General features: G+C 65.3%; 63 protein-coding genes and 3 pseudogenes (2 of these 66 only partly in view). 12 read left to right on the top strand and 54 right to left on the bottom strand.

The features are described from left to right. The 6 genes in view from AC4PS6_RS00870 to AC4PS6_RS00845 are tightly spaced (at most 16 nt apart) and all read right to left on the bottom strand, a layout consistent with a single transcriptional unit that may run on beyond the window. Nucleotides 1–639, bottom strand: the 5' portion of a protein-coding gene (locus tag AC4PS6_RS00870; RefSeq protein WP_483057210.1) for a TIGR03749 family integrating conjugative element protein. Its footprint begins 273 nt before the window's first position; 639 of the gene's 912 nt are visible here — the first part of the coding sequence; the start codon lies at nt 637–639; its stop codon lies beyond the left edge, outside the window. After that, nucleotides 636–1,328, bottom strand: coding sequence for a PFL_4703 family integrating conjugative element protein (locus AC4PS6_RS00865; RefSeq protein ID WP_003105641.1), 693 nt, complete (start codon nt 1,326–1,328; stop codon nt 636–638). Before AC4PS6_RS00865 ends, AC4PS6_RS00870 begins: the two co-directional genes overlap by 4 nt. Continuing rightward, a complete protein-coding gene (locus tag AC4PS6_RS00860; protein WP_003105639.1) occupies nt 1,325–1,723 on the bottom strand; it encodes a TIGR03750 family conjugal transfer protein in 399 nt (132 codons plus the stop codon). Before AC4PS6_RS00860 ends, AC4PS6_RS00865 begins: the two co-directional genes overlap by 4 nt. 11 nt (nt 1,724–1,734) lie before the next feature. Next, complete coding sequence (locus AC4PS6_RS00855) at nt 1,735–2,094, bottom strand: TIGR03745 family integrating conjugative element membrane protein (protein WP_003090173.1); 360 nt, start codon at nt 2,092–2,094, stop codon at nt 1,735–1,737. Nucleotides 2,095–2,110: 16 nt separating this feature from the next. Next, nucleotides 2,111–2,344, bottom strand: a complete 234-nt coding sequence (locus AC4PS6_RS00850; RefSeq protein WP_003050225.1) for a TIGR03758 family integrating conjugative element protein — start codon at nt 2,342–2,344, stop codon at nt 2,111–2,113. Next, the gene (locus tag AC4PS6_RS00845; protein WP_003120001.1) at nt 2,341–2,724 is read right to left on the bottom strand and encodes an integrative conjugative element protein, RAQPRD family; all 384 of its coding nucleotides are present in this window, start codon (nt 2,722–2,724) and stop codon (nt 2,341–2,343) included. Before AC4PS6_RS00845 ends, AC4PS6_RS00850 begins: the two co-directional genes overlap by 4 nt. A 203-nt stretch (nt 2,725–2,927) precedes the next feature. Between AC4PS6_RS00845 and AC4PS6_RS00840 the strand changes: the two genes are divergently transcribed. From AC4PS6_RS00840 to AC4PS6_RS00805, 8 genes are read left to right on the top strand one after another with little or no spacing between them, the layout of a single operon-like run. Then, entirely contained in the window at nt 2,928–3,398 is a 471-nt protein-coding gene (locus tag AC4PS6_RS00840; RefSeq protein WP_003050245.1) for a helix-turn-helix domain-containing protein, read from the top strand. Further along, nucleotides 3,395–3,970 carry a PIN domain-containing protein gene (locus AC4PS6_RS00835; protein WP_003109777.1) on the top strand — a complete coding sequence of 192 codons (576 nt, stop codon included), beginning with the start codon at nt 3,395–3,397 and terminating at the stop codon, nt 3,968–3,970. Before AC4PS6_RS00840 ends, AC4PS6_RS00835 begins: the two co-directional genes overlap by 4 nt. A 17-nt stretch (nt 3,971–3,987) precedes the next feature. Further along, a complete protein-coding gene (gene cap6 / locus AC4PS6_RS00830) occupies nt 3,988–4,902 on the top strand; it encodes a CBASS system CD-NTase-associated protein Cap6 (protein ID WP_003105629.1) in 915 nt (304 codons plus the stop codon). Continuing rightward, nucleotides 4,899–5,369: a type III CBASS phage resistance system CD-NTase-associated protein Cap8 gene (gene cap8, locus AC4PS6_RS00825; protein WP_003105626.1), complete on the top strand. Its 471-nt coding sequence runs from the start codon at nt 4,899–4,901 to the stop codon at nt 5,367–5,369. The genes cap6 and cap8 overlap by 4 nt, the downstream gene beginning before the upstream one ends. Beyond that, entirely contained in the window at nt 5,366–5,866 is a 501-nt protein-coding gene (cap7, locus tag AC4PS6_RS00820) for a type III CBASS phage resistance system CD-NTase-associated protein Cap7 (protein WP_003090159.1), read from the top strand. Before cap8 ends, cap7 begins: the two co-directional genes overlap by 4 nt. Continuing rightward, entirely contained in the window at nt 5,866–6,768 is a 903-nt protein-coding gene (locus AC4PS6_RS00815; protein WP_003105624.1) for a CBASS oligonucleotide cyclase, read from the top strand. The genes cap7 and AC4PS6_RS00815 overlap by 1 nt, the downstream gene beginning before the upstream one ends. Before the next feature lie 38 nt (nt 6,769–6,806). Continuing rightward, nucleotides 6,807–7,532, top strand: a complete 726-nt coding sequence (nucC, locus tag AC4PS6_RS00810) for a CBASS effector endonuclease NucC (protein WP_492180629.1) — start codon at nt 6,807–6,809, stop codon at nt 7,530–7,532. A gap of 9 nt (nt 7,533–7,541) precedes the next feature. Further along, entirely contained in the window at nt 7,542–10,157 is a 2,616-nt protein-coding gene (locus AC4PS6_RS00805) for an AAA family ATPase (RefSeq protein WP_492180628.1), read from the top strand. Between the two features lie 40 nt (nt 10,158–10,197). On the opposite strand, the gene AC4PS6_RS00800 is transcribed toward AC4PS6_RS00805, so the two are convergent. The 25 genes and pseudogenes from AC4PS6_RS00800 to merT form a co-directional block, all read right to left on the bottom strand. Then, nucleotides 10,198–10,947 (bottom strand): TIGR03747 family integrating conjugative element membrane protein, encoded by a 750-nt coding sequence (locus AC4PS6_RS00800; protein WP_003153644.1) that lies wholly within the window; start codon nt 10,945–10,947, stop codon nt 10,198–10,200. After that, nucleotides 10,944–13,133 carry a type IV conjugative transfer system coupling protein TraD gene (traD, locus tag AC4PS6_RS00795; RefSeq protein ID WP_004350569.1) on the bottom strand — a complete coding sequence of 730 codons (2,190 nt, stop codon included), beginning with the start codon at nt 13,131–13,133 and terminating at the stop codon, nt 10,944–10,946. The genes AC4PS6_RS00800 and traD overlap by 4 nt, the downstream gene beginning before the upstream one ends. A gap of 4 nt (nt 13,134–13,137) precedes the next feature. Beyond that, nucleotides 13,138–13,686 (bottom strand): integrating conjugative element protein, encoded by a 549-nt coding sequence (locus tag AC4PS6_RS00790; RefSeq protein ID WP_003109779.1) that lies wholly within the window; start codon nt 13,684–13,686, stop codon nt 13,138–13,140. Further along, nucleotides 13,683–14,273 (bottom strand): transglycosylase SLT domain-containing protein, encoded by a 591-nt coding sequence (locus AC4PS6_RS00785; RefSeq protein ID WP_003109780.1) that lies wholly within the window; start codon nt 14,271–14,273, stop codon nt 13,683–13,685. Before AC4PS6_RS00785 ends, AC4PS6_RS00790 begins: the two co-directional genes overlap by 4 nt. Beyond that, the gene (locus AC4PS6_RS00780) at nt 14,255–14,992 is read right to left on the bottom strand and encodes a TIGR03759 family integrating conjugative element protein (protein ID WP_003098886.1); all 738 of its coding nucleotides are present in this window, start codon (nt 14,990–14,992) and stop codon (nt 14,255–14,257) included. The genes AC4PS6_RS00785 and AC4PS6_RS00780 overlap by 19 nt, the downstream gene beginning before the upstream one ends. A gap of 12 nt (nt 14,993–15,004) precedes the next feature. Then, nucleotides 15,005–15,649 carry a hypothetical protein gene (locus AC4PS6_RS00775; protein WP_003098888.1) on the bottom strand — a complete coding sequence of 215 codons (645 nt, stop codon included), beginning with the start codon at nt 15,647–15,649 and terminating at the stop codon, nt 15,005–15,007. Beyond that, a complete protein-coding gene (gene pilL2, locus AC4PS6_RS00770; protein WP_003098890.1) occupies nt 15,646–16,245 on the bottom strand; it encodes a PFGI-1 class ICE element type IV pilus protein PilL2 in 600 nt (199 codons plus the stop codon). Before pilL2 ends, AC4PS6_RS00775 begins: the two co-directional genes overlap by 4 nt. 138 nt (nt 16,246–16,383) lie before the next feature. Beyond that, nucleotides 16,384–18,663 (bottom strand): helicase-related protein, encoded by a 2,280-nt coding sequence (locus AC4PS6_RS00765; RefSeq protein ID WP_004350563.1) that lies wholly within the window; start codon nt 18,661–18,663, stop codon nt 16,384–16,386. Nucleotides 18,664–18,799: 136 nt separating this feature from the next. Next, a complete protein-coding gene (locus AC4PS6_RS00760; RefSeq protein WP_003116817.1) occupies nt 18,800–19,105 on the bottom strand; it encodes a hypothetical protein in 306 nt (101 codons plus the stop codon). An 89-nt stretch (nt 19,106–19,194) separates the two neighbouring features. After that, nucleotides 19,195–19,515, bottom strand: a complete 321-nt coding sequence (locus AC4PS6_RS00755; RefSeq protein WP_003116818.1) for a hypothetical protein — start codon at nt 19,513–19,515, stop codon at nt 19,195–19,197. Nucleotides 19,516–19,565: 50 nt separating this feature from the next. Then, on the bottom strand, nt 19,566–20,675 hold the full coding sequence (locus tag AC4PS6_RS00750) for a DUF6094 domain-containing protein (protein WP_003116819.1): 1,110 nt from the start codon (nt 20,673–20,675) through the stop codon (nt 19,566–19,568). Nucleotides 20,676–20,739: 64 nt separating this feature from the next. Further along, nucleotides 20,740–21,390 carry a hypothetical protein gene (locus AC4PS6_RS00745; RefSeq protein ID WP_009876587.1) on the bottom strand — a complete coding sequence of 217 codons (651 nt, stop codon included), beginning with the start codon at nt 21,388–21,390 and terminating at the stop codon, nt 20,740–20,742. A 76-nt stretch (nt 21,391–21,466) separates the two neighbouring features. Next, complete coding sequence (locus AC4PS6_RS00740; protein ID WP_009876586.1) at nt 21,467–21,727, bottom strand: hypothetical protein; 261 nt, start codon at nt 21,725–21,727, stop codon at nt 21,467–21,469. Between the two features lie 16 nt (nt 21,728–21,743). After that, nucleotides 21,744–22,151, bottom strand: coding sequence for a hypothetical protein (locus AC4PS6_RS00735; RefSeq protein WP_009876585.1), 408 nt, complete (start codon nt 22,149–22,151; stop codon nt 21,744–21,746). 104 nt (nt 22,152–22,255) lie between these two features. After that, nucleotides 22,256–22,597, bottom strand: a complete 342-nt coding sequence (locus tag AC4PS6_RS00730; RefSeq protein WP_011871442.1) for a hypothetical protein — start codon at nt 22,595–22,597, stop codon at nt 22,256–22,258. 94 nt (nt 22,598–22,691) lie between these two features. Next, on the bottom strand, nt 22,692–23,381 hold the full coding sequence (locus AC4PS6_RS00725; protein WP_009876584.1) for a DUF3275 family protein: 690 nt from the start codon (nt 23,379–23,381) through the stop codon (nt 22,692–22,694). A 94-nt stretch (nt 23,382–23,475) separates the two neighbouring features. After that, nucleotides 23,476–24,303, bottom strand: coding sequence for a DUF932 domain-containing protein (locus tag AC4PS6_RS00720; protein WP_013391792.1), 828 nt, complete (start codon nt 24,301–24,303; stop codon nt 23,476–23,478). Nucleotides 24,304–24,448: 145 nt separating this feature from the next. Further along, nucleotides 24,449–25,354 (bottom strand): DUF3577 domain-containing protein, encoded by a 906-nt coding sequence (locus tag AC4PS6_RS00715; RefSeq protein WP_003116825.1) that lies wholly within the window; start codon nt 25,352–25,354, stop codon nt 24,449–24,451. 310 nt (nt 25,355–25,664) lie between these two features. Continuing rightward, nucleotides 25,665–26,115 (bottom strand): annotated as a pseudogene (locus AC4PS6_RS00710) (XF1762 family protein). 141 nt (nt 26,116–26,256) lie between these two features. Further along, nucleotides 26,257–26,541 (bottom strand): DUF3085 domain-containing protein, encoded by a 285-nt coding sequence (locus tag AC4PS6_RS00705; RefSeq protein ID WP_031629745.1) that lies wholly within the window; start codon nt 26,539–26,541, stop codon nt 26,257–26,259. 45 nt (nt 26,542–26,586) lie between these two features. Then, nucleotides 26,587–27,105 (bottom strand): annotated as a pseudogene (locus tag AC4PS6_RS00700) (Tn3 family transposase); the annotation flags it as partial. After that, complete coding sequence (locus tag AC4PS6_RS00695) at nt 27,069–27,584, bottom strand: Tn3 family transposase (protein WP_003098931.1); 516 nt, start codon at nt 27,582–27,584, stop codon at nt 27,069–27,071. The gene AC4PS6_RS00695 and the pseudogene AC4PS6_RS00700, both read right to left, overlap by 37 nt. Before the next feature lie 18 nt (nt 27,585–27,602). Continuing rightward, complete coding sequence (gene merA / locus AC4PS6_RS00690; protein ID WP_003098932.1) at nt 27,603–29,291, bottom strand: mercury(II) reductase; 1,689 nt, start codon at nt 29,289–29,291, stop codon at nt 27,603–27,605. 10 nt (nt 29,292–29,301) lie between these two features. Continuing rightward, nucleotides 29,302–29,589, bottom strand: coding sequence for a mercury resistance system periplasmic binding protein MerP (gene merP / locus AC4PS6_RS00685; protein ID WP_003116826.1), 288 nt, complete (start codon nt 29,587–29,589; stop codon nt 29,302–29,304). 12 nt (nt 29,590–29,601) lie between these two features. Further along, complete coding sequence (merT, locus tag AC4PS6_RS00680; RefSeq protein WP_003116827.1) at nt 29,602–29,952, bottom strand: mercuric ion transporter MerT; 351 nt, start codon at nt 29,950–29,952, stop codon at nt 29,602–29,604. Nucleotides 29,953–30,023: 71 nt separating this feature from the next. Between merT and merR the strand changes: the two genes are divergently transcribed. Next, nucleotides 30,024–30,431, top strand: a complete 408-nt coding sequence (gene merR, locus AC4PS6_RS00675) for a mercury resistance transcriptional regulator MerR (RefSeq protein WP_003098939.1) — start codon at nt 30,024–30,026, stop codon at nt 30,429–30,431. A gap of 261 nt (nt 30,432–30,692) precedes the next feature. Here merR and AC4PS6_RS00670 read toward each other — a convergent pair whose 3' ends face one another. The 10 genes and pseudogenes from AC4PS6_RS00670 to AC4PS6_RS00625 all read right to left on the bottom strand — a co-directional run. Continuing rightward, nucleotides 30,693–31,517, bottom strand: coding sequence for a hypothetical protein (locus AC4PS6_RS00670; RefSeq protein WP_003098941.1), 825 nt, complete (start codon nt 31,515–31,517; stop codon nt 30,693–30,695). Between the two features lie 288 nt (nt 31,518–31,805). Further along, nucleotides 31,806–32,084, bottom strand: coding sequence for a hypothetical protein (locus AC4PS6_RS00665; RefSeq protein WP_003116828.1), 279 nt, complete (start codon nt 32,082–32,084; stop codon nt 31,806–31,808). Nucleotides 32,085–32,181: 97 nt separating this feature from the next. Beyond that, nucleotides 32,182–32,919 carry a DUF5983 family protein gene (locus AC4PS6_RS00660; RefSeq protein ID WP_003116829.1) on the bottom strand — a complete coding sequence of 246 codons (738 nt, stop codon included), beginning with the start codon at nt 32,917–32,919 and terminating at the stop codon, nt 32,182–32,184. 83 nt (nt 32,920–33,002) lie between these two features. Then, nucleotides 33,003–33,689, bottom strand: a complete 687-nt coding sequence (locus AC4PS6_RS00655) for a hypothetical protein (protein ID WP_003116830.1) — start codon at nt 33,687–33,689, stop codon at nt 33,003–33,005. Between the two features lie 182 nt (nt 33,690–33,871). Further along, on the bottom strand, nt 33,872–34,264 hold the full coding sequence (locus AC4PS6_RS00650; RefSeq protein WP_003116832.1) for a hypothetical protein: 393 nt from the start codon (nt 34,262–34,264) through the stop codon (nt 33,872–33,874). A 21-nt stretch (nt 34,265–34,285) separates the two neighbouring features. Beyond that, nucleotides 34,286–34,498 (bottom strand): hypothetical protein, encoded by a 213-nt coding sequence (locus AC4PS6_RS00645; protein WP_003116833.1) that lies wholly within the window; start codon nt 34,496–34,498, stop codon nt 34,286–34,288. A gap of 337 nt (nt 34,499–34,835) precedes the next feature. Continuing rightward, entirely contained in the window at nt 34,836–35,141 is a 306-nt protein-coding gene (locus tag AC4PS6_RS00640; RefSeq protein WP_223656317.1) for a hypothetical protein, read from the bottom strand. Between the two features lie 342 nt (nt 35,142–35,483). After that, nucleotides 35,484–35,984 carry a signal peptidase II gene (gene lspA / locus AC4PS6_RS00635; RefSeq protein WP_003098955.1) on the bottom strand — a complete coding sequence of 167 codons (501 nt, stop codon included), beginning with the start codon at nt 35,982–35,984 and terminating at the stop codon, nt 35,484–35,486. A 3-nt stretch (nt 35,985–35,987) separates the two neighbouring features. Next, nucleotides 35,988–38,633, bottom strand: a complete 2,646-nt coding sequence (locus AC4PS6_RS00630; RefSeq protein WP_425311436.1) for a heavy metal translocating P-type ATPase — start codon at nt 38,631–38,633, stop codon at nt 35,988–35,990. Between the two features lie 33 nt (nt 38,634–38,666). Continuing rightward, nucleotides 38,667–38,900 (bottom strand): annotated as a pseudogene (locus tag AC4PS6_RS00625) (heavy-metal-associated domain-containing protein); the annotation flags it as partial. A 91-nt stretch (nt 38,901–38,991) separates the two neighbouring features. Here AC4PS6_RS00625 and cadR point away from each other — a divergent pair. Continuing rightward, nucleotides 38,992–39,390 carry a Cd(II)/Pb(II)-responsive transcriptional regulator gene (cadR, locus tag AC4PS6_RS00620; protein ID WP_003098965.1) on the top strand — a complete coding sequence of 133 codons (399 nt, stop codon included), beginning with the start codon at nt 38,992–38,994 and terminating at the stop codon, nt 39,388–39,390. Between the two features lie 67 nt (nt 39,391–39,457). Here cadR and AC4PS6_RS00615 read toward each other — a convergent pair whose 3' ends face one another. Next, complete coding sequence (locus AC4PS6_RS00615; protein WP_196495817.1) at nt 39,458–39,820, bottom strand: DUF3703 domain-containing protein; 363 nt, start codon at nt 39,818–39,820, stop codon at nt 39,458–39,460. 24 nt (nt 39,821–39,844) lie between these two features. After that, nucleotides 39,845–40,054: a sterol desaturase family protein gene (locus tag AC4PS6_RS00610; RefSeq protein WP_014747696.1), complete on the bottom strand. Its 210-nt coding sequence runs from the start codon at nt 40,052–40,054 to the stop codon at nt 39,845–39,847. A 411-nt stretch (nt 40,055–40,465) separates the two neighbouring features. Here AC4PS6_RS00610 and AC4PS6_RS00605 point away from each other — a divergent pair, with 411 nt between their 5' ends. Continuing rightward, entirely contained in the window at nt 40,466–41,101 is a 636-nt protein-coding gene (locus AC4PS6_RS00605; RefSeq protein ID WP_003098972.1) for a cation efflux transmembrane domain-containing protein, read from the top strand. 723 nt (nt 41,102–41,824) lie between these two features. On the opposite strand, the gene AC4PS6_RS00600 is transcribed toward AC4PS6_RS00605, so the two are convergent. The 11 genes from AC4PS6_RS00600 to AC4PS6_RS00550 form a co-directional block, all read right to left on the bottom strand. Continuing rightward, nucleotides 41,825–43,855: a DNA topoisomerase III gene (locus AC4PS6_RS00600; protein WP_003116834.1), complete on the bottom strand. Its 2,031-nt coding sequence runs from the start codon at nt 43,853–43,855 to the stop codon at nt 41,825–41,827. 283 nt (nt 43,856–44,138) lie between these two features. After that, nucleotides 44,139–44,579, bottom strand: coding sequence for a single-stranded DNA-binding protein (locus tag AC4PS6_RS00595; protein WP_003098976.1), 441 nt, complete (start codon nt 44,577–44,579; stop codon nt 44,139–44,141). A 73-nt stretch (nt 44,580–44,652) separates the two neighbouring features. Then, on the bottom strand, nt 44,653–45,180 hold the full coding sequence (locus AC4PS6_RS00590) for a DUF3158 family protein (RefSeq protein WP_003098978.1): 528 nt from the start codon (nt 45,178–45,180) through the stop codon (nt 44,653–44,655). Then, on the bottom strand, nt 45,177–45,968 hold the full coding sequence (locus tag AC4PS6_RS00585) for a PFL_4669 family integrating conjugative element protein (RefSeq protein WP_003116836.1): 792 nt from the start codon (nt 45,966–45,968) through the stop codon (nt 45,177–45,179). Before AC4PS6_RS00585 ends, AC4PS6_RS00590 begins: the two co-directional genes overlap by 4 nt. Nucleotides 45,969–46,397: 429 nt before the next feature. After that, the gene (locus AC4PS6_RS00580; RefSeq protein WP_003116837.1) at nt 46,398–47,636 is read right to left on the bottom strand and encodes an STY4528 family pathogenicity island replication protein; all 1,239 of its coding nucleotides are present in this window, start codon (nt 47,634–47,636) and stop codon (nt 46,398–46,400) included. 3 nt (nt 47,637–47,639) lie between these two features. Further along, nucleotides 47,640–48,200 carry a DUF2857 domain-containing protein gene (locus AC4PS6_RS00575; protein ID WP_003090097.1) on the bottom strand — a complete coding sequence of 187 codons (561 nt, stop codon included), beginning with the start codon at nt 48,198–48,200 and terminating at the stop codon, nt 47,640–47,642. Between the two features lie 14 nt (nt 48,201–48,214). Next, nucleotides 48,215–49,894: a ParB family protein gene (locus AC4PS6_RS00570; protein WP_004350508.1), complete on the bottom strand. Its 1,680-nt coding sequence runs from the start codon at nt 49,892–49,894 to the stop codon at nt 48,215–48,217. Beyond that, nucleotides 49,887–50,156 (bottom strand): hypothetical protein, encoded by a 270-nt coding sequence (locus tag AC4PS6_RS00565; RefSeq protein ID WP_003050422.1) that lies wholly within the window; start codon nt 50,154–50,156, stop codon nt 49,887–49,889. Before AC4PS6_RS00565 ends, AC4PS6_RS00570 begins: the two co-directional genes overlap by 8 nt. Continuing rightward, nucleotides 50,140–51,015: a ParA family protein gene (locus tag AC4PS6_RS00560; RefSeq protein WP_003098988.1), complete on the bottom strand. Its 876-nt coding sequence runs from the start codon at nt 51,013–51,015 to the stop codon at nt 50,140–50,142. Before AC4PS6_RS00560 ends, AC4PS6_RS00565 begins: the two co-directional genes overlap by 17 nt. Nucleotides 51,016–51,057: 42 nt before the next feature. After that, entirely contained in the window at nt 51,058–51,270 is a 213-nt protein-coding gene (locus AC4PS6_RS00555; protein ID WP_003090093.1) for an AlpA family transcriptional regulator, read from the bottom strand. 118 nt (nt 51,271–51,388) lie between these two features. Next, entirely contained in the window at nt 51,389–52,135 is a 747-nt protein-coding gene (locus AC4PS6_RS00550; protein ID WP_003098991.1) for a hypothetical protein, read from the bottom strand. Between the two features lie 450 nt (nt 52,136–52,585). On the opposite strand from AC4PS6_RS00550, the gene AC4PS6_RS00545 reads away from it, so the two are divergent. Beyond that, on the top strand, nt 52,586–52,786 hold the start of the coding sequence (locus AC4PS6_RS00545; RefSeq protein WP_003098996.1) for a DUF305 domain-containing protein. Its footprint extends 300 nt past the window's final position; 201 of the gene's 501 nt are visible here — the first part of the coding sequence; it begins with the start codon at nt 52,586–52,588; the stop codon falls past the right edge of the window.

The raw sequence follows: 52,786 nt of genomic DNA, 5'->3' as shown, positions 1-52,786 counted from the left end.
TTGGTCTTCCAGGCGCCACGACGCGAGCACGGCCGCGCGCACCGGCAGCGTTGGCATCAGTGTGTCCAGGTCGAGGTCGCGGGGAAGGTTGACCCGCATGACGCCCGGAAGCGGCTCGACGGTGCGCAGCGGTGCGTAGAGGTTCTGCGCGGCGAAGCGCGTCAGCACGACAGGGACCGGAGTTTCGCGCCGCGCGGTCCGCGCACCTGCCTGGCCCTGGGCGCGTGCCGGGGCCTCGGCACTGTCGGCCTGCTCGCCATAGCGTCCCGGTGCGCTGTCACCCTCGACGATGCGCACCGGCTCCAGCTCGGCTTCCCCGTCCTTGGGCGGTTCGGCTGCGATGTCCAGCAGGATCAGCGCGCCCGTGTCGGCGTCCTGCAGTTGCAACCGCGTGGGCTCGATCGGCTCGCTGGCACGCAGGTACACCGCGCCGCCCGCACTCTGCACGCGCAGGCGTTTGCCCACGCCTGCGGGCACGCCCACGCGCACGTTCCGGTCGATGAATACGATGCGTTCCTGACCGACCTTCAGCGGCACTGCCAGTGGCATGCGTTCCCAACGCAGGATCTCCACCGCCTGGGCGACGGGTGCCGCGGCCACGGCCAGTAGCCCCAGCAGCGCGAGTACAGGATGCTTCATGGGGTGTTTCCTCCTTGAGGCGCTTGCGGATTCAGGTCACTCGGCGCCGGGCGCGCCGGCTCCGGTGCACTGATGCGCTGGGGCGCGCCTTCGTAGCAGTCCAGCGCCAGGCCGAACGGGTTGCGGGCGGGATCGACGTCCACCCGCGTGACCTTGATCGGATAGCGCACCAGGGCGCGTTTGACCTGCTCGGCGCCGTAGTACTCGTCCGCCGTGATGTCCAGCGTCACCACCCAGTCGCGATCGGATACGGTGCGCACGCGCGCCGTGGGGTCGTCGCCATAGCCGCGGCCGGGAATCTCGTAGATGCCGCGCACGCGCTGACGCAGCTCGCCCGTGGAGCGGCGGTAGTCATAGTCCGCCCGCAGGAAGGCCTGGCAGGACGGGGTGAGGTACGGCGAGAGCGTATGGAGGTTGCGCGAGTAGTCTTCTTCGCCATTGGTCGGCCAGCGGTTCAGCGTCTGGAACACGTAGAACGTGAACGCATAGACCGATTCGGGCGGCACTTCCCACCACTTGCGGGTACTGCCAGAGCGCAGGTCGGGCGGGACGTGGATGGTCAGGTCGCGCGGCGCGCTCCACCAGCCGCCGCCCATGACCAGGGCGACAATGACCAGCGCGCCCGCGCCCAGGCGCAAGGTCTTGATGTGCGCCTGCAGGTGGGCGATCTCGTTCTTGAAGCGGCTCATCGCATGCTCCTGCGGGTGGACCAGAAGCCCGAGCGCGAGATCAGCACGTGGCCGCCCACCCAGCCGGCCATCAGCGGATGGCGCGTTGCGATGCGCCACTGCAACTGTCGATACAGCCAGGTGTCGGGGCGCCCACGCTTGAGGCGGCGCAGGATGCCGCCGCCGATGAACACGCCCAAGGCCACGCCCAGGACAACGAACGTCGGTGCGATGGCGATCGTGCGGAACACCCACGAAAGCGGCGCGCCGACCAGCAGGCCGGCCGCGCCGGACAGGCCGCAGCAGATCCACAGCTCGTCGGCGGTGAGGCCGCGCACGACCACGGGATGGCGGTTGAGCCGGTGCGGAAGGAACGTGACCGTCCCGTCCGCACGGACGTGCTGCTGCTCGGACATACCGGCCTCGCTTACAGGATGCCGGTGGCTTCGGTGAGCAGCCAGATGCCGATCACGAGCAGCACGGCGCCGATGGCGACCGTGAGGCCGAATTGGCCCCACGTCTTGCGGCCGGTGTGGATCTCCGCGTAGGTGCCGTAGGCGTGGTAGCAGACGCCGATGAACATCGACGCCACCACCAGCAGGGCCACGAGCATGATGATGTCGTAGCCGTAGTTGCGGATGGTCTCCATGATGCCGTTGCCGGTGCCGCGCGTCGGGTTCTCCAACTGCGGCAGACCTTGCGCGAACGACAGTGCGGGCAGCGCGGCGGCGCCCAGGGCCACGGCGGCGCGCTGGGCAAAACGGGAAGTGAGGTTGCGGTTGTGCATGGTCGGGCCTTTCATGTCAGGACAGGAGGAAGAAACTCAGGACGAGGTACATCGCGACGAAGCGGATGCAGACGCCGAGGAACTGGCGCTGGTTGAGGCGGCTCTCGGACCACCCCACATAGGCCGTTCGGATGGCCCAGACGCCCCACACGAGCAGGACCGCGAACACGACGCCGACCAGGACGGTCGCCATCGCGGAAGGCGCGATACCGCTGTTGGCTTGAAATGCCGAGACCTGGGCGCCGTTCATTGCTCGCCCTCCGCAGTCGTCTTCGGCGATGGCGAAGCGGCCCGCTCGGTGCGGTAGTCGCCGGCCAGTTCGGAGGGGTCGCGCGGCTGAGCGCGTGATGGCGTCAGGTGGAACTGGATGCCGGCGCGCACGCGCGCCAGGTCAGCCAGCAGCCGTGGGTAATCGAAGTGGTAGCGCTCGCCCGGCTGGATGGGGGCATGCGCGGCGCTGTCCGCGACGGTGCGTTCCAGCGCGTCGAGCTGGCGCAGCGCGGCGACCAACTCCTGGCGCTGCGCCGGGGACTCGGCCAATGCCATCGGGGACTGGCCCAGCACGAGGGCCGTCACGAAAAAAGTGGGCACGCCGCGATGCGCGGCGCGCAGCCAGATCGAAGCCACCATCGCGCCATTCCTGTGTGATCAGCAATGGGTTGATCGTGGAGATCAGGGCTGTTTCAGGCCGCAAACAATAGGAACTGGCGGACGACCGGATTGGGCATGCTGCGAGCGAACCTACAAAAGCACGGGTCGCGCTTCGATTATTGCGTTTTTCGAGTATTTCGAATATGATCGGCTCTGCAACCGTTTTCGCTTAGGAGCTACCCATGACCACCGCCACTGCCCAATCCAAGATGACCCTTCCCGCCGCGGGAGAGGTGAAGGCAGCCGTCCAGGGTCAACGTGCCTTGGCGGCTTACCTCGCAACCCAGTTCGAGACGCAGCACATCCAGATCTTTGATGACCACAAACAGGCTCATCAGGTGGAACTGCCTACCTCGGCTTTACGCCTGCTGGTCGACATCCTGGCCGAGTTGGCCGATGGCAATGCAGTAAAGGTGGTGCCCGTCCATGCAGAGCTGACGACCCAAGAGGCGGCGGACTTGCTCAACGTGTCCCGTCCCCATTTCGTCAAGCTGCTCGAAGATGGGGTGTTGGCATTTCATCGCACCGGCAAGCACCGCAGGGTGAGGTTCGCCGATCTGATGCAGTACAAGGAAGCGCGCGAGCGCGCCAGTGAGCAGGCGATGGCCGAACTCGCTCAGCAGTCGCAAGAGTTGGGAATGGGATACGAATGAGGCATTCCCCATTCACCGCCGTCTACGACGCGTGCGTTCTATATCCCGCGCCACTGCGGGATTTCCTGATGTGGCTCGGCCTGTCTGGCCGCTTCCGGGCGCGGTGGAGCCAAGCCATTCATGAGGAGTGGAAACGCAACCTGTTGATCAACCGCCCCGATCTCACCCGGGTTCAGGTCGACAGGACGTCGGATCTCATGGACCGGGCAATTCCGGACGGCTTGGTGGAGGGCTACGAAGCGCTCGTGGCAGGCCTGACATTGCCCGATCCGGACGACCGGCACGTCCTGGCTGCGGCGATTCGCTGCGGTGCGAGCGTGATTGTGACGTTCAACGAACGGGATTTCCCGAACGATCTGCTGGCTCCGTACGGCATCGAATCGCAGCACCCCGATGAGTTTGTGGACAACCTACTGGATCTGGACGCGGCCGCCGTGGTGTCGGCTGCGCAGCGCCAGCGTGCCCAACTCAAGCATCCGCCGATCGAGGTGGACCGCTATCTCGAAATCCTGCTGCGCCAGGGCCTTGTGCAAACGACCAAGGTGCTGGCGACCTATCGCACCATTCTCTGACCCGCCGAGAGCCACGGATGACCAAGAATCCTTCATCAGACGCCACTTTGCCGAAAGGCATCCATCGAAGCTGGAAGCTGCCGGACACGTCGCTGGGCGCCCTGTGGGATTCCATCGTCATGGACGAAGCTCTCAAGAAGCAGTTGCTGTCACAGGCGATCGTCAACTTCACGGTGCGCCCCAAGGTGGAGCGCACGGTACTCCCCCTGCACGGCGTGATCTTGTTGGTCGGCCCGCCGGGGACTGGGAAGACCTCCTTGGCACGGGGCTTGGCGCATCGTGTGGCCGAATCTTTTTCTTCTGCGAAGTTTCGATTGCTGGAAGTAGAGCCTCACACGCTGACGAGCTCTGCAATGGGAAAGACTCAACGCGCCGTGGCAGACCTGTTCTCGCAATCGATCGCAGAATCCGCAGCGGCGGGCCCGACGATCGTCCTTCTGGACGAGGTCGAAACGCTTGCGGCTGATCGAGCCAAGCTCAGCCTGGAAGCCAACCCGGTTGATGTGCACCGGGCCACCGACGCGGTGTTGGTGCAGTTGGACATGTTGGCCGAACGCAACCCGCATCTGCTGTTCGTGGCCACCAGCAACTTCCCACAGGCCGTCGACAGTGCCTTCCTATCTCGTTGCGACATGGTGATGGAGGTGCCACTGCCCGGCAAGGATGCCTGCAAGCAGATCCTGGTGGACTGCCTGAATGGCCTGGCAAAGACATTTCCGGGGATTGGCAAGCTTTCCTCGGCTCACCAGTTCGACGCGTGCGCTGGCGAGTGCGTCGGATTGGATGGTCGGGCCATTCGCAAGGTCGTAGCCAACGCCCTCGCGGCCGACCCGCAAGTGGCTATCGATCCGAACAAGCTTTCCGTAGAGCACCTGCGCAGTGCGATACGACAGGCAACGCAAATGCGCCTTCAAGGAGGGAAGCAAAAATGACCACCGTTGTCAGCCGGACGTTTCGCAGCTCGCCGCACCGCGATGCGTTGCAGACGTGGGATGCCATTGTCGAACTGCTCACTCAGGGCAAGGACGGCACGGCTCGCTCTGAACTCAGGGCCGTGGCGGGCGTGGCCGCCAGCTTGATCGCCGACCAGGCACCCAAGAGCGCGCCCATCGTTGCGACATGCGATGGACCACGGACCAGGATCTACTGCCTCTTCGACGAAGACGCGATCGATGGTGATGATGCCAACGAAGAAGTCTTGGGGTTCGAGCCGTTGAAGGGAGACTGGGGAGTCTCGCTGCCGTGTCCGAAGGAGCAGCTCGGCTGGGTGCAAACCGCGCTCAAAAAGCACAGTTCTCGCATCATTGCACGGGACTTGAGCCAAGGAATTGCCACGCAGGCGCAGGCCGATGCTGGACAAGCGCTGTCGCTCGACCTCGGAGGTTTCCTCAAGTCATGAGCACCGTCGCCACCTACTCGTACACGCACTCGGTTACCTATGTGACCGACAACATCCTCAAGAGCTTGAAAGACATCATCCTGCTCAGTGGGCTGGACCCCGAGCACTTCGCGGATCGCTGGGAGAGCAATACCCGAGCCATCAAGACGTGGCTCGGGACCGGTGATCTGCGCAAGGTGATTCTGGAGATCTACAACCCGGCAACCGACAAACTCGTGACCCGATGGGATATCGACATCGTGTATGGGTGGTCCGATGGCGACGGCAGCTTCTGGACAGATACCGAGCAGTTGAAGTACGCGATCAAGAAAGCTGGGCTGCTGCCATCGCAGGCCAAGTACAAGTTAATGCTCGATACAAAGCCAGGGCGGCCTGATGTGGAGGGGTGGAGCAAAGGAAGTTATCGCTCGACGGATGGAATGGTCAAGCAGAGCCTAGGCTCGACTGTCGAACACAGCGGCCTGGCGGGTCAGGCCGGATATTGGAGGCAACGCTGATGCTGTCGATCGATGAAGCTTTTCGCAAGTTCAAGTCGCGTCTGGAACTCAACGAACGCGAACAGAAGAATGCCTCGCAACGCCAGAACGAAGTGCGGGACTACCTGCAGACCAAGTTCGGCATTGCGCGCAGCTTCCTGACCGGGTCCTATGCTCGATACACGAAGACGAAGCCGCTCAAGGATATCGACATCTTCTTCGTGCTGAAGGACTCGGAGAAGCATTACCACGGCAAGGCCGCATCGGTAGTGCTGGATGATTTCCACTCTGCATTGGTGGAGAAATACGGTTCGGCGGCCGTGCGCAAACAGGCGCGCTCGATCAACGTGGATTTCGGTGTTCACATCGACGCGGAGGACAACACGGACTACCGGGTGGTCAGCGTGGATGCGGTGCCCGCATTCGACACCGGCGACCAGTATGAGATCCCCGATACGGCGTCCGGAAAGTGGATCAAGACGGACCCGGAGATCCATAAGGACAAGGCGACCGCAGCGCACCAAGCCTATGGCAATGAGTGGAAAGGTCTCGTGCGCATGGTGAAGTACTGGAACAACAATCCCAAGCACGGCGATCAGAAGCCGGTGAAGCCCTCGTTCCTGATCGAGGTAATGGCCCTTGAGTGTCTTTACGGCGGCTGGGGAGGATCGTTCGATCGCGAGATCCAGTCGTTCTTTGCCACGCTTGCCGATCGTGTTCATGACGAGTGGCCGGATCCCGCCGGACTTGGCCCGGCGATCAGCAACGATATGGATGCCGCGCGCAAGCAGCGCGCGCAGCAGCTGCTGTTCCAGGCGAGCCAGGACGCAAGCATCGCCATCGACCACGCGCGTCGTGGTCGCAATATCGAAGCGCTTCGCGCCTGGCGCGCACTGTTTGGCCCCAAGTTCCCACTGTCCTGATTCCATCGGCTTCCATACACGTCCCATCGAGGTACAGCATGTCCCAGTGGTCGCTTTCCCAGCTCCTGTCGTCCCTGCATGAAGACATCCAGCAGCGCTTGTCCGTAGTACGCAAGACCTTCGGTCACCCGGGTACGAAGGGGGATGCGAGCGAGAACGTCTGGATCGACATGCTGGATACCTATCTGCCCAAACGGTACCAGGCGGCGAAGACGCATGTGGTGGACAGCCTGGGGAACTTCAGCCAGCAGATCGATGTGGTGGTGTTTGATCGGCAATATTCGCCTTTTATCTTCACCTACGAGAACGAGACGATCATTCCAGCCGAAAGCGTGTACGCCGTGTTCGAGGCCAAGCAGACGGCTGACGCGGGGCTTGTGGCCTATGCCCAGGAGAAGGTCGCCAGTGTGCGCAGGCTGCACCGCACGAGCCTGCCGATCCCGCACGCTGGCGGGACCTACCCAGCGAAGCCGTTGATTCCGATTCTGGGTGGCTTGCTCACCTTCGAGAGCGAATGGAGTCCTGCATTGGGTCCATCCATGGACAAGGCGCTGAACGCAAACCTCACCGAGGGGCGTCTGGACATCGGATGCGTTGCCGCCCACGGGCACTTTTTCTATGACCAAGCCAGCGGCGCGTACAGCTACACCAACGAAAACAAGCCGGCGACCGCGTTTCTTTTCAAGCTGATCGCGCAGCTTCAGTTCAGTGGAACGGTCCCCATGATCGATGTGGAGGCTTACGGTCAGTGGTTGACCAAGTGAGGGGGCGCTGTGGCAAGCATACGTTCGGAGTACCACCGGTTCCTGGCGCACTTGGCGCAGCGGCACGTGCACGACGACGTGCGCCGGCTGGCGCACCTGGTGCTCGATCACCTGCAGCCACTGGCCGAGGTCGGTGCTGCACGCCGGGGGCGCTCCACGCGCTTGGCGCCGCTGGCCATCGCGCATCTGGCGCAGATGCCTGTCGCCTACGACGGGGACGCGCGCGGCCCCGAAAACGGGCCGGCGCTCGGGCGACTGCACCAGCTCGAAGTCGGGCCGTTTCGAGGATTCATGCGGCAGGAGACGTTCGACCTCAGCCATGACATCACCTTGGTCTACGGTGCCAACGGCACCGGCAAGAGCAGCTTCTGCGAAGCCTTGGAAGTGGCGATGCTCGGTTCGATCAGCGAAGCGCAGGCCAAGCGGGTCGACCAGCGGACGTACTGCAACAACGCTCGCCTGCGCCGCCACGTCGCGCCAGTCCTGTCGTCTACGGCGGCGGGCGAAGCGCAGGCCGTCCAGCCCGACGAAGCTGAGTATCGCTTCTGCTTCATCGAGAAGAACCGCCTCGACGATTTCGCCCGAATCGCCGCGCGGACCCCGAGCGATCAGCGCCAGCTCATCGCCACCCTGTTCGGCGTGGACCAGTTCAGCGAGTTCGTGCGCGGCTTCAACCCCTCGCTCGATCAGGACCTGATGCTTGCCGGCGTGCAGGCGGCGCAGCGTCGCCTGCGGTTGGCGAACTCCGAACAGACCATCGCCGCCTACCCGCAGAAGATCGCAGCGGTCGAGGGCCTGGAACAAGCTTTGGCGCAGCGCATGTCACCTGGCGCGACCTATCAAGCCTGCGTGGACTGGCTGCTGGGTACGCCGCAGCAGCAAGGACGGCTACCGTATGTCCAGGCTCAGCTGGACGCCAACCCGCCTGCCATTCACGAGGTGACCCAGGCCCGCCTGCAAGCGTTGCTGGCAGAGGCCTACCGCGTCCAGGGACTGTGGCAAGCGTCTTCCGCGCAACTCGCGGCCCGCGCGGGCGAGGTGTCGTACGCGAAGCTCTACGAGGCCGTGCAAGCGTTGGCGGACGGGGCGACCGCGTGTCCGGCATGTGGAACCGGACTGGCCGCTGTGGCACAGGACCCGTTCGCCAGGGCGCGAATGGGCCTGGAGCAGCTCGCGCAACTGGCCGTCCTGCAGCAGCAAGAGGCCGGGCATCGGACGCAGTTGAGCGAGGCGGTCCGAGCGCTGTGGGACGAAATGCGCCGCGTGGTGGCGGCGGCTGGGGTCGCTTGTCCTGCCGAATCGCAGGCCGCGGGCCTGCCACTGCTGCCTCCCACGTCGGCGGGCAATTGGCTCGGCGGCTGGGTGAATGGGGACCAGCGCGCCTGGCAAGCCCTCTTACGGATCGCACAGATCATCGAAGGCTTCGACGCGCAGGCGCGCGACGTGCATGCCCAGCGCGGCGCGATGGCCCAGGAGCGGGACCGCCTGCAACAGCATCAGCTGGAGATCGAACGGCTGCGGACCATGCGCACGACTGCGGATCAGGAGCTGGCGGCCGCCCGCCAAACCGTGGCCCAATTCGACGACGCGAACCGCGGCCTGATCCAGGCGGCCACGGACGAAATGCCGGTGGTGGTGCACCATCAGCGGGTCAAGGCCGCCTACGACGGCTTCCTACCCGAGATTCAGGCATACCTGACCGCTCTGCCGGGGGTTCTGCTACAGGGGCTGGGAGACCAAGCCCGCCATCTCTACAACGCATTCAACCGGGCCGATCCGCCCGGCGATCTGCTGCACGCGCTGTGGTTGCCCGTGGCCGAGAACGGCAAGATCGAGGTGGAGTTCGCCGGCGAGCCGGGCGTGCGCTACGACGCGTTGATCGTCTTCAGCGAAGGGCACATCAAATGCTTGGGTCTGGCGATTCTGCTTGCCAAGAACCTCGCGCAGGGCTGCCCCGTGGTCATCTTCGATGACGTCGTCAATGCGATAGACGACGACCATCGCGATGGCATCTGGCGTACCTTCTTCGAGGACGGTTTGCTCCACGGCAAGCAGGTTATCCTCACCTCGCACGCAGAGGAGTTCCTGCACCGCATCCAGCAGGAGTTGGGCGTGCGCCGCGCCGCGGCCATCAAGCGCTACAAGTTTCTCCCGCATCAGGGAGAGCACGAACTGCGGGTCGACAGCGACCCGCCAGCGAAGAACTATGTTCTTCTGGCCCAGCAGGCGTTGGCGGCTGACGAGAAACGCGAGGCACTGCGCCAGGCCCGGCCGGCGCTGGAGAGTCTGACGGACCGCCTGTGGACGTGGCTGGGTCGGCGGGCGGACGGCCGGATCGACATCAAGCTGAGCGGGCCCCGCGCGCCTTGGGAGCTGAACAATAAATGCACCAAGTTGCGGTCGGCCGTCGAGCGTATCGCGGCGCAACATGCGGGTGCGCCGGATGCCGTAGGGGCGTTGGTCAGGCTGCTCAATGTCAGCGGTACGAGTATTGAATGGGGTTACCTCAATAGCGGTGTGCACGACGCTCAGCGCGATCATGAGTTCGATCGGGCGACGGTAAGAACGGTCGTCGAGGCGGTTACGGCGTTGGATGCTGCTCTTGATACCCTGCAGAACCGATGAACGGCACACGGCTTTGCAGAGCAGTGCCGCCCGTGTCACCTCATAAGTACTTCTTGAAGCTGCCTGCGGTCAGGCTGACTGCCATCCCCAGCAACGCCGCGCTGGGCAGCAGGATGACCAGAGGATGCACCGCTATGGGCAGTGCGAGATAGGTGACCCAAGGCAGCACGGCCAACGGCATCAGGCTGGCCTTCGCGCGGTGGTAGATGAAGCCGGATTCGCGGCCCGCGCCGAACCGGCGCACATCCCGTCGCACCAGGCCGTCGATCAGGCCGACGAATGCTGCAGTGAGGATCAGCGGCAGCGTGAGTACCAGGACCAGCAGGCGCACCAGGAAGGTGAGCGTCGTGAAGGCCGCAGCGATCAGGTAGCTTTCGGCCCAGACATAGACTTGGCTGATGTAGTAGCGGAAGTTGCGGCTCTGCCCGTGGCTGGCCGCGCGGGCGCGCTCGGCGGTCTGGCTCATGCGCTCCAGCAACCCCGAGCGCACGAACACCCACTCGTACCCGGTATCCACCAGCTCGTGCGCCGTGCGCCCGGGCTCCTGCACCACCACGCTGCGCGTGAAGTGGTTGGACAGGTGCCCGAGTTCGTACTGCAGCATCTGCTGGGAGTGGCGCCAGCCCTGGTCCTTCCAGAACAGGTGCATGCCGACGCACTCCACCACGATCGAGAACAGCAGCGAGCCGATGAGCACCCCGAGCAGCCGGAACGGCAAGGTGATGGTGCCGACGATCAGCCCCTGGCGCTGGTTCTGCTCCCGCTGCGCGGTCGAGGCGGCATCCTTCATGGTGCGGCCTCGCCGGTGCTGTCGTCGGCGCCGGTGGCCACCGCGTCAGGCTCGGCTGGAGCGGCGTCATCCAGCAGGTCGTCGGGCAAGGCTGCATGCGGCAAGGCTGCGGAACTGGTGAACTCCCACCACTGCGTGGCCTCGCTGTAGCTCTGGCGCATATACCCGGCCAGTTGCTGCAAGTCCGTCGGCATCACTTCATCGGGGTCTGGCGCCGGAAGCGGCATGCGCACCTTCCAAAGCTGGCCGCCCTGCAGCAGCGCGAAGCATTGGCCCTTGGGCAGACCGACGACGTGTGACGGCTCGATCATCGGCACGCTGGCCATGCTGATGCGGTCCTGGGTGTTCGACGTGAAGTCCGTCGCGCCGCGGATGTCTGAGCTGTCCGTCGCGCCCGAGACGATGGTGGTCGTATAGACCTCGACCTTCGGCAACTGCCTCGTCAGCAGTTCCGCGGTGGCCGTCTCGCGCACGCGCAACATGAATAAATTGTTGAAATTCCCGATCACTTGGCCGGCCTTCGCGCGGTTGCCGATGCGGGCCTCGATGTCCGAAAGCGTTTGCGTGTAGGCGGTGACTTGCAGGCCCGCGCCACCGCCCTTGTTGATGAGCGGAATGAACTCGTCACCCATCAATTCATTGAACTCGTCCGCATGCACGTTGATCGGCACGCGCGCACCAGCCGATGCGCCCGGCAGGCCATCGTCGATTCCGTGCTTGTAGATGTGCCCAGCCACCGAGACGAGATCGCTGAACATCGAGTTGCCGACCGCTGCGGCGACCTCCGCATCGGACAGCGCGTCCAAGCCGACATAGACGACGGCGCGCTTCCTGATCACCTGCATCCAGTCGAAGATCGGGCGCGGGTCGGCCAGGTCGGAGTAGTTCGGCGCCAGGAGCTGGGCGATCTTGCCGCTCGTGAGCTTTTCCAGCAGCGGCAGCAGCGATGCAACGATCTTGTCGAAGTAGGTCTTGTCGTAGCGCACCGCCGAGCGCAGGCCATCGAGCACAGGGTCGTAGTTGCGCGCCTGGGAGAGGTATTGCTCCAGCGCCACCACACGCTTCTCGCGCCCGATCATGTTCCTTGGGATGTTCTTCTCGTTGAGCTTGGCCTCGATCTGGACGATCACCTCCCAGGCCTTGGGCTCCGTCTTGGCAAAGTAGTGCTGGGCGTACTCAATGAACAGCGCGTCGATGTTGATGACGTGGCGCTGGATCAGCATGTAGTCCGGGCGCTGCCCCAGTTCCACCAGGGCGCGGGCGATGATGTTCACGAAGCGCCATGCGAACTCGCGGAACGCCGCGCTGTTGCCTTCGCCGGAGAGCTGCCCCGCGATGCGTGTCGCCACTTCCGAGATCCGACCGAAGCGGCCCACGGCGTTGTAGCGGGCGCTGATTTCCGGCCAGCCCAAGTGGAAGATGTAGAACTCGCCTTCGCGGCCAGCGCGCTGGGCTTCGACGTACATCCGTTTCAAGAGATCGGCATCCCCCTTGGGGTCGATGACGATGACGACCTCATGCTCGCCGGCAGCATTCCTGCGACGGATGTCCTGCGTGACGAACAACTCGGCCAGGCGCGTCTTGCCCACCCGCGTGGTGCCCAGCACCAGCGAGTGCCCGACGCGCTCGCCCAGCGGCAGGCTGACGTCCACTTCGTCGGGCTCGATGCCGTGCAGCCTTGGCAGGCCGCCGACAGGCGGCAACGGGCGCACGGGGTTGAAAGGCGCGTCCCAGCCGGTGAGCTTCGGCAGGCGCGAGAGCGGCAATGGCGCGAACTCCAGCCGTTCCTCCAGGCGCCTGGTCAGCCGGTAGGCCGGCGTCGGCTCGACGTAGCGGCGGAACTCGGGCCGGTACGTCTGCATCAGCCGATGCGTGTGCTTCTGCTCCCAGAGAAAGCCGCGCCCCACGAATAGGCGCTGCTGGCTGACCGGCACGTCCTTGCTGGTCATCACGTAACGCGGCAGACGGCGGATGTTGCGCCGGTAGCGCAGGATGATGCGGGCATCGCGGTAGCGGATCGCGCCGTAGGCGCCGAACGCCAAGGCGCTGCCGATGCCCATGGCCGGGCTCAGCGCGAGCGACCATGGGGCCACCAGGCACAGAAACGCGGCGCCTGCACACGCCGCGACGGTGTATAGCTCCACCGCTGGGCGTAGCAGAACCTCGACCGGCTGTTTGCCCGACATGGCTTCATTGCTCGATGCCGGTGGCCGTGATCAGCGCCGGGTAGTGCCGCAGGCCCAGGCGATCGGCCAGGTCGTCGCCGGCCACGGGCGCGAGCGGCACGCCCGGCACCAGGGCGCGCAGCCGCGCCAGGCCCTGCGCGGTCTCGACGTTGACGACCAGGCCGACCGCGCCACGTTCGCGCAAAGCGGCGGCGCGGCGCTGCAACCAGGCCCGGGAAGCCTCGTCGTCGCCGATGACCACGAACGGCCGCAGGCCGGGCGCTTCGATCACCCGTCGCGCGACGGTGCCGGGCGTGAGCTTGGCGCTGCGCACCGGCAGCATCGCGGCTTCGTCCGCCCGTGTGGCAGGAACCTGGGGCGTCGGGATGGACGGCCGCGCCGGTGCGTTGGCGCGCGGCTGGAGATTCAGGGCTTCGTAGTACGGCAATGCCGACGTGCCGCCACGGTCCTCGACAACGATCAGTGGCTCGCCGGCACGCGAGGCCAGCGGCAGGCCTGACAGCAGCATGAGTAGGCCCGTGAACGCGAGATGGGCGGGATGGGGTTTCGTCATGGGGAGGTCTCCTGGCGCGCCGCGAGGACCGCGGCGGCTGGTCGCGTGCCCTGCACGCGGGCAAGGTGGCGCGACACGCTGCGCCGATAGCGGGCGGCGGGCTCGCCGCCTGCGGGGCGGTGGTAGCGGCCGATCGCCAGCAGCCAGTCCTCGCCGGGGGTGTGCTGCTCCTTCAGGATCTCGGCGGCAACGGCCAGGTTGCGATACGGATCCAGCAGGTCGCACGCGCCGGTAAAGCGGTGCTTGTGGTAGCCGAGGTTGATCTGGCCCAGGCCCGCATCAATGCGCGTGTGCGGCGTGGCGCGCATCGCCTGCTGCAGGCCAGCGCAGGCGTCGGCGCGCGTGGCGAAGCGGCGCGACTGGCCGGCGACGTTGAGGGACCACGGCCACGGCACCAGGCGCCCGTTGCGCCGGATGCCGCTCTCCTGCAAGGCCACGGCGTAGAGCACGGTCGAGGGGATGCCTGCGCGCTGGGCGGCAAGCTGGTAAGCCGGTGGCGGAACCTCCTGGGCCAGGGCGGCAACGGCATACAGGCCGGCAGTGAGCACCAGTGCGCGCAGGGGCATGGCTACGGCTGGCGCTGCCATTGGCCGTTCACTTCGCGCACGGCGGCGGGCAGATCGCCGGGCAGGCCCAGTGACAGCCAGCGGCCGCCGTCGTGGTTGAGCGTGATGCTGCCGGCGCGCACGCGCGCCGGGTCGATCTGCGCGCGCTTGGCCCAGTCGCGGATGCGCGCGTCATCCTGGCGGCTGCCCACCATGTACAGGTCGAACTCCGCGCCCGAGGATTGCAGGCGCTGCACGAGCTGTCCGCAGGCTGCGCAGCCGTCCTTGACGAACACCGCCATGCGGCCGCTGCCGCGCAAGGGACTGCTGGATGGGCCGGCGCCCGGCTTGTCGTCGGGCAGGTTCACGCGCTGCATCCCCGGATTCAGGCGCTGCCAGGCCTCGTCGTAGGCGCGCTGGTAGGCGAGCAGCTTCTCGACGCGGCGCGCTTCCACCTGCACCTGCAGTTCCGCATAGCGGCGCCGTTCTTCGTCCGTGCGAGCTTCGATGCCCAGGGCGGACAGCGGGTCCAGGTTGGGCGAGTAGATACCCAGCGGCCCATCCATCAGCTCGCGGTAGCGTGCCCATTCTTGTGGCTGCAAGCCCCATTCGGTTGCCACCCGGTCGTCCAGCACGCGGGCGGCCAGCGGGCGCTCCTGGCTCTGTGCGTTGCGCGCCGAGGTCGTTGCGGGCTGCTGCGCCCAGGCGGGCCATTGCGACGACGCCACCAGGACCGCGAAAAGGAGGATCGACGGCTTCATGGGGTGCTCCGGTCAGGGAATCGCCACGCGGCGGGTCTGGTTGCCGGCCTGGAACACTGCGGTGTTGCCCTCGATCGCCTGCAGGCGCCACGGGCCGACCGCATCCCCGGGCAGCAGCACCTGAAGTTGGGCGGGCGTGAAGTCCCCGATGCTCGGCGCGACGGACACGCTGCGCTGGCCGGCGCGCAGTTCGGCGCCGACGACGCGGAATGGCAGCGGCGGCAGCTCGGTCTTGGAGGCGGCGGACGTGCGCGATGCGCGCCGCTGGGCGGGTGCGGTGGCACGCGCGGCGGCTTGGCGCGCCTTGATCTGCTCGACCTCCGCGCGCAGCGCCTGGAGGTCGTCGGCCGCTGCGTAGCCACTGAGAGATTTCTCGACCTGGGCCGCGCGTGCTTCCAGAATCTGGCGGGTGTCTTTGAGGTCAGCGTCCGTCGCGACGGCCGGGCGCTGCTGGATGGCCTCGATCGTCTCGGCCAAGCCAGTTGCCTGCGCTTCCAGGCGTTGCAGGCGGGAATCCAGCCGCTCCTGGTCGGCCTGGTCGCTGAGGGCCTGGTAGCCCAGGGCCGCCAAGACGCTGAGGAAGATCAACCAGAGCCACATCAGGCTCTGCACCACCACGGCGGCGGTCGATCGCTGGGCAGGTTGCGGGGCGTTCATGGCTGGCCTCCCGAAACCATGGGTGCCAGCGGGAACGTCTGCACCGCCTCGGTGGCGGGTGGCTCGGATGGGGACTCGGCGACCGCGCGATCGCCGGGCCGCTCGAAGCAGATTTGCCGTGCGCGGTCATCCGCGTGCAGTTCCCAGGCCGGGCCAGCCAGCGTGAGCAGCGCATCGCGCAAGGTCATGGGGCCGAGGTGCAGGTGTACCGCCGGCAACGGCAGCGCGTACAGCTCGATCACGGCATGCGCGGTCTGGCACAGGCCATAGCCGCTGCGTTTGAGCACGTGCCGAAGCCCATCCCCGACCGTGGCGCGGGCATCCTCGGGCATGGACACGTCGATGGTCTGCAACAACAGGTCGCGCTGCGCCGCCATGGGTGCCAGTTCGACCAGTGTGTAGCGGGCGTAGCGCACGACCGGGATGTACTCGGAAGCCTCGGGTTCAGGCGCGGCCAAGACTTCCGCGATGGTGTCGGGCGCGACCGGCGCAGTCGTCGTCGCGCAGCCACCGGCCAGCACCGACCACAGCAGGCCGAGAAATCCCGCCAGAAGGCGGCGTTCGGGATAGTGAAACCACGGTGGAGAGGGGCACATAGCTCGGCGTCCTGAAACATCCAGCCCTCACCATCGCCGCTCAGGCCGCGAGCGGCAGCAAACAATGCGAACCAGGCAGCGTCCGATTTACCGGGAGCGGCAAAAAAAACGGCCCCGAAGGGCCGTAAGTGGAACGTGTCATGCGGCGACAAGCTGCCGGGCCAGTGCGACCTCGACGGAATCACCGTCCTGGTTCAGGACATCGAGCCCGGATTCGGGCACGTCGCCCGAGGTGGACTGCGAGACCATGATCTTCTTGGCCATCAGCTCCAGGCAGGTCATCTGCGAGGAACCGGCGTAGCCGAGGTAGATCACACGCACGGGCTGCTTCTGCCCGATGCGCCAGGAGCGGCGTGCCGCCTGCTGGAGCGAGTACACGTTGTAGCCCGACTGCATGAACACGATCGTCGGGAACTCCAACAGGTCCAGCCCCGTCTTGACCAACTCGGGGTTGGTGATGAGCACGTCGATGCCACGGTCCAGTTGCTCGGCGATCCAGTCTTCGCGGCGGCTGGCATCCACGCTCGCGCGCAGCACCGCCACCTTGAAGCCTTCCTGCTCCAGCAACACCTTCAGGCGCGACGTGGTGTCGCGCGTGCCGGTATAGACCGTGTAGGCCAGGACCTTGCGGCCCTGCGCCTTCTCCTCTTTGCAGATGTCGATCAGCTCACGCTCCTTGGGGCTGATCTCGAACTCGTTGAACTGAGCCGGGACAAACGCCAAGGTGTTGCGCGTGCGCGGATGCACCACGGTCTCCGACCGGAAGCAGCAATCCGGCCAGGCCAGCAGCACGTTGAGGACCACACCCAGCAAGGTCGTATCGCGTCGCGCCAGAGCCTGTTTCAGCTCCGCGGTCAGCCGACCCGCCAGATCGCGGTAGGCCGCGGCTTGCGCCGTGTCCATCGCGACTTCACGGAACTCCTCGTCATACGGCGGCAGGACGTTGCCACCGATGTCCTTGAGCTTGAGAAAGATCGTGAACGGCAGGATGCAGCGCAGCACGCCCTTGGGGCCAAACCCCGGGGCCTTGACCGTGCGCACCGATACCTTGGTGCCCTTGGCCGTCTTGTGCGCCGTGCCGGTGCTCTCGGAGTAGATGTCCTTCAACACCCCGTGATCGCGCATGAACGCCATCGCAGCCGAGGTCATGCTGCCGCTCGTGGTCGGGCGGTAGCCGTCTTCGATCATCCGCCCCGGAAGGGCTCGGAACAGCAGGTGGAACAGGTCGTCCCCGTAGCCGCCCATCAACGTGCCGGTCAGCAGCAAGGTCTTGCGAGCCTTCGCCGCCAGCACGCCCATGGCCTGGCCCTGGGCACTGCCCCCGTTCTTGTACTCATGTGCCTCATCGGCGATGAGCAGGTCGAACGTGCCTTGCGGCAGGTAGCGTTTGATGAACTCGGACGGCTGATAGCCGCCCTCGCCAAAGCCGAACTCCATGTTGGCCATCGCACGTTCCATGCGCGTGGCCTGACGGTCGGAAAACACCAGCTCGCCGTTGCCATCCATGAGGTTGATGAACTCATGGATGTTGTCGCCGAGCATCGACGCCAGGAACCCGTCACCGAACTTTTGCATCAGCTTCTGCGCGGTGACCTCTCCGATGGTCGGTATGCGCTTTAAGGCTTTGAGCACGGCCGAGGACTGGTCGCTGCCGGACAGACTGCGCGGGCGGATCAGTGTCCACAGGGGCGCGGCGCAGTGGCCGCACTTCCTGCGGCACTCCTCGGCTTGGAGCGCGATCGGGTTGACCGGCTCGCCGTCGAGGTCGGTGATGACCGTGCCGCAGTCCGGGCAGGCCGCCACGTCGCCGTGGCGGGTGCGCCGCGTGGTGAAGACAGGCTTCCAGTGAAAGCCCATCCGCATCCTGACGCGCCCCAGGACGAAGAACTCCTGGCCCGTGGGCTGCACGCCCAACTGCTCGCGCAGCTTGATGAGCTTGACGAGCGTATCCGGCCCGTTGAGTACCCACACCTTGGCACCGGCCACCGTCTCCTGGATCTCGCGCCGCCACTTGTAAACCAGGTGGGGCGGCGACAGCACCAGAGTGCGGCGATAGCCTTCGGCGTTGAGCACGGCGGCCGTGGCAATGCCGACGGTCGTCTTGCCGCAGCCCATCTCGCCATTGACGATCGCAGCACGTTCGCCACGGTCGATCAGCAGCTCGGCGGCGGCGTGGACGACTTCGGCCTGGGCTGGGAACAGCTTGCGCTTGAGGCTGGCGACCACCAGTTGCCGGTGCGCCTGCGGTTGGCCGGTATAGACCGGCGGATTAGCGCTGTTGAGGGCGTCGAGTAGTTCGTCGCCGAACTCGCCGACAAAATCCTGAAGGCTCAGGGTCAGAGGGGAAGATTCCGCGTCGAGCAGTTCGCCCTGTACGGGCGCGGATTCAGCGGCAGTGGTTTCGAGATCGAGGGACATGGTGATGCTCCAAAGAAAAATGGGGCATGCACCACCCCCAGCGGGGCAATGGCATGCCCCGTGGTGGGAAGAGAATCGACGCGTGGCTGAGGGTGGTTGAAGGTGCTGGCCTGGGCGGCCCGCAGGTGAACCGTGCTCAGTCTTCGGACGGAAGCACGATGACGGTTGCGCAGCGCTGCGAATCGGTGACGATGCGAATGGCGAGCCCCGGATGGATCACGTAGTGCGATTCCAGCGACGCGCCCGATTGAAGCGCGCTGCTGTTCGTCTGCCATTGCTGGATGTTGACGTCGCCCCAGTCGCCACGGGTGTGGCGCCTGAAGTACGGGATCGGGTCCAGGCGACCCGCGCGGACCAGGCGGTCTACACCTCTGCTGAAGATGAGCGCCCCGATGGGGAACGCCAGCCGCTGGCAGTAGGTTTCGATGCGATGCGATGCCATGGGCTCCTCCTTGATGAGTCATTGAGCCACGACACCCCTGCCGGAGTGAAGTGGCTCCGTCAGGTGGATGAGGATGACGATGTGGGGCCTCAGATCAGGTCCCGCTCTTCGGGAAGCTGGACCACCGTGGTCTGGTGGTCCTCGCTGGTCTTGACGATCAGCGCCAGGTCCGGCGTGATCCTGAACTGCGAGATCATTAGGTTGTCCTGTTGGATCGCCACGTCGTTGGCTTGGCGTGTGGCCTCATCGATCTCGCCCCAGTCCCCGCGCACATGGCGCTGGACATAGGCCAAGGGGTCGATCAGGCCTCGCCGGGCCAGCCAATGCACCTTCTCGCTCAACTTCAACGTACTCGGTGCGAACAACGGTTGCTTGTGCGGCGCAGGCCGCTTGAACGGATTGGGGATCATGGTGTTTCTCCTTCGAGTTGGTACAGCAGGACGGCAGCGCGTCCGGTGGATCAGCGAATGGTCAACACCTCGCCCCGTGTCGCGGAGCCAGGTGTCATGTCCCACGCGCGGATGACGGGAACGAACTTGTCGGTGAGGATGCGGGTCTCGGCGATGGAGCCGTCTTCGCGTTCGGTGAACTCCCGCTGGAGCGTCTTGTCCTTGTGGGTGTCACCTTTGACGACGAGCACGCGCCCGGTCTTGGAGCGCACAACCCCCGAGATCGCACCCGCGGCCAGAGCCAGGGCGAGATGCCAGCGGGACAAGGCCCGCGCCGGTGGACGCAGCGATTGCTGCGCAGCCCCCAGGTGCGTGTCCTGCGATGGCCACAAGCCTTGCAGCCTGCCAACCTCATCGGCGAACTGCTCGGGCTCCATCGTCACGCGGAAGAAATGCTCTGGCTCGGCCGGGCTGGCGGGGACGATGTACGGCAGGAACGGCCACTCGCTCGGCAGTTCCTCGGCTTCGACTTCGCCTTGCCCTACCTGCAACAGCAGATTGCGCACGGCCTTGACGCCATCGGGCACCTGCTCGCGCTGGCGCACCCGGCGTCCGAAGATCACCACCTGCTTGAACTGCGTCTCCACCGCTCGGTAGATGCGCAGGTCCGTGTAGTGGCGCGTCAGCCAGCCGACCAACTCCGCGTCGAGCACGTAGCCGGGGACGATGAAAACCAGCACGCCGCCGTATTGCAGCAGCGAGAGCGTGCGCTGGTAGAACAGCTTTTCAAGGCGGGCACGGCCCTGGCCCTGATAGCCGATGTTGCCGTTGACGTCCTTGGACAGGTCCCCATACGGCGGGTTGAGCCAGAGCAGCCCGAAGGACTGCTTGGAGACCATCGTGTCCATCAGGTCCGCGTGCAGGCAGTGATCGACCAGGCCGCGGGCATGGCGCGCCCGCTCCGCGTCGAACTCGACGGCGAACGCCTTTGCCTGCTCGCGCCCGAGGGCATGGGCGGCTTCGGCGATCGCCACGCCTTCGCCGGCGCAGGGATCGAGGATGCACATCGGCCCGTCGCTGGGCATCAGTGCGTTGAGCGCTCTTTCGAGCGTGGGTTCGTCGGTCGGGAAATATCCGTTCTTGACGAAATTGCGGGCGAGCCGCGGGAACATGAGGGCCATGGAAGTCTCCTGGTTGGCGGGGATGAAACACGGAAGTACGCCAAGGCGTGCCTCCGAGGGTGGGTCAGGCCGCTACCACTTCCGGCGTCCAGATCTTGGCCGGGTATGGATAGGCGGTGAGCACGTCACTGCGGATCAGGGAGCCCAGCGCCAGGGTCAGCGTCGGCACGTCGATGGCGAGCCGATGGCCTTCCAGCGGCCCGAGGGCGAACGGAAGGCGGCCCAGCATCTCGCGGCTTTGCAGCAGTTCCAGCACGGTCTCGCGCCAGTGGTCGAGCAGCGGCAACGGGCACGTGTCCCGCACCAGCGTCCACAGGCGGTCGAGCCGGTGGGCGCTGTCGCGTGGCAGCAATGCCAGCGCGCTGGCGTTGGCCTTGTCGGGCTTGACGCAGCGCCGGTCGAACAGCCACACGTTGGACAGCGAACCGAACAGCGTTCGCCGGTAGGCGCGCGTGATGCGCTTTTCCAGGCGATCGACGTTGCCGATGAACACCGGGACGCTGCCGCCTTGGTCGGTGATGACGTGAAACTGGTCCAGTCCCTGCTCGTCGCGCCCAAGGGTCAGGCGAGCGAGGAACTGCTGGACGGCGGTGTCCCGCGCCCAGATCGACAGGAAGATCAGGTTGCCCTGGTCGTCGCCGACGCAGGCGTCGGCCATCACATCCGGGCATTCGTCGATGCGGTACAGCGTGGTGGAAGAAGTGTGTGCGGGCATGGTGGTGTCCTCGGATGAACGGGAACAGCACCGCCCGCTGGGGCAAGTGCTGCCCCTGGGGGTGGAAGAAAACCGCTCAGTCCGGCTCGAACTGCCGGGTGTGCGGGTTGAAGTGAAGCACCTCGTCCACCGCGGTGATCGGCGTGAAGCCGTCCAGGTAGATGTTGTTGAGGTACTGGTCGCGGTAGGTCAGTGCCTGCCGCGCCTGTTTCTCGGTGAGGCCGTTGCTGATGAAGTACTCCAGCATCTCCTCGTCGGAGGACACTTCGTCGTTGGACAAACTCCCTTCAACGAGCGCCAGCAGCGAGGGGGAGAGCGCAGCGAGGATCAGGTCCATGTCGGTTCCTCCTGGCTCAGACCATCAGCGTTGCGGCGGGTGCCGTGACAGCCGTGGGTGTGCGTCGCCGAGCGTGGTAGGCGCGAACGCCTGCACGCCATTCGGCAGACTGCTCCGGTGCAAGGTCCAGATAGGACAGCGGGCACGAGTAGTAGTACGGGTGCATGGACTCGTCCAGCGGCTTGTAACCCCACTGGCCGCCGCTGCGTTCAAGCAGATCGCAGCGGATGTAGCGCAGGGATTGGCCCGGCGCGAGATCACGATGTACGCCTTCGACCTTGGCCGTCACTTCCGCGACAGACCAGAGGACGTTGCCGCGCAGCGCGTGGGCGATGACCTTGACGCTGGCGCGCTCGGTCTCTTGCGGTGCGATCAGTTCCGCGATCAGTTCAGACCGCGATTGGGGTGAGAAATACCAGCCCATGAGAGGCCTCCTGGAAAAGTAGAGCCGGAGGCCTCCCCACGGGGAGGGCCTCCCGGCGGGTGATGAAAAGCCGCAGGTGCGGCGAAGGAACCTATGCTTTGCCCTTAGTCCCAGTCGTCATCGTCGCGATCACAACCGGCCGGGCAGTAGCCGAACTCGATCCCATGCGAGCAATAGCCATGCTCCGCATTCCAGTCCTGGGCTTCCTGCCGCTCGGCGGGTGTTGCGTAGTCCCATTCGTGGGCTGCGATTTCCAGGGCCTGAGCTCGCTGGCTTTCCGGCAACCGACTAGCTTGCGCGTCGATCTCCGAACTGAAAAGCGTGACCCAATGATCCCAGGACAGGCCGCAACCACGCTGGGCGTGCTCGGCGGCTGTCTTGCAAACAGCTCGCCATGCGGATTCATCCAGCGCGGAACGGGGTACATCGAAAGCGATGGTGGACATGATGGAGACCTCCAGAAAATGGCCGAGGCCTCCCCCGCAGGGGGAAGGAACCCCGGCGGGTGGATGAAGAACACCGCGGATGCGGCGTCTGCGATCACGCAGGTTGCAGTTCGGCCTGACGGCTCCACTCCTGCGTCTTGAAGTCCAACGCAAAACCCAGTTCGCCCAGGCGGGCGATCTGCGCGCGCAGGGCGCGGCGGTCGATGGTCGAATCCAATTTCACGGACTCGCCCAGCGGCCACAGCAGACCGAACAGAGCGGCGTCGCCATCTTCGGTGCTGCCGGGGGCAGCCGCCGCAGCGGGCGTCGGCGCATCCACACCGAAGGGCGTGGTATCGACCAGAGGATCCGCCGACGCCTGCACGGGTGCGTGCTTGGCGGGCGTGGAGGCCTTGGCAGACTTGGCCGGCGTTGCTGCAGGCTGCGTCCCCAGCTCTTCATCGAGTGGATCGACGTCCTGGGTGGCGAAGCTTCGGGCTTCGTCGCGGCTCAGTTTGTCGATTCCGTTGAGCGTCATTCCGTCCAGGTTGGCGCGGATCTCGAACCGCATGCCGTCGCCGACCGGATAGGACTTCGGGAAGATGTAGCGGATGATGAATTCCCCGTCGTATTTTCCTTCGGGGTACTGCTCCAGCTCCGCATCCTTGACCGCGAACTTGCCGATGGGGGTGACAAGGCGGCCGACGGTGAACGGGCCGTTCTTGCCGCGTATGGTGCGCAGCGTGAGCTGGCCCGGAACAATGATGGGCGATACCGATTGCTCGGGCGCCGATGTGGTTGCCATGTTGGTTCTCCTGATGACGAATAGCGGGCCGCCGACGGCACCCGGTGGATGAGAGGAAATGGCCTCGCCCGAGGTGGGCGAGGTCCGCGTGGCATCACGCCTTGAGCTGGCGCATGCCTTCGGCCAGCAGCCACAACGCCCGGTTCAGGCGCAGGTTCTGGTCGATGCCTTGCACCGGACGGGTGCGCTGATTGCGGCCGTTGGCCGTGCGTCCGTTCAGGCCCCCTTTGACTAGGTTCTCCTGGACGCGGTTGAAGACGGCCCACAGGTCGTTCTTGCGGTCGTCCCATCGCCGAGGGGCCAGCAGTTGGCTCTCGGTGACAGGCGTGGACTTGGCCGGATCGTCGTACTTGAGTGCGAGCGCAGAGTTCGCAAAGACCTCCGCTTCGCCCTCATCGAGGGTGATGGTGCGCATCGCATCGCGCGCGTTCTGCACGCGCTCGAAACCTTCGAGGACTCCGTAGGCACCTTCGATCACCTGGCTGGCCACGTCGCCCTTGTGAGGAACGCGGATGTCTGCGGTGGTGTCACCGCAAACCAGGCCGTTGTGGCAGACGAACCGGAACATGCCGGCGAGCATCTGATAGCTGCTCGTGCCGTCATGGCTGTTGAGCAGGATGATCTCGTTCGCCTCGTCGCCGTTGATCTGGCTTGCATGGCGAAGTCGGATGAGGTGCTTCGTGTACTCGCGCCGGTCTTCGTTGCGCACGCGCGTCTGACACACCATGAAGGGCTCGAAGCCCTCCTGGCGCAGCTTGGTCAGCACGGTCGAGGTCGGTATGTAGGCATACCGATCGGACCGGCTCCCATGTGGAGCGTCGGCGAAGATCGACGGAACGACGGCACGAATGCGGTCGTCCGAGAGTGGGCGATCAGAGCGCAGGATCGGGGATTGCGGAGCAAAGCGGGATACCAGAGACATGGCTGATCTCCTTTGAGAAATTCGACAACCGCGTGGCCGTGAGACCACGCGGAACTCGGGGGATGAAATGCGCAAGCACGCGTCCTGGGGACGCGGCGTACGTGGGGAGGAAAAGCGACAAGGCCCCGTGAGAGGCCGTGCCGGATCAGAACGAAGCAGCCAATGCCGGCTCCTGCTCCTGGACTTGCGCCTCGGGCTCGCGCTCGGCGGGCTCGGTGGCCGTGTCGATGGCATCGTCGGCTTCGGACGCGGATGCGTCTTCGGCCGGCGGCGCCTCGGCTTGCGCCTGGCTCGTCGGATAGACCTGGGTGCCGTCGATCTTGATGAGACCGATGTGGACCAGCGTCGATTCCAGGCTGGCGGCCGGTTCCCCGGCGTGCTCACCCTTGGTGCGGATGTACGGATCGATCTTCATGTCGTTCAGACGGAAGGCGATCAGCACCTTGCGGTCACCCTCGACGGCCTGAACGCACCGGCGAACCAGGTGCTCGGCTTCCGGGGTGGCGACGATGGTGTCGAAGTACCGATACTCCGGTTCATCGACAGGCCCGGCCAGTGCCGCGACGGTGCAAGAGAGGAACGAGTCGCCAGCTTTTGGGGTGACGTCCTTCACACGATTGAGATAGCCGATGCCGCGGGTGATCAACTCGTGCTGCTCGATCGAAGCCAGTTCGGCCCGGTCGATCAGTTCGGCCTTGAGCAGTCGCGCCTTGAGGGACGCGGCGGCCTGACCCTTCTGCTCACCCTTGTCGCGGATGTACACATCGCCCCACAGGTCACCGAGGCGAAAGCGCACCAGCGGGCGCTGCTTGGGATCGTCAACGCCGATGTAGCGCTGAACGAGCTTCTTGGCCTCGGCACCCGAGACCTTGACGTCGAAGTAGCGGTAGCTGGGGTCCCGGGCGGGGCCGACCAGCGCGGCGATGGTGCATGCCAGGAAAGGCTGCGCACGGCGGCCGCCCCGGACGGGCACTTCACGGACACGCTGGATGTAGCCGATGCCCGAGGTGTGGAGGTCGAAATACGATTTCTCGTTGGACGTGGTGTTCATGGTGAATCTCCATTGGGATGAAGCGGAGACACACCGGCCCACGCATGCGGGGAAGGTGCGTGACCCCGCGGTGGGTTGATAAGGCGAAAGCATCCGCCACCAGAGGCTGGTGGCCGCTCGCGGAAGGATGCGGTGCGAGCTGGCTCGGTCACGCAGTGGGAACTGCGCCGCAACCTCGAAGACCGATGGTTGCCTGGCATGTCGCTGACGACGTCAGCAGGCATGGGGCCAGCATGGCGGGGCCTCGCGCGCGCGGCAGCAATCAATCGGCACCCGGGCGCTTCCCTTTGTCCGCGCCACCCGGCGCCTGTCACAGGCACTTGGCGCCGCGCAGGTGCTCGGGGGTATCGGCGCGCGGACGGCCGGGACGGCTCCAGGCGCCGCCACCGCGCGCGCCGATCAGCCGCCAGCCGGCGGCGCGCAGGCTGGCGCCACCTTCGTCGGGCATGGTGTAGGTGAGCAGGCGTATGTAGCCCAGCGCCCTTGCCGCCTGCCAGGCCGCGCCGTAGAGCTTGCTGCAGGCGCTGGGTGTGCCGTCGGTGCACAGCCGCGTGACTTCCAGCGTCCAGGTGCCGCGCGACCGGGCGGCCGACAATGGCCACGCCGTGGATCAGGTCGCTGTCGCTCAGCGTGACGGCCAGGGCGAACTTCGCGCCCTGGACCGGGCGGTGGTGGCGATGGTGCGACAGAACGAATGCATTGGCCGTGCGCAGCGACACCGGTAGGAGGTGCAGCCTCGGCGAGGTCGATGGCGTGTTCATGCGGTTGTCTCCGGTGGCATGCCGGCGTTGTGGCCGGCGGGGCGTGCCTCGGCGGCTGGAGACAAACGCGCACGCGCGGCGATGGCGGCGGTGCGAACAAAAGAAGGCCCCCGATGCGGGGGCTGCGAGGCGGTTGCCGCGTCAGGCGGGAGGCACCACTGCTAAGGACAGGTGCGTGGCGGTGGCGGAAAGCACGAGATCGTCCGCCGAGTGCTGGAGGCGCGTGAACAGGCCGTCCTTCGGGTCGAAATACTCCGCGAAGTCATCGCCGCCCAGCTCGCGGCCGGCGAGGTGCCACCAGTCATCGAACGGGTCGGTGTCCGGGTTGCATCCGACGGCGTAGGCGAGCAGTGCCTGGCGCCCATCCGGGCGACGCTCCCCACGCTCGGCGAGGAAGTACACGCCCTGATCCTTGACCAGGACAATGCGGCACTGATTGGGGACGTCTCAGAAAACGGAAAAAATCGTACGCTAAGCCGGTTGCAGCGGTCGTAGCGGCCTGAACTTGCCCGCGCCGATCTTGGCGCTGCTGCGCCAGAGGTAATCGCCGGTCAGGTTGATGTGCTCCCAGCCCAGCGGCGACAGGTACTGCAACAGGGCGTCATCGACAGTCTGGCCGTGACCGCGTAAGGCGTTTGAGGCCCGTTCCAGATAGACCGTGTTCCACAACACTATGGCCGCCGTCACCAGGTTGAGGCCGCTGGCCCGGTAGCGCTGCTGCTCGAAACTGCGGTCGCGGATTTCGCCCAGCCGGTTGAAGAACACGGCGCGGGCTAGCGCGTTGCGGGCTTCGCCCTTGTTCAGTCCGGCATGCACGCGGCGGCGCAGCTCGACGCTTTGCAGCCAGTCCAGGATGAACAGCGTTCGCTCGATGCGGCCCAGCTCGCGCAGCGCCACGGCCAGGCCGTTCTGGCGCGGGTAGCTGCCGAGTTTCCTGAGCATCAGCGAGGCCGTCACCGTGCCCTGCTTGATCGAGGTGGCCAGCCGCACCTTGGCGTTGATCGCCTTGCCGGACGCCTGGAACTGCTGCTGATGCTTGTGCTTGGCAGCGTTGAACAGCTTGCCCAGGATGCGGTCGTGCAGGTCGATGATTTCGTCGGTGACGGTGGCCATGCCCTCGATGGCGAGCGCACCAGGGTCGCGTAGCGGCGCTGTGCCTCGAACTTGGCCAGATCGGCGGGCGTCATCTGGCCGCCTTCGCGGGCGATCTTGAGCAGGCGGTTCTGGTGCACCGACCGCTCGATGCCGGAAGGCAGGTCGAGCGCCTGCCAGGCTTTGAGGCGCTCGATGTGTTCGAGTATGTGGCGCGAGTTCGGCTTGACGGGCGACTGGCGCAGCCAGGCCAGCCAGGTCGTCTTGCCGTTGTCGTGGCGCTTGAGCAGATCGTCGAGGCGGTGCCGGTGGGTGGCCGACAGGGGATCGGACAAGGCCGCGTAGATGCGGCGGTTGGCGCGGCTGTAGGCGTTCATCGAACACCTCCCTTTTCCTCATCCGGCGCAACAGGACAGTTGCTTCACGTCCTTGTTGAAGGTCTGCGCCGCGAGCTTCAGTCCCTCGACCATGGTCAGGTAGGGGAACAACTGGTCGGCCAGCTCCTGCACGGTCATCCGGTGGCGGATCGCCAGCGCGGCCGTCTGGATCAGTTCGCCCGCTTCCGGCGCGACCGCCTGTACGCCGATCAGCCGCCCTGAGCCAGCTTCCGCCACCAGCTTGATGAAGCCGCGCGTGTCGAAGTTGGCGAGCGCCCTCGGCACGTTGTCGAGCGTCAGCAGCCGGCTGTCGGTCTCGATGCCGTCGTGGTGCGCTTCCGCCTCGCTGTAGCCCACGGTCGCCACCTGCGGATCGGTGAACACCACCGCCGGCATCGCCGTCAGGTCCAGCGCCGCGTCGCCGCCGGTCATGTTGATCGCGGCGCGCGTGCCGGCCGCCGCCGCCACATAGACGAACTGCGGCTGGTCGGTGCAGTCGCCGGCAGCAAAGATGTGCGGTGCGCTCGTGCGCATGGCGCGGTCGATGACGATGGCTCCCTGCGCATTGACTTCGACGCCTGCCGCTTCAAGGTTCAGGCTGCGCGTGTTCGGCGCGCGACCGGTGGCGACCAGCAGCTTGTCGGCGCGCACTTCCCCCTGCCCGGTGGTGAGCACGAATTCCCCGCCCGCATAGGCAACGTGGCTCGCCTGGGTGTGGTCCAGCACCTCGATGCCCTCGGCGCGGAAGGCGTCTGTTACGGCTTCCCCGATGGCCGGGTCTTCTCGGAAGAACAGCGTGCTGCGCGCCAGGATCGTGACCTGGCTGCCCAGCCGGGCGAAGGCTTGCGCCAACTCGACCGCCACCACGGAGGAACCAATCACGGCCAGCCGCTCGGGGAGCGAGCTGCTTTCCAGCGCCTCGGTGGAGGTCCAGTGGGGTGTGTCCGCAAGGCCCGGGATTGGCGGAAGCGCCGGGCTCGCGCCGGTGGCAATCAGGCAGCGGTCGAAGTTCACCTCGTGCGTGCCGCCGTCAGCGGTCGCCACGGTCAGCGTGCGCGTGTCCCTGAACCGGGCCTCGCCGCGCAGCACGGTGATGGCCGGAGTGCTTGCCAGGATGCCTTCGTACTTGGCATGGCGCAGCTCCTCGACGCGGCCTTGTTGCTGGGCCAGCAGCCGCTCGCGCAGTACAGCGGGCGCTGCGGCCGGCAGGCCAGCATCGAACGGGCTTTCGCGGCGCAGGTGGACGATGTGCGCGGCGCGGATCATGATCTTGGACGGCACGCAGCCGACATTGACGCAGGTGCCGCCGATGGTGCCGCGCTCGATCAGCGTGACGCGGGCGCCTTGCTCCACGGCCTTCAAGGCAGCCGCCATCGCCGCGCCGCCGCTGCCTATCACAGCCACGTGCAGCGCTTGTTCACCGCCAACATGCTTCGTTTCGCCACCGAGCCAGCCCAGCGCCTTGTCTAGCAGGCCGGCAGGCTTGTTCGGCGTGTCGGTAAGCCGTGCGCGATAGCCGAGCGTGGCCACTGCGGCAACCAGCGGGGCCACGCTCACGCCTGCATCCGCCTCGATTTCGGCCTGCCGCTGCGGATAGGACACCGAGGCCGCGCGCACGCCGGGCACGTTCGTCAAAGCCTGCTGGACGTGCTCGGCGCACGACGTGCAGGTCATGCCTTCGATGTGGAGGGTGATCGCCTCGGCCATGATTACGCCCTCACTGCTTGACGCTGGACGGGTAACCCGCGTTTGCGGTGGCCTTGGTCAAGGCGTCGGCATTGGTCTTGGCCTCGTCGAAGGTGACGACGGCCTCCCGCTTCTCGAAGCTGACTTCGGCCTTCTCGACGCCGGCGACCTTGGACAGAGCCGTCTTGACCGTGATCGGGCACGCGGCGCAGGTCATGCCGGGCACCGACAGGGTGACGGTCTTGGTGGCAGCCCAGGCGGGCGCGCTTAGAGCGGCGGCCAGGGCGATGAGGGTGGTGAGGGTGGTGAGTTTCTTCATGGTGATCTCCTTTCAGTAGAACAGCGGCAGGACGTAGGGAAACGCGAGGGCAACCAGAACCAGGGCGGCCACGATCCAGAAGATCACCTTGTAGGCAGTCCGCACTTGGGGCACGGCGCAAACGTCGCCGGGCTTGCAGGCATGGGCTGGTCGGAAGATGCTGCGCCAGGCGAAGAACAGCGCGATGAGCGCTGCGCCGATGAAGATCGGCCGATACGGCTCCAGCACGGTCAGGTTGCCGATCCACGCGCCAGAGAAGCCGAGCGCGACCAGGACAAGGGGGCCGAGGCAGCAGGCCGAGGCGAGGACGGCCGCGACGCCGCCGGTCGCCAGTGCGCCGCAGCCGTTCTTGGGTTCCGACATAAGGTTCTCCTTCCGGGACTTCGCTTGATGCTGTAACGTTACTTCCGTAGTCAACTACGGAGTCAAGCGCCATGGAGAACGCTCAAGAGAATCTGACCATCGGGGCCTTCGCCAAGGCAGCCCGGGTCAACGTGGAGACGATCCGCTTCTATCAGCTCAAGGGCTTGCTACCCCAGCCGGAGCGGCCCTACGGTCGCATCCGCCGCTACGGGCAGGCGGACGTGGCGCGGGTGAAGTTCGTGAAGTCAGCCCAGCGCCTGGGATTCAGCCTGGATGAAGTCGGCCAGCTCCTGAAACTGGAGGACGGCACCCATTGCAGCGAGGCGGCCGAACTGGCTGCTCACCGGCTGGCCGATGTGCGCGCACGCATGGCGGACCTCACGCGGATGGAAGAGGCCCTGTCGACGCTAGTGAGAGAGTGCAACGCGCACCATGGCAATGTTTCCTGCCCGTTGATCGCAGCTTTGCATTGCTGCTAAAGGGCCCACTTCGGCTCTTAGCGTACGATTTTTTTCCGTTTTCTGAGACGACCCCTGATTGGCGATGGCTTCGGTCAGCACGGGGCGCAGGTCAGCGCCTTTGAATCGCAGTGACATGGATGAAATCTCCTGTGTGGAAGAATGAGAAAGGCCTCCATCCGATGGGATGAAGGGCCTGTAGTGCACGCGGCCGGAACGGCTGGAACGCCGTGGCGGATGCCTCGGGTCAGCCGCAGGACCGCCCGGTTTCGCTGCGGGGCGTCATGCCGGGACGGCCTGGCGCTTGCGGGCCGCTTTCGCGTCGAGGATGCTCACGTCGATCTGGCGCCAGCGCCCGTCGTCGATGAGCCTCTCCAGCACTTCGCCGAGCATGTCGAAATACACCTCGTCGTGCCGATCGACCAGTTCGACCGATTCACCGTTCTGACGGTGCAGTTCCACCACGTAGGTGTCTCCGCCGCGGTCGTAGAGGATCGTCACCCGGCCCTCGAACTTCGCGGTCGAGACCGTGAAGCTGATCGCCGGCGGGGTCTCGATGATCTTGGAGGGCGTGGGATCGACCCAGGTGAAGTCGCGGGCACCGGCATCCACCAGCATGTGGGTGATGCGCCGGAAGCGATCGGGGGCCGGCATCTCCTCCAACTGCTCGATGAGCTGGCCCAACTCCATGCACTGCGGCGTGGGAATGGGCAGCTTGGCCGGCGCCGAGCCGAGGATGTGCCTCGTGATGGTGTACGGCGTGCCGTCCGAAGTCTCCTCGGTGATGACCTCCGGCGTGTCCGCGCGCAGTCCGTCGAAGCGACGACGGGCATAGGGTTGGACATGCACCTTGGCGCCTTCGGCAGGAACCGTGGTCACCAGGCTGGGATCGAGCACCGCGAACTCGGAAGGCTTGAGCTTGACGACGATGGCATCGTCGGTCGCGGCGACCACCTTGCCGTCGAAGGGTTGGGGGTCGATGGCGAAGCCCAGCGTTGAGGACAGCGGCTGATCATCGAACACGCGGTACTTGAACGACCGCACGTTGCGGGGCACATGGCCTGCGACCAGCGAAGGCATCATGGATTTGATGAGGGAACGATCCATGGGGAAACTCCTTGAGGAAAAACAAGGGATTCCCCGCCCGCAAGGGAGAGGTCCCTTGTGGGTGGCGTGGATGGACGCGGTAGGTCCGTAGGAAGAAACGACCAGCACGGTTTCCCGCGCTTGCAGCCTCGAAGGTCTCGACTGCCTGGGCATGTGCCGGCAACGCCGACGAACATGGGGCAAGCATGGCCCTGGGGCGGTCTGCCTGCCCGCAGGAAACGGCACCGCACCACAACCGTTTTCCTGTGCTGCGGGCAAGAAAAAGCCCCTCGAAAGGGGCTGGAGGAATCAGGCTTGGTACACGAAGTAGTGCTCGCGCTGACGCGGAAAGAACACGTGTTTCCACGTGTCGCCGCTTGTGTTGCCACCGTCGAAGACGACCATTTCGTAGTCGTCCACGTCGGTGTCCACCAGGTCGGCGCTGGCGATATGGCGCATGTGCAGCGTGCCGCTCATGCGCTCGAATACCAGGATCTGGCCGATGGCATCTTCCTGGCTCATGGCGTTGACGCAGGCTCCGAGTTGGTGCTCGAAGTCGGATGCGGGTGTGATGAGGTCGGGGAACATGGGATCGCTCCTGTGAAAGTGCGCCGGCCCGGCTCTCTGGCGGGAGACCGGGCCGGCATGCGGTGAGGACAAGGAAGGCCGGGGATGTGTGTGGCAGCTATTCGCCGGCCAGCGATAGGCCCGGCAACACGGGTGCGTCGGCATCGAGGATGAGGATGCGCACGTCGGCCTGGCCGGCCAGTTCAAGGATCTGTGCCAGCTCGTCCGGCATGCCCTTGCTGCGGTGCTCCTGCCGAAGCTGCTCGGCGGCGATCCCCTCGACGTCCTGCAGGTGCTGGTCCGTCCAGGGCGTGGAGATCAGCTTGACGCCGATCGCCGGGCTGTAGGGAATCCGGAACGCGATGAACAAAAAGGCCTCCGGCGTCGCGAGGTCAGCCAGGTTGGCCAGGTACTGGCCGGTTTCGCGGCTGATGTGCGCGCTGCTGATTTCCCAGCACCGGCTGTAGTAGCCGGTCTCGAAGCTCAACCGCTGCACGACTTCCCGTGCGGCCTCGGCCGAATAGGTGTCGCCAATGTGGACGGGGCGGCCGTCGAAGTCGTCGCCGTGGATCGCGTACACCACGGCACCCACCATGCCTTCGCCGCTGCCCCCTTCAGCCGCGTCGCATTCGGCGATCAGTGCGGCGCCGACAGGTTCGGTGCCAGTCCTGACCACCGCGAAGTCGCTGGTGATGATGCAAGGAGAAGAAACCAGCGCCGCGTCGCAGAGGTGCTGCTGGCTCGGGTGGATGTTTCGCCAAACATGCGGGCTTCCGTCCTCGTAGCTGATGGACAGCGTGCGGACGATTTTCAGATTCCAGTAGCCGCGTAGAAAGGGATTGGGATTCTGGGACATGGGATTTCTCCAACAGAATAATGATGGAGCAAATCCCCGCCACCGGGAATTGACCCCGGTGGGTGGAAAGAAAGGAAACAGCGTCAGGTGACGCTGATCGTTGGCGTTTGGGCCAATCGCTCGGCGACGCGCCGGCGCAAATTCATGCGGAATGGCTCGTCGCTGACGCCCGCCAGCAGATTGATGGTCTCCAGCGCGATCAGGGCCGAAGCCTCTTCGATGTCGGCGGCCACAATGGTCTTGCGCAATTGGTCGCCGAGCTGGAGGGCCTGGGAGGAGGAGCTGATGAAGCGGACCTCGCGGCTCAGGTAGCAGCCGTTGCCGCCGAACTCGAACAGCCGCGGCTTGCTGCAGTACCAGCAGCCCTCGAACTGGATGGCGGTCAGGTGGTGCCCGTCATCGAACCGGGTGGCGATCAGAAACAATGCGTCGAGATCGGCGGTGTCCTCGAACGAATGACGGTCGATCAAGTTCCCCAGCTCTTCGTCCTCATCGGCACGGAAGTGCACGGCGAGCAGTTCGAGCAGCGGCGGGATCGACAGCCCTTCGTCGTCCGGCATCGGAATACCGAGTTGCGTGGCCAGGTCTTCCAGGCCATCGAGCACGTCCGGCCATTGCGGATTGGTGGTCTCGGCGATCTGGGCGATGTAGGCCTGCCCGTTGCCGGGGTGGCTCTCGTCCAGCGCGAAGGCGCCGAACAGCGCCTGGATGACGGGCGTCACACGGTCGAGCACGAGAACGCCGGTGGCTTCGTAGTAGTTGTTGGCCATGAAGGCTCCTTTCGATGAATGAACGGAGCCAGCCCTTGCGGACGATGGCATCCGCAGGGGAAACCGCCTGATGCCGGATGGCGCTGGGCGGGGAGAAAACGCGAGGGACATGGCCTCGAACGAGGCGCATGTCCCTCATGGGGTCCCGTGAACGCAGTGATGAAGGTGTGCCAGGGACCGGCTCACCAACCGCTGTAGTTCAGCAGCAGGTCGGCGATCACCTGGCGACGTTGCAGATCGAGACCATCGAAGTCCGACAGTCCTTGGAAGTGGCAGCGCTTGAGCATGGCACCGCCCTCGCGCGCGTTGTAGAAGCTGAACATGGCGGACAGGAACATGCGTTCCCCGCTGCTCAGGACGCCGAGTGCGTCGTTGGCACGCAGCATGTCGGGACGCAGATCCCACTTGCTCTTTGCCTGGTTCAGGCCTTCGCGCGTGCCGTCGCCAAACCATTGCGGGCCTGCGATCTCGACGCCGCGCTTCCAGACCTCGAAGAAGGCTTGGGGCGCGGCGGCGAAATGCTGCTCTTCCCGCATGATCTGATCGACGACTTCCTGGGGCAAAAGCTGGTTCATGACGTGGTTCCTCCAGTTGGATCAGGGTGTGGCGAGCTGGGACCAGCCGCCTCTTTCGAGGGCACGTTGAGCCGCGGCATAGCTGCGGAAGTACTGGCAGGATTCCCGCGAAACGGGACCTTCTGTATCGCGCGTGCCGATGTAGTGGCCGGCGGCGCTATGCAGGATTTCGAGCGGCAGGAACTTGCCGCAATGGATCAAGGCCAACTGGCCGAAAGAGGCTTGCTGGGACATGGACGGGCTCCTTGGAAAAAGCGGGGCCTCGTCCCTCACGGGATGGCAGCTCCCGCACGCGGTTGAGAAAAAAGCATCGGCGTCACGGGTGACGCGCGTCCGCAGACTCGATGCGATGGCGGACTGGCGGGTAGCGCGGAAAGAATCCGCGGCAGCCTGGAAACTCTGGCTGCTGGCATGGTGCTGACGAATCAGCGACACATGCGGGCAGCTTCATGCGCGAGGCGAGCCGCGTCAGCCGGAAATCGGCATTTGCAACAGCCCCGATTGGCGAACGCGGAAAAAAGAAAGCCCCGCAATAAGTGCGGGGCTGTCAGGAGGATGAGGCGAAACTGGGTCAGCGAGGCCTGTCGCCCAGTACATGCTGCTTCCACAGGGCGAATGCCTCGTCCGGTCCCAGCTCTGCGAGGATGACGATGGGCTGGCCCCGACGGGCACGCAGCGATGCGAAATACGCTGGCCGGTCGGCGATGGCGTTGAGCTTGATGCCCTTTAGGAACAGCAACTGGCGGGGGCGAACTTTGGTGGTAACGCAGGCATGATTGCGCTTGTTTGGGGCAAAAGGGCCAGCGAAGCGGGCGGACACGGCCAGAAAACCGCGACGAACTACTTGTACTTGCCAGGCGAGGCGAACGGGTGACATCAGCATATCGCTATGCGGTAAAGAAGACCGTCCTAAAGCTTGCAGGATCCCGGCATAGCTTCATCATCACCTCTCCGTGACGGCTCATTGGAACGAAAAAGGCCAGCATCGCCGTGATGGACTTTCATAATTGCCAGGTCAACTGGCTTGCGTGCTGTTTATTCACAGCAAGGCATTGCGACGTCGTTGCAGCAATCGCCGCCATCGCAACAGGGCGTTGCAGCAAAAGCGGCGGTGGGCGCTAGCATGAGGGCCAAGCCGCGGCCGCTCATGCTGGGGGCCGTTCTCTTCAGATTGGTGTCCTGCACCGTGTGCATTGCGAATTTCCGGATCGTCCCAATGTCACTGGGACTCCTTTGTGGCGGCCGGGTTCTCCACGCTCATGAACGACTGGGCCACCAGCGCGATCGCCCCGCCCACGATGGCCATGTCAGCGATGTTGAAGGCGGGCCAGTGCCAGCCGTGCAGGTGAAAGTCGATGTAGTCGATAACGTGCCCGCGCGTGGCGCGGTCGAACGCGTTGCCCAATGCGCCGCCCAGAATGAGGCTGTACGAAAGGCCTTCCGTTTTGCGCAGCGGCCGGGAGAGCAGCCATGCGAGCCATGCCGATATTGCGAACGCGATCGCCAGAAAAAACCACCGCTGCCAGCCGCCCGCGCCAGCAAGGAAGCTGAACGCCGCGCCGGGATTGAGAGCGTGAACTAGGTTGAAGAATGACGCCACCTCGTGCGACCAACCCAAGGGAGTTGTCGCGTCAATGTAGCTCTTAGCTGCCTGATCGCCGGCGAATATAACGATCGCGAGTGAGTACCACTGCGTCTTGCGAAGAGATGGTTCATCCATTGTTCATGCCGCCTTGAACTTCAGGAGGCGCAGCCCATTGACGACAACCAAAAGACTTGCCCCCATGTCAGCGAACACAGCCATCCACATGGTGGCATGCCCTGTGAACGTCAACGCAAGGAACACCGCCTTGATGCCAAGGGCCAGAACGATGTTCTGCGTGAGGATCGCCGCAGTGCTACGCGACAGCCGGATGAAGGCGGGGATCTTGCGCAGGTCGTCGTCCATCAGGGCGACGTCGGCTGTTTCGATCGCGGTGTCGGTGCCGGCCGCGCCCATGGCGAAGCCGATGTCGGCACGGGCGAGCGCGGGCGAATCGTTGATGCCGTCGCCCACCATGCCCACCTGGCCCTCGCCGCCGACCAGGCTTTCGATGGTCTTGAGCTTGTCTTCGGGCAGTTGGTCACCACGGGCTTCAGAGATTCCGACCTGGGCAGCGATGGCCGCGGCCGTGTGCTGGTTGTCCCCCGTCAGCATCAGCGTGCGCACACCCAGCGCCTGCAGGTCGGCCACCGCCTCACGGCTGGTTTCCTTCACGGTGTCGGCCACTGCAAAAATGCCGAGCACGGTCGCATCGTCCATCAGCAGGATCGCTGTCTTGCCTTGGCGCTCCAGGGTCTCCAGCCGAGCCTGGAGCGTCGCTTCGCTCAGGCCCAGCTCCTGGGCGAGCCTGTGGTTGCCCATGTGCAACATGCGCCCGGCGACGCGGCCGCGCACGCCGCGGCCAGGCAGCGCCGCGAAGTCGTCGACCTCGTGCAGCGCGATGCCGTCACGGTTCGCCTTGCGGGCGATGGCCTGAGACACAGGATGGTCCGAGCGTGCCGCGAGGCTTGCGGCCCAGGCGGCAACTTCCTGCGCCTCGCCGATCAGCGGCACGAAGTCGGTCTGCTCGGGCTTGCCATGTGTGAGTGTGCCGGTCTTGTCCAGGGCCAACGCCTTGAGCTTGCGCCCGCCCTCCAGGTAGACGCCACCCTTGATCAGGATGCCGCGTCGGGCGGCAGCGGCCAAGCCGCTGACGATGGTGACCGGCGTGGAGATGACCAGAGCGCAGGGGCAGGCGATCACCAGCAGTACCAGGGCCTTGTAGACCCAGTCAAACCATGCGCCGCCGAAGGCGAGCGGCGGCACGACGGCAACCAGCACGGACACCGCGAACACCGCCGGCGTGTAGACGCGGGCGAACTGGTCGACGAAGCGCTGCGTGGGCGCACGGCTGCCCTGCGCGGACTCCACGGCATGGATGATGCGCGCGAGCGTCGAGTCGCTGGCGCCTGCGGTCACCTTGTATTCGAAAGAGCCGGTCTCATTGATGGTTCCGGCGAAGACCTGGTCACCTTCGGCCTTCTCGACGGGCAGGCTCTCGCCGGTGATGGGCGCCTGGTTGATGGCCGATCGACCCGAGGTGATCAGGCCGTCCAGTGCGATGCGCTCGCCAGGACGCACGCGGACCACCGCGCCCTTTGCGACCTCCTTGGCCGGCAGCTCTGTCCATGAGCCATCGGCCTGCCGCACGGTCGCGGTCTCGGGCGCCAAGTCCATCAGCCCCCGAATGGCGTTGCGGGCGCGGTCCAGCGACTTCGCCTCGATCACTTCCGCCAACGCGAACAGGAACATGACCATGGCGGCCTCCGGCCAGTGGCCGATCGCCATGCCGCCGGTGACCGCGATGGCCATCAGGGCGTTCATGTTCAGGTTGAGGTTCTTCAGCGCGATCCAGCCCTTCTTGTAGGTGCTGAGGCCGCCGGTGAAGATCGAAACCAGTGCCAGCACGATCACGGCCCAATGATTGCCGTCGTTGACCCAGTACACGCCTTCGGCGGCCACCGCCGCAACGCCCGAAACCGCCATCGGCCACCAATTGGTCTTGTGCGCGGCCACCGGGGCATCGCGCGGCTCATCAGTCCTCTGGACCTCGGCTTCCATGCCCAGCGATTCGATGGCTTCGACTGCCGGCTTGATCGCGTCGGGTGTGTGCCGAACCGTGAGCGTGCGCTGCATCAGGTTGAAATCCATTCCCTGCACGCCCGGCATGCCTTGCAGCTTGCCGCGGATCAGACTTTCCTCGGTCGGACAGTCCATCTTCGCGATGCGAAGTACCGTGGTGGCTGTCTGCATGTCCTGCCGCGCAGCCTGCATTCCAATGGAAGCAAGCGCCTTCTCGATCGGCGCTGAGGTCGCCAGCGTGTGCTGGACTCCCAGCACACGCTGCATCAGATTGAAGTCGAGCGCGGTCACACCCGGCAGCTTGCCCAGCCGGTCGCGGATCAGCGCTTCTTCCGTCGGGCAATCCATGTTCTCGATCCGGTACGTCACCCGCTCGCCGATCGGCGGCGCGGAAACGGCAGCGGTTGGTTGCTGCTGCAGGGCCGAGGATGGGATCACAGCCGCGGCTTCGATCGGCCCCGTGTGGCCGAAGGTCTGCTCCTTGGCGCGCATGCCGATCGAGGCCAGGACCTGCTCCATCTGCGCGCGTGCCTGAGCGAGGTGTTTCACCGACAGGGTGCGCTCAGCGAGGTCGAAGTCGAGGTCCTGAATTCCCTCGACTGCCCCGAGGTGCGAGCGGATGAGTTTCTCCTCGCTCGGGCAGTCCATGTTCTCGATGCGGTAGGTGGTCGACACGGCGGCGTCTCGGACAGCCTGAGCCTTCATGCCCACCGAATTCAGCGCTTGCTCCAAGGCATCGGCCGAGACTTCGCGGTGCGAAATGGTCAACAAACGCTGCGGAAGATCGAACAGGAGCCGCTCGACACCGGGCATGCCCTCCAGCGTTCGCCGCACCAGTGCTTCCTCATTGCGGCAATCCATGTTGCTCACGTGGAAAACGGTGGTTTCAGTGCTGGCCTGCTCACTGGCGCACGCCGTCTGTTGGCCATTGCCGCCGGAGCAGGCGCATGGGCTGGAAGGTTCTTTGTTCATAGATCGCTCTTCATTGACAAGGTTTTCCCCGGATGCCATCATTAGAAAACCTCTAGTAGATATAGAGTCAAGTTTTTTATAGGAAGCAACCATGATGCGGATCGGTGAACTGGGCAAGAAGGCAGATTGCTTGGTGCAGACCGTGCGCTTTTACGAGTCAGAAGGCTTGCTGCCCGAGCCTGCACGTAGCGAGGGCAACTTCAGGCTCTATGACGAAGTCCATTTGCAGCGCTTGCTGTTCATCCGCCGCTGCCGGGCGAAGGACATGACGCTGGATGAGATCCGTCAACTGCTGAACTTACGGGATCGGCCAGAGTTGGGCTGCGGCGAGGTGAACGCGCTGGTCGACGCTCATATCGCGCAAGTGCGGACCAAGATGAAGGAATTGCGCGCCTTGGAGCGCGAGTTAATGGATCTGCGACGCTCCTGCGATAGCGCCCGAACCTCGCGCGAGTGCGGCATTCTCAACAGCTTGGCCGAGCCCGCCTGAAGCTCGAGCGTGTCATCGGTGCTGGAAGTGATCGGGTCCAGTTCTGAGAGCCACGTGCCGCGCTCCATCATGCGAAAGCGCGCGATTCTGACGTTTTGAGACGGCGTGCGACCGAGGGCGTGGCCCACAGGAGCCAGCGCGAGCCGGACGACCTGCGCGCCGCAATCTCCGCCACCTTACGGGTTCTCCAGGCCAGACCGAGCATCGCGGCGTGGCTGCGCAGGTGCAGGTGCAGGCCAAGGTAGCAGTGCGCCACGACGCGGCCCGACTCATGGGCACGCCACGCAACTCGCGATCGCTTCGCAAGAAGCCGCAAGGCCCGACTCGCGCAAGAATGCGACGTGGGCAAGATCGTATAGCCAGCAGCGCAAGCGTTTGCCGCTGCTGGCCGGCTCCGGAAGGGATAGACAAGCTGCGGGCCGTAGTCCATTGGAAAGTCCATCTTTCTTGAGTGTCACTCTTTGGCGCCCAGCGTGTGCTTTTGCGACCGGAAAGCGCTGAACAAGTGGCCCCCGGGCATCCAGAAATCGCCGTAGTTGACTTGGGCGTCTTCGTGCTCACGCTTGTGATGCCAGCGATGGGCTTCAGCCACCCCGATCAACAATCCCAACGGCCCGACCCGGTATCCCAGATTGGAGTGCTGGAAGGCCAGATGCACGACCAAGAAGCCGAGCCATGCGCCGACGGCCAACCACAGCTTGGAACGCCGCTACTGGCTCAACGGGGAGTGGAAAGGCCGCCCGCCCTCTAGCAAGGCGGCACAAGCGAGCGCGACGATCACTGTGAGTAGCTCCGTCGGAAAAGACGGCCGGCCGGTCGCGAGCTCGCCGAAGAGCACAACCGCAGTGGCGCCACGGATCAGTGGATAGCAGCCATACCGGATGACAGTCGCAATGAAGGGGGCGCATTGGTGCTCATCTGTTCTGTCCTAAAGCTCTGACTGGATTGGAAAACCTTCTAGCTACGGTAGAGTCAAGGGCGTCCGGGAAGACCCTGTGGCAAGTTCGTTGCATCTGCGCCTTGACTCTCCAGCCGCTACAGGCTTCAGCATCCATCGATTTGGAAGGAACAATGCATGGCTGAAAACCACAGAAATCACGAAAACGACGAGTTGGGCCGCCTAGATGCGAGCGATGCGAAGGACCGAAAGATTCTTCTGACTGTGTTGCTGATCAACCTGACGCAGTCCGCCGCCGGCATTGCCCTTGGCATCTGGGCTGGCTCTACGGCGCTGATGGGCGCCGGGTTGGACAACCTCGCCGATGCGTCGGTCTATGCGGTTAGCCTGTATGCCGTCGGTCGTGCGGCAACGGTCAAGGTGGGCGCGGCCCGCTTGTCGGGTTTCTTGCTAATCGGCCTGGCCGCGCTGCTGCTGTTGGAAGTCCTACGCCGCTTCGCTGGAGGGGAAGAGCCTGTCGGCCCAGCCATGATGGCCATGGCCGCGCTGAACGCGGCTTTGAACCTAGTGTGCCTCAGACTACTGCGCCGCCATCGCGGGGAAGATGTGAACTTCAAGGCGTCAGCGATCTTTACCAGCAACGACTCCATCGTCAATGGTGCGATTGTGCTGTCCGGGGTGCTGGTGATGGGGTTCGGGTCGAACATCCCGGATCTGGTGCTGGGCGTCATCGTGGCCGCAATCGCAGCGAATGGGGGGCGGGAAATCCTGCGCGAAGCATCGGAAACAGCTCGCCGTAAGGCGGGCACATAAGGCATGTTTTCGCCCAGTTCATCCCGAGGTTTACCTCTGCAAAAGAGGTAGTCCAGCCTTTGGGCTACGGCCTCGGCTGCAGCCGAGCGTACCATTGGCGATGGCCGCGCGATAGGCGGGCATGCCGTTCTCGACCTCCGTCTGCCGTACAGCAGCGGTGCGCAAGGTTGAGGGTGCATGTCGTCTCTCCTGTTCGTGTGGCCCAGGCCAATGGCCGGGCCGGGACGTTGATGGGCAGGAGAATGGCGCCGAAGGCCCAACGGCCTTCGGCTCGGGAGAAAAGAGGAACCACCCGTGGGCTGATTGGCAGGCCCGGTCGTCGCTAGAACCGTCTGCTCATCAAGCAATCACACCCGGCCCATGTCGTGGCTGGGGCCGGCATCGTCTGGCGCACATCCGCGCACAAAGGGAGCCCGTTTTTGCACCGGCGGGCACCGGCACCGATTACCGCTGACCACGAAGGGTCTCCCGGTGGCTCGTGCAGCCTGGCAAGCCACCGGGAGACCCTTCGCAGAGGGCGGAAGAAACGCAGATCAACAGAACGCGCGTGGTGCGGCTCGCAGAGAAGCTACCTTCAGGTCCCGCGGCCGGGGACGGCTGGGCGGGACGCGCACACGGATCAAGAAGGCGTTGCGCGCTGGGCGTCCCGCAGGGCATGCGGCGGAGTGCGGGACAGGGGCCACGCCGCCGAAGGCGGGCACGGCTCACGGGGAACGGGGGCGGTCAGGAGCCTTTGCGGCCGCTACGGCGCGGGCGCGAGGCGCCGCGCTTGGAGCTGCCGGATTCGACTGGCAGCGTGCCTTTGCAGTCCGGGTAGCGGCTGCACGACCAGAACGGGCCGCTCTTGCCGCTGCGCTGGCGCGTGGGTGCGCCGCACTGCGGGCATGCCGGCCCTTGGGGAACCTTGATGGACAGGGAGGCGCTGCCGTACTGCGCAATCAACTGCGAAATCCACGCGGCCTGCTTGCCGATGAACACGTCCAGGGTGAGCTGTCCGGCCTCGATCATGTCGAGCGCCTGTTCCCAGACGGCGGTGGTGCCAGGGTCGGCAATCGCCGCAGGCACGGCATCGATCAAAGTGAAAGCCGCATCCGAGGCGCGGATGGCGCGCCCCTTCTTCACGAGGTAGCCGCGAGCGATCAGGCCGCCGATGATGTTGGCCCGCGTCGCTTCGGTGCCGATGCCAACCGTATCCTTGAGCTTCTGCTTCAGGCGGGGATCGGACACCAGCTTGGCGACGCCTTTCATGGACTTGACCAACTCGCCTTGCGTGTACGGTTTGGGCGGCAGCGTCTTGAGTGCCTTGAGATCGACGTCGGCCACCTGGCATGCCAGGCCCTCATACAGTTTCGGCAGCGCGGGCAGCACCTGGGCGCGGACCGCAGTATCGCCCTCGCCATCACCGTCTTCGGCCTGCGGCTCGGCGAGCACCTGGCGCCAACCCGGGATGACAACCTGCTTGCCCGTGGCCGCCAGGTTCTGCCCCCCGCACGAAAACTTGGCCACAGTGCGGTCGAACTCGTGGTGAGGGAGGAACTGCGCCAGGTAATGCGACCGGATGAGCCTGTACACGGCCAGTTCCTTCTCGCTCATGGCGGAGAGCTTCGCCGGTTCGAGCGTCGGGATGATGCCGTGGTGCGCCGTGACCTTGCCATCGTTCCAGGCGCGCGAGCGCTGCGAGCGGTCGAGCTGGCCCATGATCGAGCGCAGCGAGGGATCGGTCTTGAGCAGGCTGTCGAGAACGGTGGGCACTTCGGCAAACATGCTCTCGGGCAGGTAGCCGGAGTCCGAGCGGGGGTACGTCGTGGCCTTGTGCGTCTCGTACAGGGCTTGGGCAATCTCCAAGGTTTCCTGCACGTCCAGCCCAAGCTGCTTGGAACACACTTCCTGCAAGGTGCCCAGGTCGAACGGCAGCGGCGGGCCTTCGCGGACACGCTCAGTCTCCACCGACACGACGTGGGCACTGCCCGCAGCGCGGATCTGCTGCATGGTCTGCTGTGCGACCGGCTGCCGCAGGCAGCGGCCTGCGTCGTCGGTGCACGCATCGGGTGGAACCCATTGCGCGGCGAAAGTCGAACCGCCTGCGAACAGGGACACGGCGATGGCCCAGTATGGTACGGACACGAAGCGCGCGATCTCGCGGTCGCGGTCCACAACGAGCTTGAGCGTCGGGGTCTGTACGCGGCCGACCGACAGCACGCCGTCGTAACCCGCCTGTCGCCCCAGCACCGTGAACAGCCGGCTCAGGTTCATGCCCACGAGCCAATCCGCACGGGAGCGCGCCAGCGCCGAGTGGTACATCGAAAGCGTCTCGGCCGAAGGCCGCAGCTTGCCCAGTGCCGCCCGAATGGACGCATCGTTGAGCGCCGACAGCCACAGGCGTTCGATGGGGCCGCGGTAGCCGCAAAGCTCCACGATCTCGCGGGCGATCAATTCGCCCTCGCGGTCGGCATCGGTGGCGATAACCAGGTGAGTCGCCTTCGCCAAGAGCGCCTTGACGACCTTGAATTGCGTGGCGGTCTTCGGTTTGACCTCGACCCGCCAGTGCTGGGGAATGATGGGCAACTGCTCAACGGACCATCGTTTGAGCTGCTCGTCGTAGGCCTCGGGCGGCGCCGCCTCCACGAGATGGCCGATGCACCAGGTGACCGTGACGCCGGAACCGTTGAGGCAGCCTTCACCGCGCTGCGTGGCGCCGAGAATCCGGCCAATGTCTTTGCCCTGGGAGGGCTTCTCGCACAAGAACAGCCGCATATCCGTCCATCCCGATTCCTGTTGTTCATGGAGTTGCTGGGATCGAGGATGCCGAGCGCAGCCCCTGGCAGCAGCAAACAAGCCGCATGCGGCAGCGACCGCTTTCACGCCGATGAAATGGCGAGTGCGGGGAAGGTGCGTGGCCGGAAGTGTGCGGGCCGAGAGCCGCGATTTCCGGGAGCGCGCGTGGAACTCGGTGGACGTTGGTGGAGCTATCCCCTGGGGATAATTCGCAGCGCATGGAGGGCGGCGAAGCACTGCGGCAGCCGCCCTCCATGCCCGATCACTTCCTGCGCTTGGTCTCTTTCGGCGCCGTCGATTCCTGGGTGGCCTGGGGCTTCGGCTCTGCCTCCTGTGGCTTCGGGCTGAGGGCCACAGACTCGATGCGGTACGGCAGGATGCCGACACTGCGCGCGTTGACCTGCCAAGTCTCACGCGGCTGATCTTCGTTGTCCGTCCAGGGGTCGCGCTCCATGCGGCCGACGACCAGCACCCGCATGCCCTTCTGGTAGAGCTGCTGCCAGCGGTCGGCGTCGTGGTGCCAGAGTTCCACCGGCGCCCAGAAGCCGCCGCGGTCCTCGAACTCGCCGCCCTTGGTGGGGACGGGGTTGTCGAAGTACACGTTCAGCCGGAGCAACCGGCGAGGATCGTCGTTGCCATTGGGGAATTCGCGGTACTCGGGAGGCGATCCGATGTTGCCCTCGCCGATGAATTGTGTGCTCATGTTGGAATCTCCGTGGTGGTTGAAATACCCGTGCCTCGTTGGGCTCGGGCGCGTGCTCGGATGGCAGGCGCAATCACCGATCGCGCACTGCGGCAGGAACGGACGCGAGCCGGCGCAGGTAGGTGTTGTCCGCCTGCGCGGCCTTGCTGGCGCATTCCTGTGCTTGCCTGCCCAGGGTGTGCAGCAGGCTGATCTGCATGTTCAGCATGACGCGCTGCAGTTCGATCTCGTGCAGGTCGTGCAGCAGGTTGACCGGCGTGCTGGGGCTCGCCATCAGCTCCTGCCACAACGCCACGCCCATGGCCGATCGATCGTGCTTGCGCCAGCGAAGAAAGGTCGTGCCTGCGCCAGTGGTCTGCTGGGCCAGCTCGACGGGAAGCAGGTGGAAGGGATGCCCGCACGCCTGTGGCAGCACCTGTCGCTGCGCCAGGGCAATCAACTCGTCGCGCATGGCGAAGCACTGGCTGGCCCAGGCCTCGAAGTCCCCTTTACCTTTAAAAGGCTTTAAAAGGCCTTTTAGAGAGGCCGCGTGTTCCAGCCGCATGAAGGCTGGCTGTTCCAGACGACGGAAGTAGCGCGGTTCGCGGTTCGGGTCGCTCATGCCGGTTCGTCCTCGCCGGCGGCTGTGGACTTGGCCTCGGCCGAATCGGCGGCAGCGCCTTCGTCGGTGGGAGATGCGGCTGCGGCAGCGCTATCACCACGCTGTTGCAGACCACGGCGCACGACGGGCGGCGCAAACTTCGAGCGGCGCATGCCTTCGAGCACGTCCTGCGGCAGTTCGCCGAACTTCTCCAATGCTGCCCGAGCTGCGGCGTTCTTGGCCGCGAAGTCGTCGCGGGTGCAGCCCGAGTAGCGGTATTGCTGGGCCAGGCTGAACAGGCTGCGCAGCGCGTGGGCACCTTCGTTGAGCCAGCGCTCCAACGTCGAGCGATCGATCAGCGCGGTGTGGTGGGCGAGGATCAGCTTGCGGGCGATGTCGTCGTAGTCGGCCAGCAGATAGACGGCGGCAAAGCCGAGCTGCGCGTTCACGAACAAGGGGAGCTTCACCGGCTGCACGTTGAGGTTCTCACCCAGGCTCAACGCCGCAGGCACGCCGGCCAGTGCCTGGTCAACCTGCTCGCGCAGCGATTGCAACGTGGTCCTGGTCTGGTCGAGCTTTTCCTCGATGCGCAACATCCACCAGTCGCTGTACGGGTCGTCCTGCTCCGAGCCGCGCTTCATCTTGTTCATCACGGCGATGTAGCCGTTCAGGCCGACGATGCCGGGTCGCCCCTCGGCGGCGGCGCGGCCATGCCAGATGCGCGAGGCGTGGTGGGTGTGCAGCGTCAGCGACATCGCGCTGCGCAGGGAGCCGAGGTTGAGTTGCAATGGTTCGTTGCTGGTTGCCATGGTGATCGCTCGCTGGTGGACAGGGAGCCGCCAGCATCCGCATGCAGCGGAAGGCAGTCAGTCAACAAACCGAAATGAGCCGACCCCCGGTTCTGTGCGCGCTGGCGGCGCAGCGCGCAACGGTCCCCTGGGGACCGCTCCGCAGATGGGCACTCACATCGGCGTTCCCGTCCTCGGTTGTTGACGGTATGCGTGCTGCACCGCACGTCGCGCTGCCGTTCGACACGATCCTTCGCCGCGCAGCCGTCCCCAGGGGACCGTTCCGTTGAGCGCCATGGAGGTCTGCTTCATGGTCTTGCATGCGCTCTACTCAGGTTTTGCGCAGCATGTCGCGCCGTCGCCCGGCGCTTCACCGCACAGCCGTCCCCAGGGGACCGTTTCTGCCGACCGCCATGGAGATCTACTTCACGGCTTTGACAAGCCCTGTGCTCAGGATTTGCGCAGCAGATCGCGCAGGCGCTCGATGTGCTGCCGGGCCACCTCGGGCGGCACGACGTTGCGCGGCGGCTCGGTTGGTGGCGCTCGCGCCGCCGATGGTGTTGGCGGTGCCGGGCCGGTCTGCTTGGCCCAGGCATTGAACTCGCCGCGCATGGCGCGCTGGATGATGCCGAACAGATAACCGGCGGGGTTGCGGATGCCATGCTTGCCGCACCGTGCGGCCCATTCGTCCAGCACGGCCTGCCGCAGGGCAGCGTCCACCTGCTGCAACGCCATCTTGGCTCCGGCCTGCTGTTCCGCCTTCAGTTCCGCGAAGCGCTTGGGCCATTGCAGGTCGCCCAGCGCACGCGCCTGCGCGGTAGTACGTACTTCATCAATACGACTACTACGTACTGTACGGTCCTGCTTCGAATTCCGAAGAGCGCCGTCTGGCGCGGGTTTCGGCCCTGCTTCGGATTCCGAAGATGGGCGATCGCCATTCCGAAGAAGGCTCGCGGGCCCTTCTTCGGAATCGTGGACCGCATCCTCCTGTGGATAACTTTCGGAGGCGGTGATGCCCTGGTCGGCCAGGCGCTCGGCGAGCACTTGCAGCCGCGACGGCAAGGTGCGTCCGGACAGCATCGGGTCGTCCGCGATCTCCTGGAGGGTGTTGAGTCCCACCACCTGGACGGCCTTGGCCGAATGCCCCAGCGACTGGCTGACCAGGGCCAGGTAGTCGGCGTCGAGTTGCATCGCCTCGAACGGCGTCAGCGGTTCGTCGTGCAGGACGTAGAGGTTGCCGAGGATGCGACCGGTCTTGGGGTCGCGCCGTCGTCGCACGAGGCTCAGCCAGCGCGTCAGGCGCAGCAGCGTCAGCGCCCGCGCCACGGTCTCATGGGAGGCCTGGCCTGCGCAGGGCATCGACGCCAGCCAGGGGCGCAACTGCTCATAGGTGGGAAATGCCGTGACGCCATCGTCGTTGAGCATCAATCGGAACACCTGCCAGGCGTTGCGCTCCAGCGGTGTCAGGCGGCGGTCGAGGAACAGCCGCCGCGGCACGCTCTCGTGCCGATTGCCACTGAACAGGAAGGCGTCGCCGGACGTAGGAGGCGTGGGCGTTGGAGCAGGCAGGGACGCGGGAGCGCCAGAGCTGGACTTGGGCGCGAGGTCCTTCAGCGCAGCGTCGAACAGGTCGGCGAGTGCGATGGGGCCAGGGCGCTGGGCTCGTGGGGCGGTGTCGTCCACGGCCATGGCCTAGCCCAATCCCTGATCGACCCAGTTCCTGATCGCGGCCCAGACCACCGAGAGCGGCAGCGACATGCCCTCGGCCAGGTCCATGGCCGCATCGAGAATCGAGGTCTCGTCCTCCAGATCGACGTTCCTGCTGCTGGTCACGGCTTTCCATTGCCGCCACAGTTCGGTGTCCTGGGTCTCGTCCAGGACGGGGTGGCGCCCCTTGCGCTTGGGCAGGCCGAGGATCTCCCGCCGCAGGGCGACTTCCTGATGGGTCAGGCCATAGAAGCGGCTGACCATCTCCGTGCTGGCCCCCAGCCGCAGCATGCGATCGACCGTGGCGATTTCCTTCTCCACGTCCTGTGCCTGGTTGAGCAGGCGCTGCAGCACTTCGCGGTTGACCGTGACCGAGCACCACGAGACGCTGGCGTTGGCCAGCACGCTGATCAGCGCGGGGTGCTTGAGCGCATCCAGCTCGGCCTCGCCGAAGCCCATGGCCTTGCAGCGGCGCAGTTGGCCGTTGCGAAGGTCATACAGCGCCTGGGCAATCACGGCCTGGTTGAGCGGATGCGATGTGGACATGCGGCCTCCCTCGCTCACGTCCCGGGCGCCGTGGTGCCGGCTTCCAGGTCCAGCAGACGCCGGGCGAGGCGCAGCAGCCGAAAGAGCTTGACCAACGCCGTGTCGCTCAAGCGCCTTGCGCCGCTGCCATGGCCTTGGCTCTGGCCGTGCAACAGGGTCGGCAGGTCGGCGGCGAGCTGCGCGCCGTCCAGGCCCGCTTCGGCGACGGGCTGACCCGTCAGGGAAGTGAGCAGCGTCAGCACCGCGCGGCCGAGCGGCGACGGGGCTTGGCCGCGGGCGCGGCACGCAAACCCGATGCCATCGGCGCGATCCTCGATGCACTCGTCCAGGCCTGCCTCCCCGGCGATCTCGCGCGCGAACTGCGCGATGTGGATGCGCAGCCGATCGGGCGTGTCCAGGCCGGCGTCGATGTACCAGACGTCGGAGATCGGATAGAGTCCGCCGGCTTGCACCGGGATGGACTGCAGCACGCTCGCCGAGAAGTCGGGCGGCAGCGCATCGCCCAACTGGTCGGCGACCATGCGCTGGATCGATTGGAGCCGTTCTGTCGTCGGTGCTGGCGAGACGATGTGCTCGCGAAGCAGATCGCCCGGTGCGGCCGGCTGGCTTCCCGTGGCCGCTTCGCCAACCGCCGTGTCGTCGTGGCGCAAGGTGGGCTCGGACGCCGGAGGGCTGGCGGGTGGAGGACCGGCCGCCGCTGCAGGCGTGGCGATGGACGATGCTGCGCCCGGCGGAGTCGGCGTGCCGGCGGTGGGCGAAGGCAACGCCGGCTGCGCCGCAGGTGGCGTCGGGTCACTGACCAGCGCCCGGTGGCGGCTTTCCGATTCGGTCAGGTCCAGCGCCAGCACGTCGTAGCCGATGCCCAGCAGCTCGGACATCTGGCCGATCAGCTCGTCTTGCACGCGCTGCGGCGCGAACTCGTCGCCCTGCGTGTCGAACTGCGCCAGCACCTCCTGAAAGAAACTGTCGAAGTCCAGCGGCAGCGAACGGTCCTTGGCGTAGTGCTCCCAGGTGCGTTTGCAGGCCGTGCGCATGACCGACAGCCGCTCGACCTGGTGGCGCCCCAGGCCGCCATAGAGCACAGTGGGAATGGCGGGCAGCAGGTAGCGCACCGCGTCGGCCATGCGGGTGATGTGCGACCGCTGGACGGGGAAGCCATCGGCCGCCAGGCGGCGGGCCAGTTCCGACTGGCTCAGGGCGGCGCCGCTCTCCTGCTCGTAGAACTCCCGTGCTTTCTCGACGCCGAGCGCGCGCTCGATGAACGTGAGGCCGCCGCGCAGTTCGTTCTCGGCAAGATGCCCGGTCAGCGCGACGATTTCACCGCGCTCCGGCCATGGTCGGAACAGGCACGATATGCGGAAGAAGCGTTCTTCCTTGGTCTCCGACCAGAGTTCGCGCAGGATCGCCAGTCGCGTGTTGCCGCCGTTGCGGATGATGTAGTGGTCCTCGCCGGGCCTGCGCGTGATGGCCGGCGCCGCGTCCAGGCCGCGCTCGCGGATGGATGCCTTGATTTCCTCGTAAGCCGGGTTGCGCTTCATGCGCGGGTCATGGTCGTAGGGCCGCAACTGGTCCAGCGTCACGACCATGGGCGTGTCCGCGATCGGGTCGCTCAAGGCCGTAGCCGCTGGGCCGCTGCGCTCGAAGCCGGCCGCGAGCAGCTTGCCTGCCATGTCCTGCGAGGTCATGTCAGCCATGGCCGCACCCCTCGCAGTCCCCACGACCGCCGGCCGGCGCCATGCGGGCCTCTCGCTCGGCGCGGCGGATCTGCGCACGGGCGTTCAATTCGGCCCGGTGGTCACTCGCTGTCGAACTCGTGTAGATCGCCGCGCAGCCGGCCTTGGTGAACTTGAGGTGCCCGCCCGGCGTGCGCTTGACGTGCCAGCCCTCACCGACCGCGAACTCGATCAGGGCGCGCAGCCGCTTGTGGCCGCGGGCCAGCTCATGTGCGTTCGCCATGGGGCCTCCCAGGATCAAGAGGTCGCTGCGGGCGGCCGGATACTTGAGCCAGTCGGTCCTGCCATTGCGGGAACAACTCGCTGGCGAGCGCGCGCATCGTGTCGAGCGCGGCAGGGGCGACTCTGCCGGGCGGCTGGCGGTGCTCGACCCGATGCACCGGCAGGCCGCGCGTTGCGGCACGTGGATACGCTTCTATGGCCGGCACGTCGGTGGCGAGCACGCGGATGCCGGCGCTGTCCTGGAACAGGTCGCGCAAGGCCTGCTGGATCAGCCGTGCGTTGGCGGACACCGGGTGGACGCGGTTGATGAGCAAGTGCAGCGGCGGCGGTTCGATGCCCAGGTGCCGGTACGGCGCAATGTCTTCGAGCAACTGCATGGTGCCGCGCCGCAGCTCGCGTGCCGCGAGGATCTCCGGCGTGACGGGCGACAGCGCGAGATCGGAGGCGAGCACCGCCATCTCCAGCAGCACGGAACGCGCGCCCTGGGTGTCGATCAGCACCAGGTCGTAGAGGGGAGCAAGTGCTGGCAGCAGATGCCGCAACCGCAGGCGGCCATCCGGCGCATGCAGCAACAACGTGTTCAGCTCGCCCCGGTGGTCGTCGGACAGCACCAGGTCCAGGCCCGCGATGATCGTGCGGGACACGAGCTGGCCAAGGTCGCGCTCGTTGAAGGCCAACAGCTCATAGATGCCGCCCGGCGCGCGCTGGGTCAGTTCGTAGTAGGAGGACAAGGTGGGCTGCACGTCGAGATCGAGCAGCAGCACGCGCAGGCCCGCGTCCGCGGCGAGCCCGCCCAGGTTGGCGGCCGTCGTGGTCTTGCCGACGCCGCCCTTCGTTGAAATGATGGACACGACCTGCATGGCGCTCTCCGGCTGGGAATGGGAAGTCCGCGGGAGAGCGGGTCAGGTCCGGTGGTTGAGGCGCTCGGCGATCCACTGGTCGATTTCGATCGAATCCCAGCCGACAGCGCGCACGCCCAGGCGCAGCGCCTGAGGGAACTGGCGCTTCTTCATCAGGTTGTAGATGTGGGCGCGTTTGAAGCCGGACTTCGCTTCGACTTCATCGAGCCGCAGGATGCGGCGCTCGTTCGGCGGGAGTACAGGGGTCTGCGACATGGCGGTCACTCCTGAACGCTCGGTGGCGTTTGTTGGCGTGACCTCTATTCAATAGACCTGGCTGCGGAAAGACATTGCAAATGCAATCTCCGCGATTGCACATACAAGCTGGATAACCTCATGCGCTTGCGCTACGAACGTACCTCTTAGCGTTGGCGAACTTTCCGTTTAAGGTGCGCTCAGTGATGCCCATGGTGCCGCCGTAGTGGGCGACCAATGCAGAGACAAGGGCCTCCTGCGTTTTGAAGCTGGAATAGGGCACGCCTGAAGGCGACTGGCTCAGCATCAGCGTCAACATCCCTCCAATGATGTTGAGATAGGTCGTTTCCGCCCGTTCGCTGATCTCGCATTGCTTGGATGCCAACAGCACCGAGGATTGCTTGAGTAGCGTGTCGTGCTGCTCCTGCAGTTCTCGCATCTCACGTCGGGCTTGTTCAAGCGCGGCCTGAAGGGCCAGCCGCTCCACGAGGATCGCCTGTCCTGTTTCCATGGTGATGAAAGGATGCGCCATGCGTTCGCCACGGCTGAACAGAAATCCTGGCCGGTGCTCGGGATAGTGGGTGCGCATCCAGCGTTTTAGATCGACATGGCGAACAGTCAGATCCAGAGAATTGAGCAGGTTCGGATCATTGAGCGTGATCCCGTTCTTGCCGTAGGGCAGCTCTCCGTTGAGGATGCCGTCATAGATACGTTCCGAGTGCAGCCGGCACTCATTCCATCGAGGGCAGTTCAGCGACCGAGGCAGGACACGCGGTGACGCGATCGTGGCCAGGATCATCGGGAGATACCGCAGCAACCCAGCCCATCGGATGGCCGCCTCGATGGGACGATAGAACACCTTTGATGTTGAAATGTCCTTGTGCATGTCTTCGTCTCCTTTCGGGTGCGCTACATCACCGGCTCCTTTCTTGCCCAAGGGCTGTTGTGTCGTTATGGCCTGCGACGGACGCTTGAGGCGATGCCCTAAGCGAAGGCGGAGGAGGCCATTGGCGTCCGCCGCAGGTGGCCTTGTCTTGCTTGATATGCAAGAATCGATCAGTTGCCGGCCCATCGAGCGATGAGGACGCAAGCTCGATATTGGCGCTCACGGTACCAGCGTCATAGGTGGCGCAAAGCCCATCAAGACCGATTTGGTATGGTCTGATATCCAGACGGTTCAAGACCAGCGAGTTGAAGCGTTCGACGCCCCTACGTCCAGTTGGGGACTGGAAATCAGCGGTTAGTGATGCATCGCTCCACATGCTGATATATCGACAAAGTATCTGCCGCAGTACCAGTGACCCTGCCAGGTTGCCCCAGCACATAGGAGACGGAGATGGCTGAACATTCCCATGAACATCAACATCACACATCCGGTCAGATGGGTAAGCACGGCCGACCATACGCCAAGTTCTGGGTGAACATGGTGTTGGGCCTCGTCGTCATGTACTTCGTAATGTTCAGCATGATCGACGGCGCCAGGGACTTCAGAAACAATCTCAACATGCTCTACATGGCGGTCACTATGTGGGCGCCA

The sequence above is a fragment of the Pseudomonas sp. DW-iso17 genome (assembly GCF_058725345.1).
Note: the sequence above shows the minus strand (reverse complement) of the source record. Positions and strands in the feature narration are given on the sequence as shown.

What these genes read in the sequence shown, in the direction of transcription:
- pilL2 (WP_003098890.1), bottom strand. Translation starts at nt 16,245, where the DNA reads ATGTGCCCCTCTCCACCGTGGTTTCACTATCCCGAACGCCGCCTTCTG.
- AC4PS6_RS00790 (WP_003109779.1), bottom strand. Translation starts at nt 13,686, where the DNA reads ATGACGAAACCCCATCCCGCCCATCTCGCGTTCACGGGCCTACTCATG.
- AC4PS6_RS00760 (WP_003116817.1), bottom strand. Translation starts at nt 19,105, where the DNA reads ATGGCATCGCATCGCATCGAAACCTACTGCCAGCGGCTGGCGTTCCCC.
- AC4PS6_RS00745 (WP_009876587.1), bottom strand. Translation starts at nt 21,390, where the DNA reads ATGCCCGCACACACTTCTTCCACCACGCTGTACCGCATCGACGAATGC.
- AC4PS6_RS00570 (WP_004350508.1), bottom strand. Translation starts at nt 49,894, where the DNA reads ATGGCTGACATGACCTCGCAGGACATGGCAGGCAAGCTGCTCGCGGCC.
- merT (WP_003116827.1), bottom strand. Translation starts at nt 29,952, where the DNA reads ATGTCGGAACCCAAGAACGGCTGCGGCGCACTGGCGACCGGCGGCGTC.
- traD (WP_004350569.1), bottom strand. Translation starts at nt 13,133, where the DNA reads ATGTCGGGCAAACAGCCGGTCGAGGTTCTGCTACGCCCAGCGGTGGAG.
- merR (WP_003098939.1), top strand. Translation starts at nt 30,024, where the DNA reads ATGGAGAACGCTCAAGAGAATCTGACCATCGGGGCCTTCGCCAAGGCA.
- AC4PS6_RS00650 (WP_003116832.1), bottom strand. Translation starts at nt 34,264, where the DNA reads ATGAACCAGCTTTTGCCCCAGGAAGTCGTCGATCAGATCATGCGGGAA.
- AC4PS6_RS00585 (WP_003116836.1), bottom strand. Translation starts at nt 45,968, where the DNA reads ATGGCAACCAGCAACGAACCATTGCAACTCAACCTCGGCTCCCTGCGC.
- AC4PS6_RS00850 (WP_003050225.1), bottom strand. Translation starts at nt 2,344, where the DNA reads ATGAACGGCGCCCAGGTCTCGGCATTTCAAGCCAACAGCGGTATCGCG.
- AC4PS6_RS00665 (WP_003116828.1), bottom strand. Translation starts at nt 32,084, where the DNA reads ATGTTCCCCGACCTCATCACACCCGCATCCGACTTCGAGCACCAACTC.
- AC4PS6_RS00560 (WP_003098988.1), bottom strand. Translation starts at nt 51,015, where the DNA reads ATGCAGGTCGTGTCCATCATTTCAACGAAGGGCGGCGTCGGCAAGACC.
- AC4PS6_RS00860 (WP_003105639.1), bottom strand. Translation starts at nt 1,723, where the DNA reads ATGTCCGAGCAGCAGCACGTCCGTGCGGACGGGACGGTCACGTTCCTT.
- merP (WP_003116826.1), bottom strand. Translation starts at nt 29,589, where the DNA reads ATGAAGAAACTCACCACCCTCACCACCCTCATCGCCCTGGCCGCCGCT.
- AC4PS6_RS00715 (WP_003116825.1), bottom strand. Translation starts at nt 25,354, where the DNA reads ATGAACACCACGTCCAACGAGAAATCGTATTTCGACCTCCACACCTCG.
- AC4PS6_RS00645 (WP_003116833.1), bottom strand. Translation starts at nt 34,498, where the DNA reads ATGTCCCAGCAAGCCTCTTTCGGCCAGTTGGCCTTGATCCATTGCGGC.
- AC4PS6_RS00575 (WP_003090097.1), bottom strand. Translation starts at nt 48,200, where the DNA reads ATGTCCACATCGCATCCGCTCAACCAGGCCGTGATTGCCCAGGCGCTG.
- AC4PS6_RS00670 (WP_003098941.1), bottom strand. Translation starts at nt 31,517, where the DNA reads ATGGATCGTTCCCTCATCAAATCCATGATGCCTTCGCTGGTCGCAGGC.
- AC4PS6_RS00775 (WP_003098888.1), bottom strand. Translation starts at nt 15,649, where the DNA reads ATGAACGCCCCGCAACCTGCCCAGCGATCGACCGCCGCCGTGGTGGTG.
- AC4PS6_RS00800 (WP_003153644.1), bottom strand. Translation starts at nt 10,947, where the DNA reads ATGAAGGATGCCGCCTCGACCGCGCAGCGGGAGCAGAACCAGCGCCAG.
- lspA (WP_003098955.1), bottom strand. Translation starts at nt 35,984, where the DNA reads ATGGATGAACCATCTCTTCGCAAGACGCAGTGGTACTCACTCGCGATC.
- cap7 (WP_003090159.1), top strand. Translation starts at nt 5,366, where the DNA reads ATGAGCACCGTCGCCACCTACTCGTACACGCACTCGGTTACCTATGTG.
- AC4PS6_RS00630 (WP_425311436.1), bottom strand. Translation starts at nt 38,633, where the DNA reads ATGAAGGCTCAGGCTGTCCGAGACGCCGCCGTGTCGACCACCTACCGC.
- AC4PS6_RS00580 (WP_003116837.1), bottom strand. Translation starts at nt 47,636, where the DNA reads ATGGCCGTGGACGACACCGCCCCACGAGCCCAGCGCCCTGGCCCCATC.
- AC4PS6_RS00555 (WP_003090093.1), bottom strand. Translation starts at nt 51,270, where the DNA reads ATGTCGCAGACCCCTGTACTCCCGCCGAACGAGCGCCGCATCCTGCGG.
- AC4PS6_RS00845 (WP_003120001.1), bottom strand. Translation starts at nt 2,724, where the DNA reads ATGGTGGCTTCGATCTGGCTGCGCGCCGCGCATCGCGGCGTGCCCACT.
- AC4PS6_RS00835 (WP_003109777.1), top strand. Translation starts at nt 3,395, where the DNA reads ATGAGGCATTCCCCATTCACCGCCGTCTACGACGCGTGCGTTCTATAT.
- AC4PS6_RS00750 (WP_003116819.1), bottom strand. Translation starts at nt 20,675, where the DNA reads ATGGCCCTCATGTTCCCGCGGCTCGCCCGCAATTTCGTCAAGAACGGA.
- nucC (WP_492180629.1), top strand. Translation starts at nt 6,807, where the DNA reads ATGTCCCAGTGGTCGCTTTCCCAGCTCCTGTCGTCCCTGCATGAAGAC.
- AC4PS6_RS00720 (WP_013391792.1), bottom strand. Translation starts at nt 24,303, where the DNA reads ATGTCTCTGGTATCCCGCTTTGCTCCGCAATCCCCGATCCTGCGCTCT.
- AC4PS6_RS00660 (WP_003116829.1), bottom strand. Translation starts at nt 32,919, where the DNA reads ATGTCCCAGAATCCCAATCCCTTTCTACGCGGCTACTGGAATCTGAAA.
- AC4PS6_RS00655 (WP_003116830.1), bottom strand. Translation starts at nt 33,689, where the DNA reads ATGGCCAACAACTACTACGAAGCCACCGGCGTTCTCGTGCTCGACCGT.
- AC4PS6_RS00640 (WP_223656317.1), bottom strand. Translation starts at nt 35,141, where the DNA reads ATGTCACCCGTTCGCCTCGCCTGGCAAGTACAAGTAGTTCGTCGCGGT.
- AC4PS6_RS00725 (WP_009876584.1), bottom strand. Translation starts at nt 23,381, where the DNA reads ATGGCAACCACATCGGCGCCCGAGCAATCGGTATCGCCCATCATTGTT.
- AC4PS6_RS00550 (WP_003098991.1), bottom strand. Translation starts at nt 52,135, where the DNA reads ATGCACAAGGACATTTCAACATCAAAGGTGTTCTATCGTCCCATCGAG.
- AC4PS6_RS00615 (WP_196495817.1), bottom strand. Translation starts at nt 39,820, where the DNA reads ATGGACTACGGCCCGCAGCTTGTCTATCCCTTCCGGAGCCGGCCAGCA.
- AC4PS6_RS00740 (WP_009876586.1), bottom strand. Translation starts at nt 21,727, where the DNA reads ATGGACCTGATCCTCGCTGCGCTCTCCCCCTCGCTGCTGGCGCTCGTT.
- AC4PS6_RS00765 (WP_004350563.1), bottom strand. Translation starts at nt 18,663, where the DNA reads ATGTCCCTCGATCTCGAAACCACTGCCGCTGAATCCGCGCCCGTACAG.
- AC4PS6_RS00600 (WP_003116834.1), bottom strand. Translation starts at nt 43,855, where the DNA reads ATGCGGCTGTTCTTGTGCGAGAAGCCCTCCCAGGGCAAAGACATTGGC.
- AC4PS6_RS00815 (WP_003105624.1), top strand. Translation starts at nt 5,866, where the DNA reads ATGCTGTCGATCGATGAAGCTTTTCGCAAGTTCAAGTCGCGTCTGGAA.
- AC4PS6_RS00840 (WP_003050245.1), top strand. Translation starts at nt 2,928, where the DNA reads ATGACCACCGCCACTGCCCAATCCAAGATGACCCTTCCCGCCGCGGGA.
- cadR (WP_003098965.1), top strand. Translation starts at nt 38,992, where the DNA reads ATGATGCGGATCGGTGAACTGGGCAAGAAGGCAGATTGCTTGGTGCAG.
- AC4PS6_RS00785 (WP_003109780.1), bottom strand. Translation starts at nt 14,273, where the DNA reads ATGGCAGCGCCAGCCGTAGCCATGCCCCTGCGCGCACTGGTGCTCACT.
- AC4PS6_RS00595 (WP_003098976.1), bottom strand. Translation starts at nt 44,579, where the DNA reads ATGAGCACACAATTCATCGGCGAGGGCAACATCGGATCGCCTCCCGAG.
- AC4PS6_RS00855 (WP_003090173.1), bottom strand. Translation starts at nt 2,094, where the DNA reads ATGCACAACCGCAACCTCACTTCCCGTTTTGCCCAGCGCGCCGCCGTG.
- cap6 (WP_003105629.1), top strand. Translation starts at nt 3,988, where the DNA reads ATGACCAAGAATCCTTCATCAGACGCCACTTTGCCGAAAGGCATCCAT.
- AC4PS6_RS00780 (WP_003098886.1), bottom strand. Translation starts at nt 14,992, where the DNA reads ATGAAGCCGTCGATCCTCCTTTTCGCGGTCCTGGTGGCGTCGTCGCAA.
- cap8 (WP_003105626.1), top strand. Translation starts at nt 4,899, where the DNA reads ATGACCACCGTTGTCAGCCGGACGTTTCGCAGCTCGCCGCACCGCGAT.
- AC4PS6_RS00605 (WP_003098972.1), top strand. Translation starts at nt 40,466, where the DNA reads ATGGCTGAAAACCACAGAAATCACGAAAACGACGAGTTGGGCCGCCTA.
- AC4PS6_RS00755 (WP_003116818.1), bottom strand. Translation starts at nt 19,515, where the DNA reads ATGATCCCCAATCCGTTCAAGCGGCCTGCGCCGCACAAGCAACCGTTG.
- merA (WP_003098932.1), bottom strand. Translation starts at nt 29,291, where the DNA reads ATGGCCGAGGCGATCACCCTCCACATCGAAGGCATGACCTGCACGTCG.
- AC4PS6_RS00565 (WP_003050422.1), bottom strand. Translation starts at nt 50,156, where the DNA reads ATGGCGAACGCACATGAGCTGGCCCGCGGCCACAAGCGGCTGCGCGCC.
- AC4PS6_RS00735 (WP_009876585.1), bottom strand. Translation starts at nt 22,151, where the DNA reads ATGGGCTGGTATTTCTCACCCCAATCGCGGTCTGAACTGATCGCGGAA.
- AC4PS6_RS00730 (WP_011871442.1), bottom strand. Translation starts at nt 22,597, where the DNA reads ATGTCCACCATCGCTTTCGATGTACCCCGTTCCGCGCTGGATGAATCC.
- AC4PS6_RS00865 (WP_003105641.1), bottom strand. Translation starts at nt 1,328, where the DNA reads ATGAGCCGCTTCAAGAACGAGATCGCCCACCTGCAGGCGCACATCAAG.
- AC4PS6_RS00590 (WP_003098978.1), bottom strand. Translation starts at nt 45,180, where the DNA reads ATGAGCGACCCGAACCGCGAACCGCGCTACTTCCGTCGTCTGGAACAG.
- AC4PS6_RS00695 (WP_003098931.1), bottom strand. Translation starts at nt 27,584, where the DNA reads ATGAACGCCTACAGCCGCGCCAACCGCCGCATCTACGCGGCCTTGTCC.